Origin of the sequence: Clostridium sp. CF012 (genome assembly GCF_018861755.1) — a bacterium.
Taxonomy (GTDB): Bacteria; Bacillota; Clostridia; order Clostridiales; family Clostridiaceae; genus Clostridium_AD.
Genome location: NZ_JAHLEF010000007.1, coordinates 115343 through 173013 on the forward strand (window position 1 = coordinate 115343; position 57671 = coordinate 173013).

A 57671-nucleotide genomic window follows, 5' to 3' on the forward strand; every position below is an offset into this window, starting at 1 on the left:
GGTGTTGCATTACTGCCATAAGCTGTACCGTATTATAACCAGCAGCTTTTACCCTTGGAAGCGTAATTTCTGTAAATTCTTTAAAAGTACCAATAGCTTCTTTTTCTTGAGCCATACCTACATGAGCCTCATATATAAATAGGGACGTTTTTTTATCAACATGAAACTCACTATCCTGCCATTTAAAATCATAATCTGGTTGCCAAATCTGTCCAACAAAATCGTGAGTAACAGGATCTTGAACAGTACGTTTAATATATAGTGGAATTCTATCTCTTGACACATTTTTAGCCACTACTCTTACCTTAACATAAGACTTATGCTTTAGAGCTTTGAGTCCTGGCAAAAATATCTCCCAATTTCCATTTTCTTTTTTTTGCATTGGATGTGACTTTGCATCCCAATAATTAAAATCTCCAATTAAATAAAGTGCATCAGCTCCCGGAGCCCATTCTCTATAAATCCAGCCATCCTGTATGCAATGAAACCCATAAAATAAGTCTCCGTTAGCAAAGGACTGCAAACTTTGATTATTAGATAGTAATTTTTTTTTGCAAGATGTATATTTCGACCCTCTGAGTTGAATATCCTTTTCAAAGGATATAAGATATGGATCAATGTCCATTATTTCCATGTATTTATTTTTATTTCCATTATTATTCATAAAAAAATCCTTTCATGTTTGCAATTATTGAAATACAAAATATATTATAGCTTATTATATCTAATTCGACTAAATATTTTCAATACCTTTCTTATATTATTAAATAAGTAAAAACAATTTTAATATATACTTGACATAATCAATTGGTTATTGTTATTATACTACTATAAAGTAAATAATAGTTATTAGTAGTTTGTAACTATTAGTAATAGATAACTATAAATAATAAAAAGTACAAGGGGTGTATTTAAATGAATTTAAAACAAGCCTATGAAGATAGACGGTCTATCAATTTCTTTGATATAAATAAGAATCTAGAAGATGCATTACTTAAGGATATAATTAACCTTTCAGTACTTGCTCCTTCAGCATTTAACCTTCAACCTTGGGAAATTATAGCGGTAAAGTCAAAGGAAGCTAAAAAAAGATTACATCAACTTTCAAGTAGTCAACCTAAGATATTAGAAGCTCCAGTAACTTTAATAATTGTAGGAAATAAAACTGGATATGAAGCATCTAATCCTACATGGCAGGACATGTTAAAGATGCTTGGTAATGATCAAGAAAAATTAGCAGGTACTCAAGGTTTTGCACAAAGTTTATATGGCACAACAGAGGAAAATAAATTAAAGTTTGCTGAAAGTAATGCAGGGCTTCTAGCCATGTCTATAATGTATGCAGCAAAGAGCTTTGGAGTAGATTCTCATCCAATGAGTGGCATGGATTTCGAAGGCGTCCGACGCGAATTTGGACTTAGTGAAAATAAGACAGTAGTAATGCTAATTTCTCTTGGATACCTAGATGCAAGCAAGACACTTTACCCAAGAGCACATAGAAGAGGCTACGATGAGATAGTTCAAACTGTTTAATAGTTTTTAACTTTAAAAGCGGCTCCCTAAATTAATAGCGAGCCGCTTTTAGTTTACTTAAAATATTGAAAACTTCAAAATAAATGCTGCAAATACTATTGATACCATTGAAAGTAACTTAATCAATATATTTATGGCTGGGCCTGAGGTATCCTTAAATGGATCTCCTACTGTGTCACCAACAACGGCCGCTTTATGACAATCTGATCCTTTTCCACCCAAGTTCCCAGCTTCGATATGCTTTTTGGCATTATCCCAAGCTCCACCTGAATTTGCCATCATAACTGCAAGTACAAAACCCGTTACAGTTGCTCCTGCCAGGAGTCCTGCCACACCATTTACACCTAAAAGTAGTCCAACTGTTATTGGAATAATAATAGCCAGTAGTGCCGGTAAAATCATTTCCTTTTGAGCTGCTCTTGTACAGATATCAACACAGGTTGCATAGTCAGCTTCTGCGGTTCCTTCCATAAGACCCAATATCTCTTTAAATTGTCTTCTAACTTCTACAACTATAAGTTGCGCAGTTTTACCTACTGCATCCATTGTTAATGCTGCAAATACAAAAGGTACCATTCCACCTATAAATAACCCTATAAGAACCTGTGGGTTTAATATTGACAAGTCGAAAACAAAATCCAAATTTTCTTTTTTCACAATGATTTCTATTTGATCCCTATATGCTGCAATAAGTGCAAGAGCTGTTAGTGCTGCAGAACCTATAGCAAAACCTTTGCCTGTAGCAGCTGTAGTATTTCCTAGTGAATCAAGCGCATCTGTTCGCTCGCGTACTATCGGATCCTGATGAGTCATTTCTGCAATTCCACCAGCGTTATCTGCTACAGGACCATAAGCATCCGTAGCTAAAGTTATACCTAGTGTACTAAGCATACCTACTGCAGCTATTCCCACGCCGTATAAACCCATATTGTAATCTCCTGATCCACCAGCAAAATAAAAACTAGCGGCGATTGCCATAGCCACAATTATAACAGGTAGAAAAGTAGACATCATTCCTAGTGAAATACCACCTATTATAACCGTGGCTGCACCAGTTGTTGTTGTCTGCGCTAGCTTTTTAGTAGGCTTGTACGTATCTGACGTAAAGTATTCTGTACAAAAACCAATTAAATTACCTGCTATAAGCCCACTTAATATAGCAAAGTAAACTCCGATATGCTCCCATCCAAGTACATTCCAAACTAGGAAAAAGGCAAGTATTGCAATTATTGCAGAGCTTGCATAAACACCACGCCTGAGAGCTGCTAAAAGACCCTTTTGCTCAGTTTTTTCTCCTGATTTAACAAAAAAAGTTCCAATAATAGATGCAACTACACCAATTGACGCTATAATCATAGGAATTGCAACACCTTTAACTCCAAGTCCAGCTGCTACGGCAAGAGCTGCTGTGGATACTATTGATCCTACATAGGATTCGTAAAGATCTGCTCCCATACCAGCTACATCTCCAACATTGTCTCCAACGTTATCTGCTATAACTGCAGGGTTTCTTGGATCATCCTCAGGAATTCCTGCTTCAAGCTTACCAACAAGATCTGCACCTACATCTGCAGCTTTTGTGAATATACCTCCACCAACGCGAGCAAATAATGCCATGGAGCTAGCTCCCATTCCAAAAGTAATCATTGCACTTGTTATATTTTGAATTCTTAATGCCGCATCTAAATCCCTATAGAAAAAATCTAATAAATAATACCATATGCTAATATCAAGAAGTCCAAGACCTACAACAGTAAGCCCCATTACTGCACCACTTGAAAAAGCAACCTTTAAAGCACTGTTAAGACTTTTCCCAGCTGCATGTGTAGTTCTAACATTTGCACGAGTGGCAATTTTCATTCCTATAAAGCCTGAAAGACCTGAGAAGAAACCTCCACTTATAAATGCGAATGGTACAAATGGCGTAAGAAACCCAAATGCTGCAAGTATTCCTAGAATTACAAACATAACTACAAAGAAAAGAGCAACTCCCGTGTATTGCCTTTTCAAATAAGCATCTGCACCTTCTCTGATCGCCGTAGCAATTTTTTTCATTTGCTCCGTTCCTTCATCTTCTTTTAATACTTTATATGCAAGATATCCAGCAAAACTAAGGGCTAATATTGAACAAATTGGGGCCAAAATCAATAAATCCATAATAACTGCCTCCTAAATTTTTTAGTGATAGAATCCTCTTCTCGTTAGTTTTCAACTATATAACTATACCCTAAATCTAATACTGTTTCTCATCTCCCCCTCATAAATTACAACATCCTTACAAAGCTCATCATAAATATTAAGATTGTAACACATAATATTATCAAGGATTTCCATATTAAGTAGCTTTACTCTCCTGACTTCCTTTCAATATAATCTTGTGCACAATTTATGGTATTGTACATCTAAACAAGTCTAATACTGTATTAGTTATTACAATTTTCACTATAGCTTGGTAAGTTTTTTAGAAAATTAATAAATTAAACTAATTATAAAAAATTCCCCTTAACTATACATTATAGCACAAATAACCAATTATTAGTATACATGGCAATATTTTATAATTCATTATGATTTTACTAATTTAAATACTTTTAACACATAAACGAATATTACCCAAATGAGCTTACTAACCCTCCAAAGCGACTTCTATTCTCCAAAATCAAGTGCTCTAGCAGTTTTTCTAGAGCACTTTTAGATTTTTAGTGTTTCCCTACGCTAGGACTGTTATTACTTAATTTCCTCTATACTCACTTCAAATTCCTTATTATTTACCCTTACTTTAAAATTTTTAGAACTTGTTTTGTCCGTTCTTAACTTTGCCACACATTCTCTTATCTCATGGAAATCTTTCATGTATTTCCTGTATATCTTATGAGCTTCCACAATGTCTATTGCTTTAAACCTGACACTGTCACCAGGTTTCAACTGGCCAACTATGTTTATATCAGAAGTTATTACTGTGGCAATTTTTGTATACCCCCCAGTAGTTTGTCTATCCGCCATCATAATTATAGGAGCACCATGTCCTGGAACCTGCACCGACCCCATAGTTATTCCGTCTGATATAATGTCTGCACCGACTTTATGGGAGATCTTTGTGCCTGATAAACGATATCCCATTCTATCAGCTTCAATTGTCACTTCATAGGGACAATTAAAAAATGTATTGATACCCGCCCCTGTAAAATAATCATCCTGAGGTCCCATAACTACTCTTACTATATTTTCCTTCTTATAACATGGTATAAACTTAGTTGGAAGCTTTACGGTACCAGCTTTTGAACTTCCTATCTTTATCTCATCCCCAGCCTTCAGTATCCTTCCCTGGAAGCCTCCAACCTTACCCTTCACATAGGTAGACTTACTACCCATAACCTCTGGCACGTCTATGCCATTCGCTATTGATATATAACTCCTACATCCGCTTTTTACAGTTCCAAAGGAAAGCACATCCCCATCTGACACTTTAACTCCACACCACATATCTACGACCACATTATTTATCATGGGTACAAGATTGGCACCTGTAACTGCAATTACCGCCTCACCTAGAAATTTTATTTCCGGACCCATAAGGGTAGCTTCTAAACATGCTTCACCATCGCTGTTGCCTACAATAATATTTGCCACTCTTAGAGCGAATTTATCCATTGCTCCTGCCACAGACATACCAGATTTTTGATAACTATATCTGCCCTCATCCTGAATGGTGGTATACATACCTGGCTTTAATATTTTCATTATTGTCATATACTCACCTTCTTTCCTTTTCACTTGTAATTACGTTGTATTTCCCTTCTCTCTCCAACGCCTCGATATTTTCATATTCCACTTCATCTATTTGTACAAACTTTATAAAATCACCTGCATTTAATAGCACTGGTTCCTTCCTGTATGGATCATATAATTTAACGGGTGTCCTGCCAATTAATTGCCATCCTCCAGGGCTCTCTATAGGATAAATACCGGTCTGCTCGCCTGCAATTCCTACGCTGCCAACGGGTATTTTTGTTCTTGGGGCTTGCAGCCTAGGCGCCGCTATTTTAGCATTCATACCTCCTAGATAGGGAAAACCAGGAGTGAATCCAATCATATAAATCAAATACTCCTTAGACGCATGAATCTTTATTACTTCTTCTATAGATATTTTATTGTGCTGTGCCACAAACTCAATATCAGGTCCATATTCCCCGCCATAAAGTGTTGGTATCTCTATAACTTTAGCTGCAGGAAGTCTCATTTCATCCATTTTTGTCCCGATAGACTTTACTTTATCTATAAGCTCATCTAATTCTATTATAATAGGGTCATAAATTACCATCAGTGACCTATATGTTGGAATAGTCTCTATTATGCCTACAATACTCTCTCCTTCCAATGCAAGTGTAAGACTTCTGATTTTTGAGTTGATCCCTTCTTCAATTTCATCTCCAAACTCTATAACTAATGCTCTATCTCCTGCCAATAAATACTTTGCTTTTTCATACATAGTTTGTATTCACCTCCTATTTCAATAGTTCAAATATTCCTCCCAGTGACTGATAACCTGCAATAAGTGCTAATATTACAACTATATAGCCCAAATACATTAACCATTTTGCATGTTTATAATCTCCTATAATACTTTTCTTTTTAGAAGCAATAAGTATTATTCCAAGTGCAATAGGAAGAATCAACCCGTTTAATGAACCAGCTACTACAAGTAACTTCACAGGCTTACCTACTGTTAGGAATATCAAGGTTGATACAGCTATAAACCCTATTATAAATTTTGACGTATTTTTTTCAAAAATTGGCGCAAGTGTTTTTAAGAATGATACAGATGTATACGCTGACCCAACCACTGAGGATATAGCTGCTGACCAGAGTACAACTCCAAAGAACTTATACCCAAGGTTACCGGCTCCAATCTTGAAAGCTTCAGCTGCAGGATTCTCTGTGCCAAGTGGTTTACCTATATTAACAACAACTCCAAGAATAGCAGCAAAAAGAAGTATTCTCATCAATGACGCTACTATTATACCAATTAATGAGCTTTTATTTATTTCACCCAAACTTTCCTCTCCGGTAATATTAGCATCTATTAGTCTGTGTCCCCCTGCAAATGTTATGTAGCCGCCTACGGTTCCACCCACAAGGGTTATAAAAGGTAGAAAGTCAAACTTGGTGGGTATAAATGTGCTTATAATCATTTCTCCTACTGGCGGTTGTGTTTTAAATGCCACGTATCCCACAACAACAATCATAAGTACACCCAGTACCTTTGTAAAATTATCCATTGCTTTTCCGGCTTCTTTAGAGGTAAATATTAAAACAGCAATAACTGCACTAATAGCTGCACCTATTTTAGCATCTACACCAAACATTACATTAATACCAAGGCCAGCGCCCGCAATATTTCCTATATTAAATGCAAGTCCGCCAAGGCATATCAGAACTGCTAGAAAAACACCAAGACCAGGTAGTGTCTTGTTAGCAATATCCTGACCTCGAAGCCCTGATACACCAATGACTCTCCATATATTTAGTTGAGCTACAACGTTTACAATAATAGTAAGCAGTATAATAAATCCCAAATTAGCTTTATACTTTTCTGTAAATACAGCTGTTTGAGTTATAAACCCCGGTCCTATAGCTGATGTTGCCATAAGGAATGCGGCTCCAATAAGCACCCCCCAATTACTTTTCTTTTTTACGTTTATATGCCTTTTGTCTGAATGTATATTGTTATTCATTAAGTCACTCCCTATTTTATAAATTCATGCAGTGCTTTTATTGTTATTCCGGCTTTTAACATCTCTTCCTTTATAAGTAGAACGAACTCCACAGCCTCTGGATTATCTCCATGAACACATATTGAATCTGCCTTTATGTCCAAATCTTCACCGTTTATTGCCGTGACTTTTCCCTCTGTTACCATTCTTATTACCCTTGAAATAGCTATATTCTTATCGAGAATCATGGAACCTGGAAGGCTTCTCGGAACAAGAGTTCCATCAGGATTATATGCCCTATCTGCAAAAACTTCATTTGCAGCTTTTAATCCTTTTTCCACTGCTGCATTGACCATTTCACTCCCAGAAAGTCCGAGAACTATCAAATCCCTATCAACTTCCCATATACCCTCTATTATTGCTCGCGCTAGTTTTTCATCTTTAGCTGCCATGTTATACATTGCACCATGAGGTTTTACATGTTGCATTTTTCCTCCTACTGCTTTTACAAAACCGTATAGTGCCCCAAGTTGGTATATGGTGTACTGCTTTACCTCGTCTTGAGATACTGTCATATTTCTTCTTCCAAAACCCATAATGTCTGGAAATCCAGGATGTGCACCAATACCTACACCATTTTTACAAGCTGCTTCTACAGTCCTCCTCATAACAATAGGGTCCCCTGCATGCCATCCACATGCAATATTAGCTGATGATATATACTTCAGTACCTCTTCGTCAAGTCCAATTTTGTAAGCGCCAAAACTTTCTCCTAAATCACTGTTTATATCAACAAACTTTTTCATTAGCATCTTTCCTCCTTTGTCTTGTCAAATAATTATGTTGCTTCTACTAAATGTATTTCTCTAAAAAATAATTATTTCCTCTTTTTTCATATAATAAAAAAATCAAATGCTCTAGCAAGCAGTTTTACTAAAACATTTTAGATGCTATTTTTTATTTGCAAAAGACTATTCATTTGTTTTTAAGTAATATTCCATTACTCCTTTTACAATAGGTACCACATAATGACTACCCTTTTTATTTTTGACATCCTCAATTATCATTGCTACTACTATTTGGGGACTCTCAGTATCCATACATACAAACCATCCATTCTCCTCTGCTATAGTGTCTTTGGCATTTTTGAGTTCTGCTGTTCCAGTCTTACCTGCAAGAGCCACCCCATTAATTTTTGCCAAATTACCTGTACCATTTGGATTTTCTATAACTGCAGTGAGACCATCTTTTATAACTTTTATATTACCCACAGAAATTGCATTAGCTTTCCATACCTTAGACTTTACCTTTGTATTAAAACTTTCTAAAGTTGGAGACATAATGTTTCCATTGTTAACAACTGCGCTATAAGAAAGTGCAACCTGCAGTGGACTCATAAGTACTTGCCCCTGACCATAACCAGTATCCGCTAATGCGGCATCGTCTTTAATAATGTTCTTAGTTGCTACTTGTGAATTTACTATGGGATAATCTATTGGAAGTTTTTCTCCTATCCCAAATTTGCTACTTCCCTTTATAAATTCCTCTTTACCTATTTTAAGAGCTGCCATTGCGAAGTATATGTTATCTGAGTATACAAATGCATCCTGTAAATTCACTGACTTTACCTTATCACTAACTCTAGTAACCATATGGGGTCCCCAAGATTTATCTGGTTGCCAATCCTTTCCCGGTATGTTTATAAGTTCACTAGGTTTTATCGTACCTTGCTCGAGTCCAACTGCAGCCGTTATCAATTTAAATGTAGAGCCTGGAGAATATGCAAATTTAAATCTATTTACAATTGGACTCTTACCACTTTCCCATGCTTTCTTTTGGGTATTAGAAACATAAGTGGTATATGCATTTGAATCATATGAAGGCGAACTCACTAAAGCCAATACTTCTCCTGTTTTTGGATTTAACGCTGCGCAGGCTCCTGCCTCATTATTCATCCCTGCATATATCTTCTTTTGAAGTTCAATATCTACTGACAATTTTATATTTTCACCAGCTTTAGATTCCTTTTTAAGAATTACATCTTCCTTCCCATCCTTTTGTTTTAATATGAATATTTTTGCTCCATTTTCTCCTCTAAGTCTTTTTTCATACACCTGTTCCAGACCTGCCTTACCTATCAAACTAGATGAACTATAACCCTGTCCTTTATTATTCTCTAGCTCCTCAGCAGTTATTGGTTTAATATACCCTATAAGCGACCCAAAGGATTCCCCACCTGGATATACTCTCCCTTTAGGCTTCATATGGATTACCCCTTCAATCTTCATTACTCCATCTATCTTTACTTTTTCAGTACTTAAAATATTTATAATTGGTGTAAACTGATTAGAATTTTCATTACCTTTTAGTTTATTTTCTATAACTGAGGCATCAATATCTAGCATTTTAGCCATTTGAGATATATTAGTGTCTTTATTTTTAACAAATCTAATAGGTTCTATCCCAATGCTGACAATTGTACTATTTATTGCAAGTGGTTTTCCATCTCTATCATAAATTTCCCCGCGTATTGCAGGTTCGGGAGTTATCCTAACCTTATCTCCGGCTTCCATTTTAGGAAATATCAGCTTCTCATTCCAAAGTAGGGTCCACTTCTTTTTATTGTTAACTTTTTCTTTTACCATATTTGCCTGGTAGCCCGGCATATCTAATTGTCCTGCAGCAGTATTCATAGTTATGGAAAATGGTATGTTAATAGTTTTTTTGTTTCCATCTTCAATTTTTTCTTCATTCTCCACTTTAATTGATATGTTTTTAACCTCTATTCCACTATAAATATTAGTGTATTTATCTACAAATTGCTTTTCGGTTACTATTTCCTTAGTTTTAACTGAAAGCATGCTATACATGGTTTTAAAATCCTTCTTTACCCAATTATTCTTATATGCATCAAAGGTTTTTGCTGCACTATCCCCTTTTGTAAAACACACAACCATAAATACTGTTATTAATATTATTATAACTACACCGATTGTAAGAAAGACTGTTTTCAAATTTTTTTTTGGCACTTTGTATCACCTCTTACTTATTATAACACTTCAACCATCTAATTTAAATATAGAAAAAATTACACATAAAACCAATATAATATAAAAGTGCCCTTGTAATTTTTAAAATTACAAGAGCACTTTTATATTAGCTAATAAATTAATTAGCACATGATATTATTCCATCATTCTACTTTGTTCTTCCTTTTCTTCCTGCTGCTTTAGTTTATATTCATAGGCAACATAAAGTTCTTCTAGTTTAGTATTAAGATATTTAGGAACTATTTTAACTTGTGTTAAATTACCAAGCTTATTTAAATCTTCGAAGAATGATTTAATTCTATTCTCGATTACTTCTATATTACTAAACTTCACCTTATCAATAATAGAATCGCACTCATCGTTAAAAATCCTAAGCACAAGTTTAATCATATCCTCTGTCATATCTTCAACTAGTTCATTACCTTCTTTTATGTTACCATTAACAATCCATTGCTTGAATTCAATAGCTTCTTTAGATTTAACCATATCCCTTTGATTTTCTCTTATATTCTGAAGCATTGTAGCACCTTTTATTGAATTCATTAAATTATATTCAGGCTTATAAACCCCAAAACTTTGCATTAAAATATCATCATCTAAAGTTATTATTTCAGACTTTAAGCTATCTAAAGATGTTTTCACATTATTATATTCTAAATTAAGTTCATCAATGGACTTTATTTTAGTGTTCATTACAATTTCATATTCATCTGATTTTTGCTTGTGCTCATCAGCCTTTTTCTTAGTTGAAACCTCATATTCACTATTTTTTCTTTCAATAAATTCATTGTATTCTGCACTTTTGTCTTCTAGCTCTTTATCTTTTAAGGCAATTAAATTATCATATTCTTGACTTTTGTTTTCGATTAAGCCATCATATTCTGCTCTTTTGTCTTCTAGCTCTTTGCTCTTTAGTCTCATTAAATTATCATATTCTTCACTTTTTGTTCCGATTAATTCATCATATTCTGCTGTTTTTTCTTCAAGCTCTTTACCTTTTAGTGCCATTAAATTATCATGTTCATTTGATTTCTCTTCAAATTCTTTGGTTTGATATACAGCTTGGCTCTTATATTCCCTATTGAGTTCTTCTATGGCTTTTGTTTTTGTTTCAATTAGCTTGTCATATCCTTCAAGCTCCACTTCAAGTTCCTTAGTTTTAGATAAAACTTGGCTCATTCCCAATTGAGTTGGAGTTAGTTTTATATATCTCAAATTTTTATTTTCCTCAATTAATTTCTCAATCTCAGATTTATATTGCTTCGCGTTTAATGCATCCTTAAGCGATGTAAGTATTGCCATTGAAAAACCTCCTTATTTCTTTAACAAGTTACATTATACCACAAAAAATTCATTCATAAATATGGTAATATCCTCTATAAATGATTTAACAGCCTCTTCCTTAATAGCCAAAGATGTTACCAAGCGAATAGCAGAATTGTCTTCATCAATTTTTTCCATACATAGAATGAATATAAAAAATACTATTCTACCATCAGAATAGTATTTTCACTTTAAGGTTTTATTTAATAGCACCTATCTTATTAAAGGGAAAGACTCTAAATACTGCTTTACCTTCAACTTGATTAAAATTGACTAGCCCAAATGCCCTGCTATCTATACTTACAGTTCTATTATCACCCAAAACAAACAATTTATTAGTTGTTACTTTAATTGGATATTTGTCTTCATCACTAAAAGTCTGACCCTTTGCATATGGTTCATCCAGCTTTTCACCGTTAACATAAACATATCCATCTTTTATGTTAACCTCATCTCCAGGAATGCCAATTATTCTTTTTACTAATCTTCTATCCTTATCAGTATTCTCAAATCTTGATTTTATATTATTTACAAATATTGCAGTATCATCAATAATAGTTCCCTTTTGCTCATCTTCAAGAAATATAATAATATTTCCTCTTTTTGGCATGGCAACATTATAAATCAACTTATCTACTATTAATTGCTGACCGCTATATAGTGTATTTTCCATAGACCCTTGTTCTACTTGAACCCTTGCAAAAACTTTGCTATTAATTAGTGACGCTATAAGAAATGCTCCTAAAATCGGGAAAACCCAATTTCTTATTTCTTTTATTATTTTGTTTTTTTTAATCATATTTATCCCTCCAGCTATCAAATTGTTACATAATGTGAATCTAATTAATCACACTATTGCTTATTCATTAATTGTACAAACCTATTAATATTATCTTCATGTATATTTAAAACATCTTTATTCATATTTACTTTAACTGCGTTATTCTCTTTCTTAGATACCATCTTAATTATAAACTTTTCAAAGAAATTCATTTTACTAAATGTGAAGCCCCCTCCGAAATGTTCTTTAGCTATAGCCATAGACAATAATTCATTTGGCAAACTATCATTCAACTGAGATATTGCTTTTTCCCCCTCACTCATACAACATACAAAAAAACCTATTTTCTTGTTTTTTAAAATACTCGCATTTTTAAAAGAAAATTCTCTTATTTCCTTTTGAATTCTTCCTGCATAGATTGACCCACCAATAACAATGCTATCAAATGAATTAATATCAGGAATTGCGTCCTTTTTTATATTTACAATGACAACTTCTCCATGGAGCTTGTTTTTTAAAGCTTTACTACATTTCTCAGTAGCACCATGTTTAGAACCATAAACAATAAGTGTTTTCATAAATTTTCCACTCCTTTTATATAATATTCCACGGTTCACATGATAAAAACGATGTACATTTATCATGGCTTATATTTCCAAATACTATTATGTAATATATTCTTTATTACCATAGGAAATTCCTGCTAAAATAATAATGAATTTTCATCCCTACAACTCTTAGTAGTTTCAATTGTGATAATTAATTCTATTAAAGAAATAAAGAAACCATCCTGTCTTTTTTATCAGAATGGTTTCCTTGTTTTCTAATTTTTTTAAGATATACAATTTAAAATACTTTTATGCAACAACATTTTCTTCCTTTGTAGTTTCATGTTTTTATTCAAAAAGTTTATGTCCAGAAATCTTATTTATTAATACAGCAATTGCTCCATCACCAGTTATGTTACAAGCAGTACCAAAACTATCTTGCGCTAAGTATAGAGCTATCATAAGGGATGTTAATTGTTCATTAAATCCGAGCATACTTTGAAGTAGTCCAAGTGCTGCCATAACAGCTCCACCGGGAACCCCAGGTGCAGCTACCATTGTAACCCCCAAGGCTAAAATAAATCCAAAGAAAGTTCCGAAACTATAATTCATACCATTTAACATCATTATTGCAAGGGAGCAACTTACTAAAGTTATTGTACTACCAGAAAGATGTATAGTTGCACAAAGCGGTACTACAAAATCAGCTACTCCATCATTTACTCCATTTTTTTTAGTTTGAGCAAGAGTAACTGGAATAGTTGCTGCAGATGATTGAGTTCCTATAGCTGTTAAATATGCAGGAATCATTGTTTTAATTAATTTAAATGGATTAGCACCAGCTATTGTTCCAGCAATTACATACTGAAGTACAATTACTGTAAAGTGAAGTATAAGTACTAAAATAAATACTTTTGAAAATACTTTTAATATAGAAGCAACCTGACCAGCATATGTCATGTTTGCAAAAGTACCCATAATGTATATAGGAAGTAGTGGAATTATTATTCCAGTAATCAGCTTAGTTATAATATCTTGGAATTCCTTCATAGCACTCTTTATGGTAGTAGATTTTATTACAGCAATTCCTATACCTAATGTAAAGGCAAGAACTAAGGCTGTCATTACATCCATTAGAGGTGGAATTTTAATATTAATAAATGATTTAGCTAACTCACCTTTACCAAAACCTGCTCCTAATGCTCCAGTTTTTAAAAATATTGGGAGAATAGTAACATTTGCAAAGTATGCCAAGGATCCAGCTATTACAGTGGAGGCATAAGCTACTCCTGCAGTTATAGCCAAAATTTTACCAGCCCCGCTACCAAGATCACCTATACCCGGCGCTACAAATCCTATAATTATAAGAGGTATGGCAAACCCTAAAAATTCACCAAATAATCCATTGAACGTTGCGAAAAGCCTTATCCCTGTTTGTGGAAGTATACTTCCTAAAATAATACCTAAGATAATAGCTATAATAAGTCTAGGAAGTAATCCTATTTTTTTCATTTAAATTCCTCCTTGTATAATCTCATTTAAGGTTATGCAACCTGTAATAACATTATACAACCCTATGGTGATTTTATCAAATCTATAAACACAATATTTCGCTTATTAAGTTGAGATACCTTTAAGATTCTCCTTATATTTCTTTGTTGCGTAGCCTTTTGCAATATACTATAATAATTAAAAGGGGTGATTCAAGATGCAAGAATTTAATGTACGTATACGCCTGAGTGAGAGTGAGTTAAAGCTGTTAGAACATATTACAAAATCAAAAGGCTATACGGGCATAAGTCAATACTTAACTGAAATTATTAGAAATGAAATTAAAAATATTAATGATGATGAAAAAAAATTAATATTAAAAGATAATCTTTCTGAAGATGATATAATGAATTTAATTAGGGAAAACATAAATAATATTAATGGGAAATTCCAATTTGCAGATCTATTGACGGACTTTTGGAATAACGTGTCCTTATCTCAAAGAAAGAAGATTGGTAAGCTTTTTAGACGTATGGTGGATAATAACGAATTCCAAGGCGTCACATCTTTAGGTCCGAATTCTTCTGGTATTGCTCTATACAAGAAGTAAAGTGCCACCCACGTGGGTGGCACCTTTTATTTTTTAATCCTTCCTCATAAAAGTATCCCAACATCACATTTTTAAAATATAAAGTCTTTTTTGCATAAAAAAGATTTTCTTAAATAATTTGCCATAAATTGAAGGGTTTTGAATTATTATGTTGAACTAATAAATTACAATATATCATATATTCTAATAATTCTTTAGACATTCCATCCTTAGGTGATTTTACAAAGAAAAATGGCTATTTTAGTGAACCTTCAATTTTATTATTTTAAATTTGCTCATTTACAGGAATAGTTGTAGGCTTTGAAGCTCTTTTAAGGTTAAAAAATCATCTTATCTCCCCTGCGCAATTTATACCAGTAGCAGAAGAGACAGGTGGTATTATAGAAATTGGAAGATGGGTAACAAGGGAGGCAATCAAACAAATTGCTGCCTGGAATAGTAAGGGTTTAAGTGCAAAGCCTATAGCTATTAATTTTTCTGCAAAACAATTAAATGACTTGAATTATGTAAAGTTTTTAGGAGATACATTGAAAGAATTTGATGTAGAAGCTAAGTATATAGATATAGAAATTACAGAAAGTATATTCTTAGAAAAAAAAGAAGAAACCATTGAATTTCTTAATGAATTAAAAATATTAGGGATAAAAATTGCACTAGATGATTTCGGTACAGGCAAGCTCTGGAGGCCGAAAAAATATATAATAATAATTTTTTAGACAAATTAGTCCTTAAAAATAAACAACAACAATAGTTGTAACTAAGCTATTCAATTATAATAAAAAATAAGCTAATAACAGGTAATTGAAAAATCCTATTATTAGCTTATTTTTATTATATCTTATTTTTTATTTCAACTCTAATATTGTTACTATGCATGAACACTTTCCCCTAAATAAGCTTTCTTTACATCTTCATTACACAATAACTCTTTCCCAGTTCCTTTAATGGTAATTCTTCCCGTTTCAATTACATATCCTATATCTGCAATTTTTAAAGCAGCATTGGCATTTTGTTCAATTAACAGGATGGTCACGCCTTGCTTATTAATTTCTTTAATAATATTAAAGACATCCTTAATAATTAGTGGCGCTAGTCCCAAGGACGGCTCATCCATCATGAGTAACTTGGGCCTTGACATTAATGCTCTTCCAATTGCAAGCATTTGCTGTTCTCCGCCAGATAGTGTTCCTGCTTGTTGCCAGGTTCTTTCCTTAAGCCTTGGGAAAAGAGTGTATACTCTCTGCATATCTTCTTTAATTCCCTTTTCATCTTTTCTTGAAAATGCACCTAGTTTTAGATTTTCAAGCACCGTAAGGTCACCGAAAACCCTTCTTCCCTCTGGAACTAAAGTAATTCCATGCCTAACTATATTTTGAGGTTTAATGAGCATCAAATTGTTATTTTCATATTGAATTGTCCCACTTTTAATTTTCACTAGTCCTACAATAGAACGAAGCATTGTGCTTTTTCCAGCACCATTGGCACCAACTAAGGTTACAATTTTACCTTCTTCAACATCAATACTTGCTCCTCTTAAAGCTTCAATTCCGCCATAAGAAACTACTAAATTATCAATTTTAAGCATCATCTTCATTCACCCCCAAATACGCCTGTATAACTCTTTCATTATTTTGAATGTCATAAGGGATTCCCTCTGCTATAGTAACACCATAGTCAAGAACATATATTCTATCCGATATTCCCATTACAACCTGCATGTGATGTTCTATCATAAATATGGTTAAGTCAAATTCATCTCTAATTTGTTTAATAAAATGTGTTAGATCATCCGTTTCTTTTGGATTCATTCCAGCTGCTGGTTCATCTAGAAGCAAAACTTGAGGGTTCGTAGCCATAGCTCTAGCAATTTCAAGCCTTCTTTGCTTTCCATAAGGAAGAGAATGTGCCCTAGCATCCCTTTGCTCTAATAAACCTACTTTCTTAAGCAAGTTAAGAGACTTTTCCATCATTTCATTTTCTTCTTTTCGGTACCATGGAAGTCTAAAGATTGCATCCATAAAATTAGATTTAATATTTAAATGGTTAGCAATTAGGACATTATCAAGGACGGATAAATCTTTAAATAATCTTATATTTTGAAATGTTCTTGCAATTCCTGTTTTAGTAATTACATCTGGTCTCATTCCCGTGATATCTTTATTATTAAAATAAATTTTACCTTCGGTTGGTTTGTACACGCCAGTAACCATATTAAAAGCTGTAGTTTTTCCAGCACCATTGGGTCCTATTAATGCCACAATTTCTCCTTTATTTAAGGTAAGATTAAAATCCTTTACTGCAGTTACTCCTCCAAACTGCATCTTTACATCTTCTATCTTTAATACCGTCTTTACTCCTTCTTTTACTTCTGGCATTATTTATCGCCTCCTTTTTCAGATGGCTTTCTGCTAAATTTACAAATTATTTTGTCAAAGCTAAACTCTTTGGTCCCCATAAGTCCATGACGGAAAAAGATGACTACCATCATTAAGAGTGCTGAAAATACAACCATTCTAAGTCCAGGTATTCCTTGAATTGTTATAAATCCAAAATTCATGGTCTCATCAAGAAATCTTAATGCTTCTCCTGCAATTGTTACGATGAAAGCAGCAATAATTGATCCTGTGATACTGCCCATACCTCCAAGTACTATAATAAGAAGTATATTAAATGTTAAGATGAACCTAAACATGAGTGGATCTATTGTACCGAGTAAGTTACCTAAAAGCCCCCCACCTACGCCTGCAAAGAATGCTCCAATTGTAAAAGACAATACCTTATGTTTAAATAAATTGATTCCCATACTCTCTGCTGCTACCTCATCCTCACGTATTGCTTTAAAGGCTCTTCCATAGGAGCTATTTATGAGACAAGTAATTATTATAACAGTGGCGACCGCCGTTCCAAAGGTCCACCATATATTTGTGGTGTCAGGAATTCCTTTTAAGCCTAAGGCTCCGTTTGTTAGCGTTTGTGTATTTGTAAATATAACTCTTATAATTTCTGAAAAGCCTAAAGTAGCGATTGCCAGATAATCTCCTCTTAACCTTAACACTGATGATGCAATCAAATACCCAACAAAAGCTGTAATAAGTCCTGCTATAAGCAGTGCTGGTAAAAATGGCAATGTTAAGTTTGCTAGTGGTTTAATGATAGGTGCCAGAAAAAAATTCTGCGTCTTCATTTCTGGTGACATTGTTAGTAGTGCTGTAGCATATGCTCCCACTGCCATAAACCCAGCATGTCCTAGTGAAAATAAACCGGTAAAACCATTCACCAAATTCATACTTAATGCAAGGATTACATAAATAGCACATAGATTTAATATTCTTGTGTTATACGAATCTAAATTTTTATCGATAAAGACTAACAGTACTATTAAAATTAACATAGAAATTAATGTTAATATCAAATTCTTTTTTTTCATATTCTACACCTTCTCCGATATTTTTTCGCCCATTATGCCTGTTGGCTTAATCAAAAGTATTACAATAAGCATTATAAACGCAAATGCATCTCTATATCCCGATAAATCTTGGAAAAAAGCAACAAGCATAATTTCACCTATACCTAAAATAAAACCTCCAATAACAGCACCTTTAATATTTCCTATTCCTCCAATAACTGCTGCTATAAAACACTTTAATCCTGGCATAACTCCCATAAGTGGTAGAAGTGATGGAAACTTAAGTGCCCACATCAATGCTCCAACCGATGCAAGCATGGATCCAATTCCAAATGTAAATGAAATCGTTTTATTTACATCTATACCCATAAGTCCCGCTGTTTCATAATCTTTCGAAACAGCTCTCATTGCCATTCCACTCTTTGTATGATTAATCAAATATAATAGTAAATATAAAAGAACAAATGTAACTACAGGAATAACAAAAGTCAATCGCTGTACAGATATGTTTCCAATTTGAACCATTTTATCAAAAATTTCTGGAGTTGGAAAAGGTTTTGGCCTTCCTCCAAACAAAACAATTGCTACATTTTCCAAAAGAAAAGAGGCACCAATTGCAGAAATCATAATTGAAATTTTAGGTGCACCTCGAAGAGGTCTATATGCAGTTTTTTCAATTAGCATTCCCAGTGCACCAGTCAAAATTATCGCTATTAAAAAAGAAAAATACCAGGGCAACATGAAGGTTGATACTCCATAAAAAGCAAAGTATGTTGCCATCATAAAAATATCACCATGAGCAAAGTTGATCAGTCTTAATATTCCATAAACCATTGTATATCCAATTGCAATCAGTGCATACAAACTCCCAAGAGAAATCCCATTAGTAAGATGTTGCAAAAATGTATCTAAGCTCATATGTCCTCCCCCTCATACCTTTATTAAGAATAATACGCCTCACACCATTTTGATGGAAGCGTATTATTTTATGTCGCTACTATTTAATAGGCTCTATAACTTCCTTAAATGTGAATTTTCCATCTTTAACTTGTTTAATTACAGCACTCTTTACCGCATTTCTATTTTCATCAAAATTGATAACTCCAGCTGCCCCTTGGAAGTCTTTAGTTTTTGCAAGTTCATCTCTTAATTTAACTGAATCCGCAGACCCAACTCTCTTAATTGCATCTAAAAGAATAATATAAGCATCATAACCAAGTGCAGCTACTGCTGCTGGTTCTTTTCCAGCATATTCTTTTCTGTACGCATTTAGGAATACTTCTGATTCTTTTGTGATTGGCTTTTCAGTAGCGAAGAAAGTTGAGAATGTTGCTCCTTCTACCGCTTCTTTTCCCGTTGTTATAAATTCTGGTGTTTCCCAAGTATCTCCTCCGATAAATGGTGTCGTTATTCCTAATTGCCTTGCTTGTCTTATTACTAACGCAGATTCAGTGAAATTACCAGGTGCAAAAATAACATCTGGATTTTTAGCTTTCAAGTTTGTAAGTTGTGCCGTGAAATCTTGATCTCCAGTATTGTAATTTGTTACCGCAACAATGGAATTTTCATCTCCTGTTAGTTTCTTAAAGGAATCTGTGAAATATTTTGCAAGTCCAATTGCATAGTCATTGGACACTTCTTGAACAATAGCAACCTTTTTAGCTTTTAATGTATTAAAAGCATAATTCGCCATAACAGTTCCTTGGAAAGGATCTATAAAACATACCCTAAAATAATATTCATTGCCTAATGTAACAAGTGGATTTGTACAAGATGTTCCCATTGTAGGAATTTTCGCTTTTTTAACTATATCTCCTGCTGCCATGGAAAGTGAGCTTCCCCAACTTCCAATTATCGCTGTAACCTTTTCTTTATCAACCAATCTTGCCGCTGCACTTGCTGCTTCCACTTTGTCTGACTTATTATCTACAAGTACAAGTTCAACTTTCTTTCCTAGCACCTCCGGGTAAAGTTTGTTTGCAAGCTTTATCCCTTCAATTTCTAGTGCCCCACCGGCTGCATTCGCTCCAGTCATGGGTTCGAAAACTCCAATTTTAATTACATCACTATCAGTTGCAACTTTCTCTGCTGTTTTTTTTCCACAACCACTAAGCCCAATTGTCGCTATCATAAGAGTTATAAGCATAATTGATATTTTCTTTTTCATTTTATTCCCCCTACTTTTTATTTTGATATTGTTAGAACTATCTTTTTATTCAATTAAAAATAAGTAAAAACTGCGTTTTCAAGAGTACCATACTTTTATTTGTTTGATTACAATAACTAATTTGTTTATTTTCTCAATTCTATTAATATAAGTTTTATGCGTTTATCTTCAATAATATGCCTAAAAAAAATAGAGCCAGCAGATTTTTATCTACTAACTCTATTTTTCTATACTTTGAAGAAAATAAGTGCCACCCAAGTGTCAAGTGGCAAGTTTATATATATCTTGTTTACCTATGATAACACAAATTTGATATTCTTTATATTTTCTTCATATAATAGTGTTAAAATTAATTTATATATAATAACCACATATAATTTAAATCAATGGAGGCTATTAATGAAATCCTTAAAACAATGGTTCAATAATTTTATAAAAGATATGGGAAAAGCTAGTGAAGAAAGTTTTGGTGATAAAAAATTAGGTTGCTGTGGATTAAACACTAATAAGCCCAAAAATCCAACTAAACCACAAAAATAAAACCCCATAGGGTTTTATTTTTTACTATAACCGTTAATACTTATTTAATATAACAAAATTTATCTTTTGAATGTATTACACAATATTATTTTTACCTTTAGATTTTTGGATTATATAATTTAATTTATCAATAAATCTCTTTTTTTCATTCTCATTATTAAATACATGAACTGGAAGAATATATGCCGCAACAGAACTAATAAATATAAAAATATGTTTTTGGGTTTGTGTTATTTTTTCAATAACACTCCAATCTGTCTTTGATTCACTTAGTGTACTACAATCAATAATACCCTTTTCTGTAAGTGTCAAGGAACGTTTACCCAACATATCTGTATTTTCACCTTCATCTAGCATTTTTGAAATTCTTTTCGATACACTCCATTTAAAGTATTTAGGATAAAATATAATCCATAGTACGCTGCTTACTAAAAACACTTTAAACCAATACCCAAGTGGAATACTTGTAACCCTTATCAACATAACTGGCATTAATAAAAAAATTATAGGAACAATATATCTTTGGGCTATGAATAGCCTTTTAACACTCTTAGAATTACTCATGTAATTCATATTAAAATCTATATAGTCCTGTTTAGTTAGTTGATAATCAATTTTCATAAAAATCCCCCTCAAATTTACAATTAGAATATCATAAAAAATTAAAATATTGTGTCTATATTTTACATTAATTCCAACTAGTTCGCAAGTAGCATATGAGTATATATTATAAGCCTTTTGGAAAATATTATATTGATAATATTTCTATGAGGTTTTATTATAATTAATATTTTTATTCATCACATAGTTTCAATAACTATGTATTGTGTTTTTTATAATTATGTGATATATTGCTAATATACATTAAATGAATTAAATATTACTTAGTTTAATATCTAATTTTATGGAGGTAAATTATGAAAATAAAAGATAGTTACATTCTTATAGCATTTGGTGATTCTATTACAAAAGGAATTATTTACGATGAAGAAAAATCTAAATACGCTACTTTAAAAGAAAACTTTACAAGCATAATTGGGAATAAAATAAAAGGGCAAGTATACAACGCAGGTAAATTTGGGAGTACCATTATGAGAGGCGTTGGCAAGATGTATAATGATGTCATAAATAAATCACCTGATATTGTTTTAATAGAGTTTGGTGGCAATGACTGTGACTATAACTGGGATGACATCGCTAAAAATCCTGACGATGAATATAAACCAAATACTGAAATTTCCATCTATCGCGAAACACTGCTGACAATGATTGATACATTAAAGAATAATCACATATTACCTGTACTTATGACTTTGCCCCCCTTAGATCCTCTAAAATACTTCAAATGGATTACTAAGGAAGATTCTTTTGCAGAGGAAAATATTTTACATTGGCTAGGAACAAAGGATGCTCTTTTCAATTGGCATAGTTCATATAATAAAATCATTACGGAAGTAGCTAATGAAACAAGCACTGTGCTGATAGACGTGAGAACTGAGTTTTTAAAACACAGCAACTACAGTGAGTTTTTATGTAAGGATGGTATACATCCAAATATTGATGGTCAATCATTAATAGCTACTGTTATATTAAAATTTATAAGTGAAAACTATAATTTTTTATTACAAGTATAATTAATTTAAGGCTATGTTACCATCTAAATAATGGTAACATAGCCTTATTTATATTTTCTTTTATACTACTTCATTATCTAAATTTGCACCAGCAAATTGACTATTATACAGGTCTTCATAAAAACCCTTCTTAGCAAGAAGTTCATTATGACTCCCCATCTCTATAATACTTCCTTTATTCATAACTAGTATTAACTCTGCATCCCTAATTGTTGAAAGTCTATGAGCAATTACAAAGCTTGTTCTATTTTGCATAAGTGCGGTCATTGCTCTTTGTATATAAACTTCTGTTCTTGAGTCAACACTACTTGTAGCTTCATCAAGTATCATAATAGTTGGATTTGCAAGTATTGCCCTAGCTATAGTAAGCAATTGTTTTTGACCCTGTGATATATTTGAAGCCTCTTCATTTAGTATTGTATTATATCCATCAGGAAGAGTCTTAATAAAGTGATGTGCATGAGCTGCTCTTGCTGCCTCTATAATTTCTTCATTTGTAGCTCCATCTTTACCATAAGCAATATTATCCATTATAGTACCATTAAAGAGCCAAGTATCTTGAAGTACCATCCCAAACATATTACGTAGTTCTCCACGTTTTATGTCTCTGATATCTACCCCATCAATTGTAATCTTACCTGAACCTATCTCATAGAAACGCATAAGCAAGTTAACAAGGGTAGTTTTACCAGCTCCTGTTGGACCAACTATTGCAATTGTATGACCTCGTTTTACATCAATGTTCATGTTCGTAATAAGGGGTTCATCTGCCTTATAGCTAAAGTCAACATTTTCAAACTTAACTTCGCCTTTAGGTAATTCTATAATTCTAGCGCTCGGAGCATCTGGTAACTCTTCAATTTCATCTAAAAGTTCAAAAACACGTTCAGCAGATGCAATTGTTGATTGCATTATATTAGCAATATTTGCAGTTTGAACTATTGGTTGAGTAAACTGACTAGAATATTGGATAAAGGCTTGAATATCACCAATAGTAATTCTTCCTTGTGTTGCTAAATAACCTCCAACAACGCAAACTACTACATAACCTATATTACCAACAAATCTCATCATAGGCATTATTATCCCAGATATGAACTGAGCTTTCCAACCTGAGTTGTACAACCTATCATTAATATTTCTAAACTTCTCTATTGAATCTTTCTCATGTCCAAAGGATTTAACGATTTTGTGGCCAGTATACATTTCTTCTACATGACCATTGAGCGCTCCAATTTCCTTTTGTTGAGCTGCGAAATATTTCTGAGAGCGTTTTGCAACAAAAGCTGTCACAACAATATATAGTGGCAATGTTAAAATAACCACAAGTGTAAGTAGAGGGCTTATTGTAAGCATCATAACTATAACACCTATGATAGTAACAATAGAAGTAATAAGTTGCGTAAGACTTTGTTGCAATGTGGTTGAAATATTATCAATATCATTTGTTACACGACTTAATATCTCACCATGAGTTCTTGCATCATAAAATTTTAGAGGTAAAATTGAAAGCTTGTTATCAACGTCTTTACGCAAATTATAAACAGTTTTCTGAGCCACTCCAGCCATAATGTATTGTTGAAGAAAACCAAAAAGTGCGCTTATTAAATACAGTACTAGTAATAATAAAATAATGTTCTTTATATATTGAAAATCTATTTTACCACCATTTAAATCCATTATTTTAGTTATTCCAGTTTTAATCTGATCCATGCCCTCAATTACTTTTGGACTCTTTGCAGCTGCAGGATTAGCCTTTATTACCGCTGTTATTTTATCCTGCTCCGAAAGAAGCTTAATCAATCCAAATTTACTCATTATACCTTCAAATAGTTTAGTTATAGCTTTTCCTGAAATCTTAGGTCCTACTATACTAAAAACAGTACTGATGATTGCAAATATAAATACCAATATAAAATTAACTCTTTGTGGTTTTAAATAACTTAATAATCTTTTTAACGTACCTTTAAAATCTTTTGCTTTTACTACAGGACCAGAAAAGGATCCCATTGGGCCGCCACCCATGCCTCCCCTTGCTCCACTGTTTTTTTTGTTTTCACTCATGCTAATTCCTCCTCTGAAAGCTGTGAAGATACAATCTCATGATATATCTTGCAACTAGTTAAAAGTTCCTTATGTGTTCCCATTCCAGCTATTTTACCTTCATCTAATACTATGATTCTATCCGCGTCCATAACCGTTGCAACTCTTTGAGCAATAATAAGTACAGTAGATTTCGCTGTTTCCTTTTTAAGTGCTGCTCGTAGTTTTGCATCAGTTTTAAAATCAAGTGCTGAAAAACTGTCATCGAAAATGTATATTTCAGGTTGTCTAACTAAGGCTCGTGCAATAGATAAACGTTGTTTTTGTCCACCTGAAACATTTGTTCCTCCTTGAGAAATAACATGTTCATATCCATCTTTCATTCCATTAACAAATTCTGTAGCTTGTGCTACAGTAGCTGCATGTTGGATTTCCTCAGCAGTAGCATTATTTTTACCAAATTTAATATTATCAGCAATAGTTCCTGAAAAGAGTACCGTATTTTGAGGAACGAACCCTATTTTTGTCCTTAGAGATTCTTGACTCATTTCGCGTACATCTACACCATCTACTAGTACTGAACCAGTAGCTGCATCATAAAAACGTGGTATTAAGTTTACAAGGGTAGATTTACCGGAACCTGTACCACCAATAATTGCTGTTATTTCTCCAGGCAATGCACTAAAGCTTATATTACTAATAGCTGGTTGCTCTGCACCTGGGTAGCTAAAAGACACATCCACAAATTCCACATATCCACTTTTTTTGTCAGCTAGTATTGAAATCTTTGGATCTATAATTTCTGGTTCCATGTCTAATACTTCATTTATTCTTATTGCAGAAGCTTGAGCCCTAGGTATCATTATAAATACCATAGCAAGCATTAAGAAACCGAATAAAATTTGCATCCCGTATTGTATAAATGCTATTAATGAACCAACCTCCATACTACCAGCGTCTATTCTTTTACCACCAAACCATATAATAGCAACTGTTGTGACATTCATAATTAACATCATTACTGGTAATAAAAACGCCATAATTTTATTCACCTTTACAGCATTGTCCATAAGATCAGCGTTAGCATCATCAAATCTAACTTTTTCAGTATCTACACGATTAAAAGCACGTATTACCCTAATGCCAGTAAGCTTTTCACGTAATACAAGATTCAATTTATCTATTTTCACTTGCATTAATTTAAATAGTGGCATTGCGTATTTAAGCGTTGCTGCAATAATTATTCCAAGCAGTGGAACTACAACAGCAAAGATCCATGTTAGTGACGTATCCTCTCTTAAAGCCATAACAACACCGCCTATGGCGGTTAAAGGAGCAAAAAGCATAATAGAAAACATCATTACTGTTACTGTTTGAATCTGAGTAACGTCATTTGTTGTTCTAGTTATAAGGGTAGCAGTTCCTACCTTATCAAATTCATGTAGCGAGAATCCTTCAACTTTTTCAAATAATTTGTTACGAATAATCCTACCAAGTCCCACAGCAGTTCTTGAAGATAGGAATGAAGCTACAACTGAGCATATAGCACCACCTGCTGATATTAGTAGCATAAAACCACCTATTCTAATAATATAATCTACCCCTTTATAAGCTCCTGTAAAGCCTAAAAATGAAATAGTTTGAACTACATCTTTTTGCATTATACCTTTATCTACTATATCAGCCATCAATGTTGGTAAATATAGGTTTGCAAGTACTTGTGTAAAAATCAATACAACTATTGCCAATATCTGCAATGTGTATTGTTTTAAAAATCTGAACAATTTGATCATTTAATACCATCCCCATTCATTGTTATTGTTTTATTTTTGTTGGTCGCTTAAAAGTTTCTTAAGTGTACTTAATCCTTCAAAAATTTTGTGAAGTTCCTCTTCGCTTCCTTTACTCATAGTATTTTGAATATTTTTTTGGAATTGCTTATTAAAGGCTTCATGCATGTCTTTGAAGTTTGGTGATATGCTTACATAAACTACCCTCTTGTCACTTTCACTTCTTTCTCTTACCACCATTTCTTGCTTCTCAAGCCTATCCACGATTCCCGATACAGTACTATTCGATAAACAAAGCTGATTACTAAGTTCTGTTATCTTAATCTTCTTTTTTTTACTTAAAAGTCCTAGTACCATGCCTTGAGGTGCAGACATACCTGTTTCTTCAAGCAATTTGTTCATACTATGTTTAAATAGCTGCATAACCTCTTGAAAAAGGCTTGCAACCTCCATACTCTCATTTAATGTTTTCACTTGTTCACCACCTTTTAGTATATTTTGCTCTATTAACTCAATTAAGTATATTTCGTATACGTATATTTCGTATACGTATATTTCGCTTACGAAGTATATTATATCCCCATAAAATTCTTATGTCAATATTTATTCAAAAAATATAAAGGGGCAGACCGGAGTGTCTGTCCCTTTGAGACTGTAACCAATTTTCTATTTAAACTAAATTTCTATTTTTATCATCTATCTTCTCTAAAATATGGTGTTCCCAAATTCTTAGGTGGAGCATTCCTTTTAGATTTCTTCATAGATACAATTACAAGAATGGCTATGGTAACTAAATACGGAAGCATATCTACTAGGTATTGAGAAACATGAATTCCCGCTCCTTGAAGCCTAAAGCCTATTATATCAAGCCCACCAAATAAAAAAGCTCCAAGAATTGCCTTATAGGGATTCCATGCGGCAAATATAACAAGTGCTATAGCAATCCATCCTCTACCTGCCACAACATTTTCCTGCCAGCTAGGTATATACACAAGTGAAAGGTAAGCCCCTCCAAGTCCACATAACGCTCCACCTATTAAAATATGAACATACTTATATAGTGTAATATTTATACTTGCTGCATCTGCACAGCCTGGGTTTTCTCCTATTGCTCTTAGATTTAACCCCTTGCTAGTGTTATATAAATATACTCCAATAATCACTGCCAAAATATACCCAAGATAAACAAAAGCATCCTGTCTAAAAAATATTGGTCCAATAACAGGAATGTCACTTATTACTGGAATTGAATAGGGTTTAAAAAAACTTTTTACAGCTTCTGGTGCAGTTTGCCCTACCAGTTGCTTTCCTATTAGGGTTGAAAACCCACTTCCAAAGGTAGCTAGTGCAAGGCCCGTAACAACCTGGTTAGCTCTTAATGAAATTGTTAAGAAAGCAAATATTAAACCAGCAAACGCTCCAGCAGCCATAGCTCCAAGAAGTGCTGCAAAAACATTTCCTGTTTTTAACCCTACCAGAAAACCCATTACTGCTCCCATGAGCATCATGCCCTCTACTCCAAGATTAAGGTTACCAACTCTCTCTATTAATATTTCACCAAGCGTTGCAAAAAGAAGAGGAGTTCCCGCAACTATTGCTGCAGCTAAAAATGCCATTATCTCGTTCATTTTGCAACACCTACTTTTTTATCAATTTCAAACCTAATAAAAAACTCACTACCAAGTACAAAAAACAATATCATAGCTTGTAATATAAGTGCAGCTGCACCAGGTATTCCATAAGAGGTTTGGATGTAGGATCCACCCTGCTGAAGCGCAGCAAACAATATTGAAACAACCATAATAACTGGGGCATTTAAGTACCCAAGCCAGGCTACAATTATAGCTGTGAATCCAACTCCTCCACCTATATTGTCTGCAAGGGTATTGCTGATACCTGAAGCTTGAATCATACCAACAAGCCCACATAAGCCACCACTTAAAAGTATGGATATAATTATAGTTCTCTTTATGTTAACCCCTGAATAAAGAGCAGTCTTTTCGCTTTCTCCAAGCACAGAAATTTCATAACCCTTTTTAGTATAATTCATAAAAATAAATATGAACAAAACTAAAACTATTGCAATGATCCATCCAATATGTACCTGAAAAACATCTGGAAGTATGGCATTTTCACTAAAATTCGCTATCTTCGCAAAGCCCATTGCATTAGGATCTTTTAATGGTCCATGCTGAAGAAATACTATCCATTTAATAGCAATATAATTCATCATCAAAGTAACTATTGTTTCATTGGTACCCCATCTTGCTTTAAAAACCGCAGGAATTAGTGCCCATAGACTTCCTCCAATTATACCTGCTACCATCATTGTTAATAATAAAATTGGTTTTGGCATTGTTGGGAATTTAAGTGCAAAAACTGAAGCTGCAAATGCCCCCATAATAATTTGACCTTCGGCACCTATATTCCAAAAGTGCATCTTAAAGGCTACAGCAATACCTAGGCCAGCTATGCAAAGAGGAATAGCTAGTTTAATAGTTTCTCTAATTGAATAAGGCGAACCAAAAGCTCCCTTTATCATTGATGCATAAACATCTATTGGATTTTTACTCATCAGTATAATAACTATACTAAATACCAAAAGTGCAAGTATTACTGAAGCAATTCTAATGGTTACACTTTTCCCTTTGCTTATTTCATCTCTTTTTACAAACCTTACCATCCTTTAGCCTCCTATCCTACCTGCAACTTATTTTTATGACCAGTCATCATTAATCCAATTTCCTCTTTCGTAATTTCATCACTATTAACAATTCCAGTAATTTCACCGCTACAAACCACCATTATCCTGTCGCTAAGCTGAATTAAAACATCTAAATCCTCTGAAATAAAGACTACACCTACCCCCTTAGATTTTTGCTCATTTATTAGGTGATATATGGTATAACAAGTATTTATATCAAGTCCTCTTACTGGGTATGCCATTATTAGCAACTTAGGATTTGAGGCGAGCTCTCTCCCCAATAATATTTTTTGAATGTTTCCTCCTGATAAATTTTTAATAGGAAAATGAATTCCTGGGGTCTTCACTTCAAGCTTTATAATAATTTCCTTTGCCATCTCTATGGCAGGTTTTTTATCAATAAAAAATCCCTTTTGAGAATGGTATTTCTTAAGCATTAAATTATCTACCATATCCATAGACCCAACGAGCCCCATTCCAAGTCTATCTTCTGGAATAAAACTCATACTAATACCCTTTTGAATTATTTCTCTTGTGTTTTTCCCTACAAGATTTTCCCCCTGAAAAATTATTTCCCCTTCTTTTACTGGCTGCATTCCTACAAGTGCTTCACATAATTCCTTTTGCCCACTGTTAACAATACCTGCAATTCCAAGTATTTCTCCCTCTTTTATATTAAAACTCAATCCTTTTAAACGTTGTATTCCCTCTTCATCCAGAACTTTAAGATTTTTAACCTCTAAAATATTTTCTATGCTTTCGTATTTAACTCTCTTGATAGATAAATCTACAGGATGTCCCACCATAAGCTCTGCCAATTTTTTAGGATTAGTATCTTTTCTGTCGAGAGTAGCAATGGTTTCACCCTTTCTTAAAACCGTTATCTTATCAGATAGCTCCATAACCTCGTCCATTTTATGGCTTATGAATACTATGGCACAACCCTGTTCCTTCATTTTATTCATTATTTTAAATAGTTTCTTTGTCTCCTGAGGAGTAAATACTGTAGTAGGCTCATCCAGCACAAATATTTTAGCACCTCTGTATACCACCTTAAGTATCTCCAATATTTGTTTTTCTCCCACTGTCATATCATATACTCTTTTATTTAAATCAACCTCAAGACCATATTTATTAGATAACTCTGTTATATCTTTTATAACCTTATTCTTATTTATAAAAAAACCAGTCTTTTGACCTAGCATTATATTTTCTAAACTAGTCATTACATCCACCAATCTAAAGTGCTGATGAATCATTCCAATTTTTGCCTTTATAGCATCCTTTGGTGCAGAAAACTTTACTTCTTTTCCACTAACAAAAATAGAACCTCTGTCAGGAATATAAATTCCTGACAGAATGTTCATTAGTGTACTTTTTCCTGCTCCATTTTCTCCTAACAATGCATGGATTTCGCCGCTATTTATTTCTAAATTGATATTATTATTGGCAACTACCTTACCGAAAACTTTAGTTATTCCCTTCATGGATATATGTGGAACAGTACTCATAATATCACCCTTTTCTATTTTACTTTACCTTACCTTCTACACCTTCAACAAACCAATCAACACTAAGCATGTCCTTATCTGTCATAACTTCGCCATCTTTAATTTTTAAAACACCTGTATTGTCCTTTATAGGTCCTACAAACACTTTATTCTTTCCTGAAATTATATCTGCTTTAGCACTATCTACTGCTGCTTGTGCATCAGCTGGAGCATTTTTAGTTAGTGGAGCTAAGTATATTATACTTTTGCTGTTATCTGATTCCATTGCGCCCCAATAGCTTTCTGATTTCCAAGTTCCAGCAATAACTTTATTAACTTGATCTACATAGTATGGTCCCCAATTCCAAATTGGAGCTGTCATGTAAGCATTTGGCGCAGCTTTGCTCATATCTGAGTTATAACCTATAGACCAAACTCCCTTTTCCTCTGCAGCTATTTGTGGTCCAGTTGTATCCTGATGCTGAGCAATAACGTCAACGCCTCCATCTAAAAGTGCCTTTGCCGCTTCTTTTTCCTTCGCAGGATCGTACCAAGTATTTGTCCATGTAACTTTTACAATTGCTTGTTTATTAACGGATTGAACTCCAAGTGCAAATGCATTTATACCTCTAACAACTTCTGGAATGTTCATAGCTGCCACATACCCAATTTTATTTGCTTTAGTTTTCATTCCTGCAACAATACCTGAAAGGTATCTAACTTGATAATCTCTACCAAAATAATTTGACATATTAGTATCTTGTGTATACCCTGAACAATGCATGTATTTTATATCGGGATGTTTTTTTGCAGATTTAGCCATTCCATCCATGAATCCAAAACTTGTCCCAATAATAACTGTAACTCCATTGTTAATCATTTCCTCACAAGCCTTATCAACCTCTGCCGTATCTTCTTTTACGCTTTCCTTAAATACTGTCTTCTCTATTTTATCGCCAAGTTCCTTTTCAAGAAATAATCTTCCTTGGTCATGAGCAAAAGTATAACCACCATCACCAATAGGTCCTACATAAATAAAACCTACCTTTACTTTTTTACTAGCATCAGGAGTAACTGTATTGCTTTTACTTGAACAACCTGTTAGAATTCCTCCTAGAACTAGTATAAGTGTGAGCATTAACCCAATGATCTTTTTCATTAAAGACTCCCCCTATTTTTATAAAATTTTATATAAAGACATAACGTCTTTAATATACTTAACTTAAACAAAAAATATAAACCCTCCAAATTGAAATTTCAAAATGGAAAGTTTATACAAAAATATACTAAAATATAGAATTACTCTAAAAAATAATCCTATAACTTAAAATCTTATATACAACCACCCATAGTCAGGCTATTTATGGCAACCTGGTAGAAACATTTAGACCATATTACTAAACATATATAGGTTTATTGGAATAATTATTGTTTTTTCAATATTGCAAAAACTTTGTACACAAGAATATATTACAGTAAAAGTCATAAAATGTATATAGATTTCGATAAATATTTTGCTACTTTTATTAATTTTTAGCCTCATTTTCACTTTTTTCCTCTTCTTCCAACTCCTCTATTGCATGCTCCATTGCAACACCGATATCACCTAGTGATTGCTCATCTACCTTTTCTAAGGTCTCCTTAATTTCATTTCTGTTACTATCTGTATCTTCATTATTACCACCAAAATCTCCATCAAATTCTTCTTCATTATCTTCTACATTATTAATATCAATATTTTTTATTTCTTTACAGCAACCTTTAGTTAAAATGGCTACAGCAGTACCTCCAATTACAACTCCTAATACTGCTAAAACAGAATAACTTTTAATATGGTTAATTCTTTGTTTCTTTCCGTTAAACTTAATATTTTTTGCTAATTTGTTTAGATAGTTCATAATATTCCTCCTAAATTTAAAAAATAATCTGCTTATTATATTGTATCCTTATTATTATAAAAAATTCTTTTCCAGTAAATACAGTATATGAAAATAATAATATTATTTTTCTAGCAAGATTATAATCTTGCTTAGACTAAAAATAGAATTTATTTTTATAATATAGTATAATAATGCTTATGTGTATAAACATTATTAGACTATATTAAAATTCTACTTTTGGAGGTATCGTCATGAAAATAGCTGTAATAGACGGACAAGGGGCAGGTCTTGGTCAAGCAATTATAAAAAGAATTCGTAAAGAATTTGCCCTTGATGTTTATATTGTTGCACTTGGTACAAATAAATTTGCTACTTCAAATATGGTAAGAGCTGGTGCAAATCTCGGTATAACTGAGGAGAGTGCAATTTGCTCATTTTTCACAAAAAATAAAGTTGACAGTATCATCGGACCAATTGGAATAATATGCAGTGGTGGTATAAACGGAGAAGTTACGCCCTTAATTTCAAATTCCATATTTAATATGGATTGTACTAAATATATACTTCCACTTCAAAAACATGGCATTTATATACCGGGAACAAGAAATCTGCAAATCAAAGATATAATTGATGAGATTGTACTTGATATAAAGAATAATAAGCAATTCTTCGTTAATTATTAATTCTGAAGATTATCCATCAGCAAGAAATAACCCTCCTAGCATTATTTAATAGAAATGTAACTTACAACATAATACAACCACCAAAGTCAGAACATTGTATAAACAATGTCTTCAACCTTCGTGGTTGTTTTTTATAAATAAGTTAAATTCAAACTAAAAATAAGCCTTCGTGACTTACTCCAAATTTAACTAGAGTATTTCTTAAACATTTGGTACCATGTATATATGAATATTTTTTAACGGGTAACTTCAAAAAAGAATATACACTCTTAAGTTTACCCTCTAACAACGAAAGGAGAAATTATAAATGGCTGATCAAAGACTTAATAAACTTGCAAAACTACTTGTAAATTATTCTACTCAGGTTAAACCGGGTGATTTTGTATTTGTTTCCTGTGATGAGGTTGCAACCCCCTGGATGGTAGAGGTGGTAAAGGAAGCCGTGAAGGCAGGAGCCCATGTGGAAACTTCACTTTCTTCACAGGAAGTATCAGAAATAAAGCTTAAATATAGTACTGAAGAGCAGCTTCTTGCTGAGAATACACTTTTCAAAACAATGCTAGATAAGGCAGATGTATGGCTTTCTGCCTGGGGGAATAGAAACACAAAGACCAATTCAAGAATTGCTGCAGATAAGCTTAAGCTCTCCTCCAAAGGAGCCGCAAGTTGGAGAAAAATATATTCTGAAAAAATGGGTAATGGTTCTTTAAGATGGTGTGGCACACAATTTCCCACCTATGCAGATGCTCAGGAAGCTTCAATGAGCCTTAGCGATTATGAGGATTTTGTTTATGGTGCGGGGCTACTCAATGCGCAGGATCCTGTATCAGAATGGAAAAGGATAAGTGCAGAGCAAGAAAGATGGGTTAAATACCTTGATACTAAAAGTGGACTACAGTTTATTTCAGAGGGAACAGATATAAAAGTAAACACAACAGGTAGGAAATGGATAAATTGTGACGGAAGAGCAAATTTCCCAGATGGAGAGATATTTACCTCACCTGTTGAAGATGGCGTGGATGGAGTAATTACTTTTAGTTTTCCAGGAATATATATGGGTAAAGAAATTGAAGGAATAGTTTTAGAGGTTAAAAGTGGTAAGGTTGTTAACGCAACGGCCGCAAAAGGCGAGGACCTACTTAAATCACTCCTTGAAACTGATGAAGGCGCCTGCAGATTTGGTGAGGTAGCTATAGGTACCAACTATGGTATTAAAAATTTCACAAGAAACATGCTTTTTGATGAAAAAATTGGTGGAACGGTGCATTTGGCTATTGGGGACTCAATGCCTGAAGCAGGTGGTTTAAACAGATCCACGTTACACTGGGATATGCTTTGTGATATGAGAAATGGTGGAAAGATTTATGCTGATGGTGAATTATTCTATGAAAATGGAAGTTTTATTGAAGGTATATTAGAAAAGTATAACCTATAACTTACTGTTAAATTGTATTTCCATACTTTTTAAGATTATCTAATGTATTAAAAATTTTAAGGAGGTACTTTTATGGACGAAAAAGTATATATCAAAAGAGATAAAGAAGAGTTAAAAACGATACTAACTCCTACTCAATTTGAAGTAAGTCAAGAAAATAGCACAGAAAGATCCTTTGACAATGAATATTGGAATAATATTGAACCAGGAATTTATGTAGATATTAATAGCGGAGAGCCATTATTTACCTCTCTAGATAAATTTGATTCGGGTTGTGGGTGGCCTAGTTTTACGAGGCCACTGGTAGAAGACCATGTGAAAGAGAATAAGGATGTAACCCATGGAATGATAAGAACAGAAGTAAGAAGCAAATATGGTGACAGCCATTTAGGGCATTTATTCACCGATGGTCCAAGTGAACAAGGTGGATTAAGATATTGCATAAATAGTGCTTCATTGAAGTTTATACCTTTTAATAAACTTGAAACTGAAGGGTATGCGGAGTATTTAGAACTATTTAAGAAATAAGGAATTTTTTCAAGTAATACTCTTTAATATACTACTGTAATTGAGGAACTAACTAAAAAAGCACCCTTCTACATTAAATTAGAATAGTGCTTTTCTTACTTTTACCCTAAATGCTACTTAGCATACTTATTAACTTTAAATACACATTCAATTAAAGTATATTTAAACTTTTTTTACAATATCATCAAGAGTGTTAAAAGAGTTTTTGATGCTAAGCTCCATTTCTTTTTGAGCTCCCTCTTCTCCTATTTCCTTGAGTCTTTTAATATAGTAATCCACGTCTATAGAATCAATTATATCTTTTCTTTTAGAACTGGACTTAACATTCAAAAGGAGTTCTTTTCTAAAACCACCTAATATATTTACAAATATACTGTAGCTATCATCAAATTGAAGTTCTAATTTCTTTCTTAGTAATTTGCTATAAAAGGGGCATTTACCATTAGTAGATACTGTTATAGTTAAATCTCCCCTTTTAACTTTTGCAGGGACTATGAATCTACTACACTCTAAATCATCTACTACATTGACAAGGATGTTTTTTTTCTCGCAGTCCTTAGCTATTTGAAAATTAGTACTACTATCATTAGTGGCTGCAATAACTATATAAGCTTCTTTAATATATTCATTTTTATAATTATCTACAATATTTACAATACTCTTATTTTCAACTAATAGATTTATGTTTTCATTAAATTCCATGGAAACTAGCGTTACTTTAGCTCCATATTCAATAAGCTCAACAATTTTTCTATAAGCAACATTTCCACCTCCAACAACTAAACATTTTTTATTTTCTATATTAATCATCATTGGATAATATTTAGCCATAGTAGCATTCCCCCAGAAGATTTATGTATTTTATTTAAGCCTGTTTAAAATTTTAAAAAGTTCTTCCTTATTTCTAGGCGCATTATTATGAATCGGATCTATACTTCTATTTTTACATAAGACTTCATAGGTTTCAAGTATTAATGGCTTTTCAAGGTAAGCGTTAAGTATTAATTCATCATCTGAAAAGATTGCGTAAGGTGTACCTTCTTTAACTATTTCTCCATCCTTCATAACAAATATATAATCTGACCAAGCATAGGCTAGTTCAACATCATGGGTTGATAAAATAACGGTCATACCTTTTTCATTAAGTTCATCAAATATCTGTACTATTTGTTTTGAATGCTTTGGATCAAGGCTTGAAGTGGGTTCATCAAGTATTATTATTTCTGGGTTCATAGCGATGATATCTGCTATTGCTACCCTCTTCTTTTGTCCATAGCTTAGGAAATGAACCGCTTTATCTTTAAATTCAATCATACCTGTATTTATAAGTGATTCATCTACACGCCTTCTAACCTCAGACTCATTAAGCTTTAAGTTCATTGGTCCAAAGGAAACTTCTTGATATACGCTTGCTGAAAAAAGCTGATTATCAGGGTCTTGGAATACAATCCCCACATTCTTCCTTAAGGCCTGTAGAGACGCAGCCTTATACTTTATTTCATTTCCAGCATAAATCACTTTACCGGAAGAAGGTTTTAAAACACCATTAAAATTTAAAAACAATGTTGATTTACCTGACCCATTTACCCCAAGAAAGGATACTTTTTTCCCTTTCTCTATTTTTAAACTAATATTATTTAAAGCCTTAGTTCCATCTTGATATTTAAAATTCAAATTCACTGTTTCTAAAATATACTCTTTATCCAAATTAATCCTCCCGCAACACTTATGCTTTCATTTCTAGCTAGGAATATTAAAAATATTTGTAGTACTATAATCATTACTAGATTCATATATGAAGTTTTATATGTATTTTCAAGAACATTAATGTCACCGTCATAGCATCTTGATTCTAGAGCAGTATACATATCTTGAGAACGCTTATAGGAACTTAGAAACAGTGCTCCTATGAGTTTTCCCAATGAGTTATAGCTAGTCTTTAGGTTTGAATATCCAAGTCTTGAATTTTGTGATATATAAATCATATTCACAGTTTCAAGAATTATAAAAATAAATCTATAAATTAGACTCATTAATTCTACAAATAATTTTGGAACCTTCAGTTTTTTTAATACAGATAAAAGTTCAACAATAGGAGTGGATAGTGATAGAAAGTATAGGCAGGATACTGCAGCCAGGGATCTAAATAATACTTTTATACTTTCTATAATACTTTCCGACGTACATCCAAATTTAACGTTTAAAATACTAAATCCAAAAATTGTTTGACTACTATAATCCCCTATATTTATTGCTATAGTTATAACTCCAATTATCAAGAATCCAAGTGGAATAAACATTAATATAAGATATGAATTTAATGGTATTTTCCCTTTATAAACAGTTATAAACCCCATAAGAATTATAACAATTACTGATGTTAAAATATTGTTTAAGTATATACTTAGTAGCATAGTTAAAATAGCAAATATAAATTTTTCCATTGGGTTAACTTTTCTAAGTCGGGATATATAGGATAATTTATCAATTGAAATCATGTGTCTTTCCTTTTACGGATTCTTTTTTACCCTTTGCGTATCCAAAATAGTAACAAATAAATCCTACACCTAGGGAAGCTTGAAGGGCAAATAGCAAGCTCTCTATCTCACCACTTGGTGGTGTCCAAAGGGAAGAAAACCAGGGCTTATAATTAGTATCAATTTCGGTAATTGCATCCTTAGCTTTTCCATCTGCACCACCAAATTCAGCATTTTTATGAACAAATAATGGTAAAACTGCAAGTAATACCACGATAAGTGCTAATGTAAGATTCTTTTTTAACATTTTATTATCTTTTATATTGTTCATTTTTTATGCCTCCTGTGCTATTACATTTAAATCTATTAATTCATCCTTGCTATAGGCAGTTAAAAGATTAAATACTATAACCGTTAAAATCCCCTCACTAATGGCAAGTGGAATTTGAGTTACAGCAAATATCCCCATAAATTTCATAAGGGATGCTATAAATCCTCCAGTTTTATCTGGGAAAGCCATGGCAAGTTGAAAAGAAGTTGTAACGTAGGTCATTATGTCCCCAAGGGCAGCCGCTGCAAAAATTGAAACTGATTGGGATACCTTCATCTTTTTAAGCATTTTATATGAAAAATATGATACCAATGCTCCAACTATAGCCATAGAAAAAGTATTAGCTCCAAGGGTGGTTATCCCTCCGTGGGCAAGTAACAAGGCTTGAAATATAAGAACTATTAATCCAATCACAACCATTACAGTTGGTCCAAAAAGTATTGCACCAAGACCAATTCCAGTTGGATGTGAGCAACTACCAGTAACTGATGGAATTTTAAGTGCGGATAGAGCAAAAGTAAACGCACCTGCCATTGCCATAAGCATCTTTATCCTTGGATTTATTTCTATTTTTTTCTTAATTGAAAATAAACCAACAATAATAAATGGCAAAGATACTGCTCCCCATGAAATAGACCATAATGGAGGTAAAAAACCTTCCATTATATGCATTGCAAAGGCACTTTTAGGCATAAACATTAGTGCTAGAAAAATCCCCAAGGCAACTTGATATTTCTTTTTCATAAAAAAAACCCCTCTTTTTATAGTGTTTTTAATGTCACCTCACTAATTTAAACAGTGAACCCATTGGTTCAAATTGTGAGGGTGACATTATATTAAACAATTATTTTAAAATTAATCTTCCTTAAGCCACCTACAAGCGTCTATTGCATAATAAGTAATTATAATATGTGCACCTGCTCTTTTTATTGATGTTAGCATTTCCATGGCAACATTTTTTTCATTAATAAGTCCCTTTTCAGCTGCGGCCTTAACCATTGCAAATTCACCACTTACACTATAAGCTGCTATTGGCACATCAAATCTATCCCTTGCCCATCTTATTACATCAAGATATGAAAGAGCTGGCTTTACCATAACAATATCAGCACCCTCTTTTATATCATCCTCAATCTCGCACATTGCCTCATTTATATTTGCTGGATCCATTTGATAGGTTTTTCTATCTCCAGATTGTGGTGCAGAGTGAGCTGCTTCTCTAAAGGGACCATAAAATGCAGATGAGTACTTTGCACTATAAGCCATTATTGATACATTTTTAAAATTATTTTCATCCAGTATATTTCTAATAGCTAGAACCCTTCCATCCATCATATCAGAGGGTGCCACCATATCCGCTCCAGCTTTTGCATGGGACAAAGCTATCTTTTGTAGATAATGAAGTGTTGCATCATTATCAATTACGCATCCGTCCATTATTCCACAATGTCCATGGCTTGTAAATTGGCACATGCATATATCTGTAATTACTAAAAGGTCCTTATTAAGCTCCTTTATTTTTCTTACACCCATTTGAACTATTCCATCATCTGTCCACGCTGAAGTTCCAACCTCATCCTTGTCGCTAGGAAGTCCGAACAAAATAATCCCCCTGATTCCAGCCTTCTGTACCTCTTCTATTATTTCATAAAGTCTATCCACTGAATAATGATAATTTCCTGGCATTGAAGATATTTCCGTTTTTATATTTTCACCCTCCACTACGAATATTGGGAATATAAAATCCTTAGGTGTTAATATTGTCTCTCTTACTAAATCCCTTATTGCGGTACTTGATCTTAATCTTCTTCTTCTGTTAATCATTTTTCTCTCCTTTTAATTGCAACAAATTTTTGATTATTCCATCACTAGAATATTCATCGCATACACTATATTTAATATTATTTAAACTGAGTTCGCTGCCCGTTATAGGTCCAATAGCTATACATTCTTTTTCCATTATTCTATTTATCCCCAGCATCGATATCATATTTTTCACCGTTGAGGGACTTGTAAAAATAACAATATCCACATTGTCAAATACAGTTTCATTTTGAAGTGTGCCAATCTGAGTTTCATAAATAGGAACTTCATCCACAGAGCAATTAAGCTTTCTAAGTTGATCTCCTAGATACTCTCTAGCATTCCGGGATTCAGGTATTAATATCTTATCTCCGGGTTTTACATGGTTTTTCAGTTCTATTAGCAACGACTCTGAAACAAATTGCTTTGCAATAATTAAGGGGTTTATTCCCCTGTCTCTTATTGCCTTGGCTGTTGCAGAACCTATTGCACAAAATTCCCCACCTATATTTCTTATATCAAATTCATTATCCTTTAAATATTTAAAGAATAAATTAACTGCATTTACACTTGTAAAAACCAGATAATCATACAAATTTAATTTTTTAATATAATTCACTAAATTTTCTGAGGTATCCACTATTTTTATTGAATTTATAGCGGTTACTTGCGCACCTAAATCAAGCAGTTTCTCACTAATTTCCTCGCTTTGCTGCTTCGAGCGTGTTATACAAATATTTTTTCCAAATAAAGGTTTTCTTTCATACCAATTAAGCTTCTCACTTAAATCAACAACTCCTCCAACCACAATGATGCAAGGAGATGCAAGTCCAGCTACTGCTACCTTACTGCAAATATTACTAAGGGTTCCCACAACTTTTTTCTGCTTTGAAGTAGTTCCCCTCATAATAACAGCGCAAGGACACTGCGCATCCTTGTTATTATCTATTAGTGAATTTGTTATAATCTCTATATTTTTAATTCCCATTAAAAATATCAATGTTCCGCTAAGCCCAGCCACACTTTTCCAGTTTATATCTAATTTCTCTGCGCTTTGTCCAGTAAATACGTGAAAACTCTGTGATACTCCCCTTTGAGTTACAGGAATTCCAGCATAATTTAAAACCGCAATAGCTGAGGTAATTCCTGGAATTACTTCAAATTCAATTTTCTCACCTTGGAGCCTTAGGGCCTCCTCACCACCCCTTCCGAATATGTATGGGTCGCCTCCCTTTATTCTTCCAACGGTTTTCCCCTCCTGCGCTAGGGTTACAATCATGTCATTTATTTCATCCTGGGTTTTATAATGGCATCCAGGTTCCTTACCGCAGTAATATATTATACATTCTTCATTTAAATATTTTAAAAGACCATCATTTGCAAGCCTATCATATAAAACTGCATCACACTTCCCAAGAATTCTCTTACCCTTAAGTGTTAAAAGTTCCTCATCTCCAGGGCCTGCTCCAATCAAATATACTTTTGACATAAAAAGCACCGCCTTCCCTTAATTATTTATTATCTTTTCACCAAGCAATTCTCCAAGCCTTATATAATCATATTTGCTTCCCAATATATCTTTTTTAATAAATTTTCCGTTTAGCTCAAATACGCCCATTATATACATATCCTCGTTTTGTATCCTAGCATATGCTCCAATTGGAGAATGGCAGCCTCCATTTAATCGTCTCATAAAACTTCTCTCTGCATCCACACATATCCTAGTTTCCAGGTGTTCTATGCTTTTTAATATATCAGTATATTGGCTTGTTTTTAATGCTTCAATTCCAAGTGCCCCTTGACCAATTGCAGGTACAAAATCATCTACATCAAGATATTGGGTTATAATACACTCCATGCCACACCTTTTTAGTCCAGCTGCTGCCAGTATAATACCATCCAGGTTTTCTCTTTCTATTTTTTCTACCCTAGTTTGAATATTTCCCCTTATGGGTACCATTACAGCATCCCCTCTTAGTTTCATAATCTGGGCAGAACGCCTTTGACTACTTGTCCCAATTCTAGCACCCTTTGGTAAATCCTCAAGTGGAATACCGTTCATGGATACATAAACGTCCCGAGCATCCTCACGAATAGGCATTGAAACTATTTCAAAGCCCTCTGGCATAGCGTAGGGCACATCCTTCATACTATGAACCGCAGCTTCTGCGCGACCCTCTAGCATTGCAATTTCAATCTCTTTAACAAAAACACCCTTGCCACCTATCTTATCTAGGCTTACATCAAGTATCCTATCTCCCTTTGTATCCAGTAAAAGCTTCTCGCAATTTAGTTTATGTTTCTGATATATCATGCTCATAACAAGATCAGTTTGAATCTGTGCTAGTTTACTTTTTCTTGAAGCTATTATTATTCCCAAATCATGACCCAACCTCTCGAAACGCATATTTTAAATCCCATTATTACTTCAATCATAAAATCATGGCTAGCAATTTATCTATATCATCTATTCCATCCTCAAATTCTCGTCCAATTACTACGGGAGTAATTCCACATTTAAAGCAAGCTCCTATTTTCTGTGGTGTTCCTCCAATGTGTCCACTATCCTTCATAACAACATAATCCGCATTATATTCCTTGAATATACTAATGTTAAGTCCTTCTGAAAAGGGTCCTAGCATACCAATAATGTCCTTCATTTTAATATTATTATTTACACACTCTTGAATACTAAAAATTGTTGGAAGCACCCTATATATAAACCTATGCTTATCTTTTACTTTCTCAAAATCTTTTATATTCTTAATCCCAGTTGTAAATAAAACATGCCCCTGGACTCCTTTTAAAAATTCAACACATTCTGATACTGAATTTACATAAACAACATTCTCAAACTCAGTTTTTTTACGTGCAAATCGCAAGTATTTTATATTGTTTTTTTTACAGGCGAGCTGTGCATTTTCGCTTACCTCTATTGCATAGGGATGAGACATATCTATTACAGTTTCGATATTTTGTATTTTAATAAATTCTAGCATTGCCTCATAATTCATCCTAGAAACCACAATATTCTCATCTACATCATCTATTACCTCGCTACCACTATATGTTGCAACAGATATAATATACTTAAGCTTTCCCTTAATCTTAGATATTAAAATAGTACTTTCTGTGGTTCCTCCAATAATCCATATCAAAGATTGTACCCCCTTGGGGTTATTATTCTCCCATCCTTTATATAGGTTTTGCTATTACCAATTAGTACAACTGTCATCATATCTATAAATTCAAAATCCACAGTGGCAAGAGTTACTATTTTTCTCTCATTACCTTCTCTACCTGCATTTTTAACAAGTCCTACTGGAACTTCTCCATTCTTATACATTCTTATTATTTCAATTGCTCTTTCTATTTGGGTTTTTCGCCCCCTGCTCTTTGGGTTATATAAAGCTATTACAAAATCAGAACTTGCCGCAGAATGCAGCCTTTTTTCAATAAGCTCCCAAGGTGTAAGTAAATCACTGAGGCTTATTGTGCAAAAGTCATGCATAATAGGTGCACCCAGTTCTGCTGCAGCGCAAAAGGCTGCACTAACGCCAGGAATTACCTCAACTTCTATATCACAAGCTAGTTCAAGTATTAACCCAGCCATGCCATAAAGACCTGGATCTCCAGTGCTTATAATGCAGGTATCAAGTCCATTTCTAACCTCCTGCAGGGCCAATTTACATCTTTCTATCTCACCTTTCATGCCAGTTGAAATAATTTTCTTACCTACTATTATCTCTTTCACCAGTTCTATGTAAAATTTGTATCCAACCACCACTTCACATTTTTTTATAACGTTCGCTGCCTTATATGTAAGATTATCAAGCCCACCAGGACCGATACCAACTACGTAAAGTTTAGCCATTATTTCCCTCCTTTAGAGATAGCAATTGTTATCCCATTTATTGCAGTTTTACCAACTATTATTTCTCCACCAGCAATAAATGCGCAGGGCTCACATACGGAAGATACTCCAATTATGTCTTCAACAAATGCACTTTTATTAAATTTATCCTGAACAACTTTAATAGCTTCCCTTGAAATTACCACCATTTCACAATTTAAATACTGACAAGCGTCTATTATGCCTTTTTCATCCTGCTTTACATCAACGGTTGCAATTTGTTTTATACTATTTATGCTTAAATCATTATCAATAAATACTCTCATTATAGCAGGAATTATCTCGTCCATGGTCTTCCCACGTCTGCAACCTACTCCTACGGTGATATTTTTAGGTCTTAAAATGCAGCTAGGTTTATCATAATTAATATCCAGTTTTGAACAGATAAATATTGCTCCTGCCTCATGATTTTTAACAATATTGGTATATCCTATTTTAGCTTCAATTTCAGATTCAAGTTTTATAGCTTCTCCGTTTATCATCATAGAAGTTATTTTTTTTGCATCGTCAAAACTCTCAATAAAAAGATTATTTCCTTTTGCAAACATATCAACTGCTTCTATTCCTCTACCATCTGAAGCTGTTGTAATTATTGCTTGGCATTTAAGACACTCTGCTATGCTGTCTGCAAGCTCATTCGCCCCACCAATATGTCCTGACAAAAGGCTTATTGAGTATCTTCCCAGATCATCCACTACAACTATTGCAGGGTCAACTTGCTTACTTTTTATAAAGGGTGCTGATATTCTAATTGCAACTCCTGTGGAAGAAATAAAAACAATTCCATCATAATCTTTAAAAATATTATTTAGATTGATTTTGTAATTTTCCTTGGAGTACATATGTACTTCATAATCTGAGCAGTATTTTATTCTCTCTGCAATAGCTTCTCCACTCCTTGTAAAGGCAATACAGGCAATTTTCATTTTACACCTTTGCGGAAGGCATGGGTAAATCCAGGATGGTATAATAATGAGCGTTCATATTCTCCCTCTATAAAGTATCCCACTAAAATTTGAGAAAAATTACCTATTCCCTCAGCTTTTACTTTTTCAGCTATATTGCCAAGCTTCCCCAGTATAATTTTTTGCTCTGGCCAAGTGGCTTTATAAACAACTGCCACTGGAACATCGCAACTTCCATAACCCTTAATAAGTTTTGCAACTACATTTTCAATATCTTGAACTGATAGGAATATAGCCATAGAGCATTTATGGGCAGCAAGCTTTTCTAAATCCTCCTCAGGTGGCACTGGTGTTCTTCCTTCCATTCTAGTAATTATTACAGTTTGGCTCACATTTGGAAGGGTAAATTCTTTTTTAATGGCTGCAGCACTGGCAGTAAATGAACTTACTCCCGGAACAACACTATATTCCATATGATGTTTATCAAGTTCATCCATTTGCTCCCTGATTGCTCCATAAATTGATGGATCTCCAGTATGAAGTCTTACAACTATTTTATCACTGTTTTGCTCACTTACCATTACTGAAATAACTTCTTCAAGAGTCATTGAGGCACTATTATATTTTTTAAAATCACTTTTGCAAAATTTCAAATGTTCTTCCCATACAAGAGAGCCTGCATATATAACTACGTCTGCAGCTTCTAAAATTCTTCTTCCCTTAACTGTTATTAAATCAACATCCCCTGGTCCTGCACCTACAAAATAGATCACTATTATTTCCTCCTTGCATATATCAAAGACATGTAATCGTTGTCGCCTAGTATTTCTGATTTTTCATACATTAACGCTTCATTTTCCTGTGTACATCTTTTCACACAGACATATTCAAACCCATGTTTTGTTAGTTTATCCATTATATCTAATTTGTTTTTTATTATCTTAAGTACGCAAACTGTGTCAACCCTCTTAAGTATTTCCTCGTCTAGAGTCCCATCTGCAAGGTAAAAACTTTCATCCCTTAGAGTAAGGGGCAATGAAAGTCTTGATGCCGCTGCATTAAATGAAGTTATCCCCGGAATGGTTTCCACCTTAAGAACCATTTTTTTAAGTTGAAACAGCAAATATAAATAAGTACTATAGGTCATTGGATCACCAAGGGTTAGGAATACACCAACTTCACCCTCACCTATGGTTTCATCTATTTTAATGGCTGCATTTATATATCTTTCTTCATTGTCTTCACCCATAGGAAAGTCAATTTCAATAACCTTCTTGTCCACAATATAATCACTAACTATTTTTCCAGCAAGACTATTTCCCCTGCTACTTGGCAAAAACACATAATCACAACTGCGAATTAGATTATAACCCTTAAGTGTAATTAGCTCCTTGTCCCCTGGCCCTACTCCTATTCCATAAAGCTTCCTCATATTTTTCTCCCCTTAACTATATATACAGGATTTTGACCCTTCATGAGTCCCAGTCTATCCATAACTGCACATTGAATAAGTCTAACCTCAATATCCTCATAGCTTAATTGTTTTAACAAATTTTTAAATTGGATCATGTTATCAGGGATAATAAAATTCCCACAAATAAGACCACCACTTAGTTGCTTTTGACTTACAGCGCGAGTGATATCACTAAGTTTTCCACCGCTTCCTCCAATAAAACATTTATTAAAACCTTCAATACTGCAAAGTGCCTCTGGGGCACCTCCACCTATGACATCTACAGCTACATTAAACTTTTCAGCATTTTTTGAAATAAGCTCTAGTCCCTCAGGCTCTCTCTCAACTGCAAATACCTTTGCACCAAGTACCGCTGCCTGGACAGATATTGAACCACTTCCCGCACCAACATCTAAAAGTACATCATCATCTGATATATCAAGCATTGCAAGGGTGAGGGCCCTAATCTCAAATTTAGTCATAGGGATCTTTCCACGTATAAAATCCTCATCTCTAAGCCATTTCATTTTCTATCACCACCACTGAAATATTTCCTGCTATTTCTATGGCGTCACCTATCTTATTGCTTACTATAACTTCCTCATCATAAGATAGGTTGTAGCCTGTATACATTTTCCCGCTTACTCCTATATCATATAATTTTTTCGATATAAAATTAGGAGTATTCTTGCTATCCGTAAGTATTACTGATAGCCTACTTTTAATAACCGCCTCAAGACTTTCGTCCCTTCCATGAAGACTTATAAGTAGGGCATCCTGCCAACTCTTTTTTAATTTTGTCATCATATATTGGAATGAAGAAATTCCTGGTATTACTTCATCTATTACAACATCCTTCTTCATTAAGTAATCTATTATACCGAAAAAACAAGGATCCCCCGAGGCAAGTATCGCTGTAGTCACCTTCACATCTAGGTTTTCTATTATTTCTTGGACCCTATTTACTTCAATAACATCTTTTACTAGGATTTTTGCAGTGCTAGCTATTCTTCCAAAGGCAATAACCCTATCTGCAGATTTTATTGCATTTATTGCTTCCATTGTAAGATAATTTATATTTCCTGGCCCCATACCAACAACTTTAATCATAACTTCACCCCCAGTATTCCATAATCCATTGAGTACATAATTACATGGATGCAATACTCATTATCCTCATCCTTAAGATATTTTTTAATTCTATCAATGCAGCCTGCTATCATTTCATTTATCACAACAGGATAATTATTATCTATTATAAGCTTAAGTGCCTCTTCCGAAGTTTTGCATTCATTAACACAATTTATTAACTCAAGAGGAGCACTGTTTAAAGCAAGATAATAAATAAAAGCTTCAATTCTAACATCGCAAATCTTACTATGTGTATTAAAGACTCCTATTGAAAGCTTGCATAACTTTCCAATATGGCCTACAAGTGTTATTTTATTAAAACCCTTGTTTTTAGAGTAAAGAAGCATATCACCTATAAAGTTTGATATTTTTATTTTAGCCCCTTGAAGTTTTAAGTCTTCAACAACCTGCTCACCATAATTTCCGAGGAATAGTACTATTTCCCTTATTCCTTTGTCATAAGCATCATCAATTTCTATATAAATACTCTTTTTAAGCGCTTCATCGGACATTGGCTCCACTATTCCCTTTGTTCCAATTATGGATATACCATCAATTATTCCAAGATTTGAATTAAAGGTCTTTTTAGCTATTTCTCTGCCCTTTGGTGCGTATATTAATACATTAAAACCACAATTTGATACCTTTAATAATTCATCTGCAATCATTTTTCTTGGAACAGGATTGATTGCCGCTGTGCCACTCTTTCCCCAAAAACCACTTCTTGTTACTCTGCCTATACCCTCGCCACCATCAATAACAATTTTAGAATCATCACGTTTGCTCACTTTTGCATATATCTCTATTTTATCCGTAGAATCAGGATCATCTCCTGCATCCTTTATAATGCAGCAATATACATAATCATGCCCTATGTGAATGTCCAAAGGCTTCAAAGTAAGCACAATTCCAGCGGGAGTATCTATACTTATGTCCTCTAATTTTTCTCTGCTTATTAACATTTTAGCTGCAGCCTTTGCTGCCGCAGCTGCGCAGCTTCCAGTTGTATATCCACATCTAAGACTTTTTCCATATTTTATTATATAGTGGTCATTCATCTCGCAAGCCTTCATTGGCCATATATATTAATGCATTTACTATGGATGCTGCCACATTACTTCCTCCCTTTGTGCCTATTGTTGTTATTGAAGGTATATCAAAGCCCCTAATATACTCCTTAGATTCTGCAGCCCCAACAAATCCAACAGGTACTCCAATAATAAGCTTTGGCGCCACTTTATTTTCATTTATAAGCTCACCAATTCTATATAGGGCAGTGGGCGCATTACCTATTACAAAAATATCAACATCTTCACTTGCTGCAAAATCCATAGATGCCATAGATCTTGTTATTCCCTTTAGCTTTGCATTTTTAAATATTTCATCGTGTCCAATAAAACATTCCACTCTACAATTTAACTTTTCAAGTGCCCTTTTGTTTATTCCAGAAAGCACCATGGTTGTATCAGTTACAATTCTACACCCACCCTTTATTGCCTTAAGGCCTTCCTCTATTGCTCCTGATTTTATACTCACTATGTTCTTATAATCAAAATCTCCCGTGGTATGTATTGTTCTTTCCACGACCTTAAGTTCCATTGGGCTGAGGCTATGCTCCCCAAGCTGCGTTTCAATTATCTCCATGCTTTTATTTTCTATGTCCATAGGTATTTTTATATACATGTTAATTCTCCTTCCGCATTTTCCTTAAGGATATCTGCAATTATATTATTGTACCCAATTGGTCTTGCCATTGATATTTTAAGATCTCCATATTTAGCTTTAATCTCTTTCAAAATTTCAGGAACATCTTCCTTCATATGAATTCCTAAAAAAAGAAAATATGGAACAACTATTATATCTCGAATCCCATTTTTATACATAATGTCAATTGTATCCGGAATGTTGGGAGCGCATAACTCCATAAAACACCCCTCCACATTGTCCTCTACCTTCATCCTAAAATTATCTAGTACCTTATTAAAAACTTCAAAGGCCTCCTTTGACCTACTTCCGTGTCCAACAACTAATATACCTTTCATTTGTTTACCCCTCTCTATTAAATTTAGAACGATATAATCCAAAAAAATAAAATTACCCGACCTACAAAAGGTCGAGTAAAAGATTTTATAAAAAATAAAATGCCTTCACATCCCATGTGAAAGCAATATAATGCAAAAAAATAGCATATATAATTGCAATCCCTTCCCTCCGTAGGATAAAGCTGTATATCATCTAGGCAGGTCTCCTGGCTTGCGGGTCACTCTCCTCCAACCTTCCCAGCGCTTGCCAGTGGTATGGATTTGTCTCCGTGTACAGTAGCGGGGGCTGCAGTGGATTTAGACCACTTTCCCTATTAAACCTTTAAAAGGTACCTTAGATAATTTCTTATTAAGTTATTAATGTTATTATAGAGTATATTTTTATTAATTGCAATAATTAAAATTCTATCCCCTCTCTAGATGGAACTCCTTCATTAAAATAATGCTTAATGTCCTTCATCTCAGTTACAAGGTTTGCTTTGTCTATTATAGCTTTAGGTACATCTCTTCCTGTTAAAATCAATTCTATATTGTAAGGTTTATTATCTATTAATTCTAGTAGTTGTTCTTCACTTATTAGTCCATTGTTCAATGCTCCCATTACCTCATCCATGATAAGTATATCGCATTTTTCTTCTTTTAATGCTTGTTTGCAAAATTCGTATCCCTTTTGTATTTCTTCTTTTAATTCAATTTTTTCCTCAGAATTTAATGTCCAAAAAAAACCTCTTTTCTTCTCAAACCTAAATATATTAAAATAGGGAGCCAGTTTTTTAGCACTTTCAAGTTCGCCAGTTTTACTTCCTTTTAAAAACTGCACCATAAATACATTGTATTCATTTCCTGCTGCACGGACAGCTAGTCCTACAGCTGCAGTTGTTTTGCCCTTACCATTTCCTGTATAAATTTGCACATATCCATTTTTTAGTTTTCCCATTATATTCATCTCTCCTTCTAACGTTTCATTATTACACCGTAAATTTGAGTAAATAAAAATACTCCACCTACAAAAGGTCGAGTAAAAGATTTTATGATTTGTCTCTGTGTACATTAGTGGGGCTGCAGTGGATTTAGGCCACTTTCCCTATTAAATCTTTAAAAGGTACCTTAGATAATTTTTTATTAAGTTATAGTGATAGTATAGAATATTTTTTCAGCTCTTGCAATACTAAAAGAGAGAATCTTTGAATCTTCCACTTTTGATTCCCTTATTACTATACTTCTATTTTAGTTATAGTATTGGTATTTTGTATATAATTGTAATATAATATGAGTACAGAATTGTGGGATTTGGCGAATAAAAACTGGAGGTAAATAATGTTAAGAAAGTGAAACAATTCAGAAAGGAGAGTGCCCATGGGTAAGAATATATTAAAAATAACAGATAAAAAATTCAGTGAGGATATCAAGAAAATTTTCATACTTTCATGGCCTATTATGATTGGAATGATACTTCAAAGTCTTTTAGGAACGGTTGATACATATTTCATAGCAAAGCTTGGCACAAATGAAGCTGCAGCTGCTGCACTATCTAATTCAGCTACCAGTGTAATCTTTGTTATATCTACTCTTGTAACAGCTGGAACCATAGCTCTTGTTTCTAGAAGCTATGGTGAGGGGGATATGGTGGCAGTTAAAGCTTTTAGTGGACAATCATTTACTCTATCACTTATTTTCGGACTTTTACTTAGCATAATCTGTTTCTTAAATACAGAAAGCATAATCAAATTAATTTTTAATCCAGAGCCCAATGTAGCCGCTCTAACAGAAAAATATTTATCAGTTGTCTTTATTGGAACAATATTTGTATTTTTAAATTCAGTCTTAAGGACTATCCTACAATCATTGGGTGATACATTAACTCCACTCATCATTTTTGGAATATCTAATGTAATAAACGCAATACTTGATCCGATTTTTATGTTCACATTTCATTTTGGAATAAAAGGTGCAGCTATTGCAACAGTTATATCTATGGTTTTTTCATCCCTTGCAATTACCGTTGTTATTACTCGGAAAATATACGGCTCTAGTCTAAAGGAATTTATATTAAGTATGAATTTAAAACTAGATAACAGTATGAGAATATTAAAAATAGGCAGCTTTGCATGTTTGCAGCAACTTGCAAGACCTATTACCGGAATGTTTATGTTCACACTAGTGTATACAGTTGGAGGTAGAGAGGCTGCAGCAGCCTTTGGAATAGGAGGACAGCTTTTTAACTATACTTTCATATTCCTTGTTGGTCTTTCAACTGCCATTTCAATAATGGTGGGACAAAGTCTCGGACGAGGTGATATAAATGGCTGCGATAAAATTATTAAAGAAGGATTAAAACTGGCGGCCTTTAATATGGTTTTATTTTCAATACCCTATTTGATTTTTCCAGCAGAGATAATGAGTTTTTTTATCAAGGATCCATTAGTAATAAAAACGGGAGCCGAGTACCTAAGGATAGTATATGTGGGTCTTGTTTTTGTAATATACACAACCATTTATGGAGGAGCTTTTCAAGGGTCAGGTGATACATTCCCACCTATGATTTCCTCAATAGCTGCAAACGTAGTTTTAAAGCTTCCCATTGCATATATCCTTGCAAGAACATTTAATATGGGTACAAATGGTGTGTGGGCTGCCGTATCTTTATCAGTTGTAATTGAGGCAGTTATTATAATAGTATATTTTAAAACCAATAGATGGAAGGAGAAAATTATATGATAGTAAAAACTAAAACATCACAAGCAATTATGGAATACTTAAACCAAAATAAGATTGTGAATTTAAATATAATAGGCATAATAGAAAATGAACCACAGGCGGAAATATATGTAGATGATGAACAATTATCCAGGGGGATACTTGTAAGACACGAATATTTTAACTACATATATACAGAAGATGATGAGTTTTTAGATGAAGTACTCGAAACATTGTTTAGAGACAATTTTTATGGATTTTCAGGTTTAAACAGACCACTTGCCGACAAGATAAGAAAAAGATATTTAGTTGCCTGGGAAAGTAGATGTGCCTTGCACTACCTTCCAAAGGAAAATTTAGATTTAAGTCTTATAAAAAATCCTGTAAGCTCTATTGATATAAAAGATGCAGCGGTAGTTGATAGTTTTTACACCTATAGAAATCCTGATAGCCTTAAAACTATTGAAAAAGATATATCTCATAGACCCTCTTCCGCAATATATGTTAATGGAGATATTGCCTCATGGGTACTTATTCACAATGATAATAGCATGGGAATAATGTTCACAAAGGAGGAGTATAGAAAAAATAACTATGCAGTTGAAACAACAATTGACCTTGCGCTAAAAATTACGAAACTAGGAAACATACCTTTTCTTCAAATAAATGAAGCAAATAATATGTCACCTGGTCTTGCAGCAAGGTGTGGATTTGTAAAATATGGTTATTCAGATTGGTTTGGAATAATTGAAGGAACACCAAAGGAGCTCATAGAGGAAAACAACAAAAGCAGAAGTAATCACATTAAAACCATTGAAGGTTTTAGATATACTGATGACAAAGAGCTTAATTGTATGTACCTTCCATCCTACATCTTTAATAATGAATATGAAAAAATAGAGGGATTTACTATTGAAAAAGTTACAGATAGTGAAATGATAGATACATGGAGTGGAATCTTTATAGATGTTCTTGAAATTGATGAAAATAAAAAAATCACCTTTAAAGATATAGTATATAATGCCGTTTCAAATATTGAAAATGACTATACTCTTTATAATGGGATTTTAAATGGAGAAATAGTTTCTACAACAGCATTCAGTAAATTAGATAACGATTGTATAGGATTGTATTTTTGGGCTGTTAAGCCTTCCATGAGAAGCCAGGGAATTGGACGAGCTACAGTTATTGAAGCATTAAAAAGTGCCACAAAAAATGATAATATGGAGTTTATCTTGCTTCAAAGTCCTTATAAATATGTTGATATGTTTAAAACAATTGGCTTTGTTCACACTCATTATCTGAATGAGCATAATACTGAGGACAGTTAGCAATAATTTAAATTTACAAATTAAATCATTATCAAAGATGCAATATTAAAGATTAGACCAGATACCAAAGCATGGTATCTGGTTTGTTTATTTTCCGAATAAAAATATGAGAATAGAACTTAATATTACTTTGCTTATTGTTCTAACCCTTGAGATACATACCTTTTTATATTAAAATTAACTATTTTGTAATAACTTTATTCAAAAACCTCTATATAATATACATGGGTGCAAGATAATTTGCATCAATATATACTATAAAATTATATGAGGTATTGATTATGAGTAGCAATGGCAAGAAAACGAAACTGAGTATTTTAATAGGATTAATAATATTAATCCCCTGCTGTTTTTTTCTAAGGTCCTTTTTAAAGAATAAGCAAGAAAAAAAAACAATAGAAGCTAATTATATTATTCTGCAAAAGCTAGAGAGTGTAGATGTTGCCACTGTGGAGAAAAGAATATTAGAAAATCATAAGCTAACTGATGAAAAAGGTGGTGATAATTTAAATGATATAAGCAATAAACTTTACTTTGAGGGTTCTGTTTTTATGGGGGATTCCATTACTGAAGGTTTAGACTTTTATAACATAGTGAATAAATCCTCTGTCTTAGCTAAAAAAGGAGTAAATCTGGTACAAGCTAAACAAGCTGTAAGCACCTTATTAAGCATTAATCCCCAAAGAGTATTTATACTTTATGGAATGAATGATTTGAAAAGCTTTGAAAGTCCTAATGCTTTTAAAGATAACTATACTAAACTTATACAAGCCATAAAACAAAAGGTACCGAGTGTTGAAATATACCTTCAATCAATTACGCCTGTAGAAGCTAAAGTGCAGCAGACAGATAAAAGTCTTTCACAAGATAGAATAGATAAATTCGAAGAAAAAATAATTGAGGTTGCTAGGCAAGAGAATGTGCATTATATAGATATAAGATCTATTGCTAAAGATAGAGATGATTTATATGAGCCAGATGGTATGCATTTCACAGTAACATTTTATGGTTTATGGTTAGATTATTTAAGAAATCAATTAGACGATTAATATTATATACATAAGGATGATGACATGAAGATGTTTAAAAATATACAAAAGAAAGTTTTAATTTTAAGTTTAGTCACTATTACTTTTGGGATATTTCAAGGGTGTGCATTCATTCAAACTAAAAGTCCTGAAATACCTGAAATTATAGCTAACGTTCAAAAGGTTACAGATTTATCACCAATGGAAAAAGGTAATAAAACAAAGCTCAGAAAGCTTTATTCTACAAGCACTAAAGGTCTTGAGGATTTTGCGCTATTTGCTCCAAGGACCAATATGGAAGCAAATCAAATTCTCATATTAAAGGTTAAAAGTCAAGACGATATGGATGACTTATTAGAAAACTTCGAAAAAATAATTGAGAGACAATCCAACAGCTTTAAAGATTATAGTCCAGACCAGTATGATCTTTTGGAAAATCACAATTTAGAAGTAAAAGGAAATTATCTCATTTTAATTGTATCTAAAGATGTAGACAAGATAACAAAGGCTGTTAATGACAGCTTCAAATAAAAAGGCAACTTGAGGTGGAGTGACTGAAATTGGTTTTTAGTAGTTTAATATTTATTTTTGTATTCTTGCCCTTAACTCTAACTATATATTATATTTCCCCAATGAAAATAAGAAATTTTACCCTTTTAGTGGTAAGCCTTATATTTTATGGCTGGGGAGAACCCGTATACATAGGTCTTATGATTTTTTCTATAATATTTGATTATATAAGCACTTTGCTTATACATAAATATAGAAAACAAAAAAAACTTTCAAAGGTAATATTTATAAATACACTGGTAGTTAATTTAGGAATATTGGCTTTTTTCAAATATTTTGGATTTTTGGTAGATAATATGAATATACTATTCGGTTTAAATATATCTATTGAAAAACTTCCACTACCTGTGGGGATATCCTTCTATACCTTCCAAATTATTTCCTATGTGGTGGATGTGTATCTAAACAAAGTAAAGGTTCAAAAAAACATAATAGATTTTGGGGCATATGTAACTATGTTCCCACAGCTAGTTGCAGGTCCCATAGTACAATACAACGATATCTTCATCCAATTAAAAAATAGAAAAGAAAATATCGAGCAATTTTCAGAAGGTGTAGATAGATTTATAATAGGCCTTGGAAAAAAGGTATTAATCGCTAACAATATAGCAATAGTTTGGACAAGCGTAAAGGCTACTGAACTTTCAAACATATCTGTTATTTCCGCTTGGATTGGAATAATAGCCTTTACTCTTCAAATATATTTTGATTTTAGTGGATATTCTGATATGGCAATAGGACTTGGGAAAATGCTAGGATTTGAATTTATTGAAAACTTTAACTATCCTTACATATCTAAAAGTGTAACTGAATTTTGGAGAAGATGGCATATATCCTTAGGGAGTTGGTTTAGAGAATATCTTTATATTCCTTTAGGTGGTAACAGAGTTTCTTCAAGAAAACAATTCAGAAACTTGTTTGTAGTCTGGTTTGCAACAGGCTTATGGCACGGTGCTAGCTGGAATTTTATATTCTGGGGGTTATATTTCGGCTTTTTCATATTTATAGAAAAGACGCTTTTAGGAAAGTTTTTAGAAAGACTTCCTAAGTGTATTTCAAATTTATATACTATGATAATTGTTTTAGTTGGTTGGGTAATTTTCGATAATAATAAGTTAATCGATGCGATAAATTATATAAAAATAATGTTTGGCCTTAGTGGAAATGCTTTTACTGATAGTGCCGCTGTATATTATTTTTATACAAACACAATCTTATTTGTAATAGCAATCTTTTGTGCAACACCAGTTGTTTACAATTTTCATAAAAAACTTAAAAATCGTTTTAATGCAAGAGGCGCTATAGTTATGGCTTTAAGTCATATTTTTATACTGTTTCTATCTACTGCATACCTTGTAAATCAGAGCTTTAATCCCTTCTTATACTTTAGATTTTAGAAAAAAGGTGATAATAAAAATGGAATATAACAATAGAAGACGAAAATACAATAATATATATATAAAATCCCTAACACTAATATTTTTATTGTTTATATTTAGTGTAATGATATTAAATATTATAGTTCCCGACAAAGGGTTTTCCGAGCAGGAGAATAGAAAGCTTAAAAGCAAGCCAAAATTTTCGGTAGATAATTTGTTGTATAACAAATTTACTTCAAAATATGAAAAGTATATGGCTGATCAATTTATACTGAGAAACTTTTGGATAAATGTAAAATCAAGTGCCGAAATAATTAGTGGAAAAAAAGAAAATAACGAAGTATATTTAGGCGATGATAAATACCTAATAGCTAAGTTCAAAAGGCCTGACAAAGACAATCTAGAGGAAAAATTAAAAGCAATAAACACTTTTAGTAGTGGAAATAAGGAATTATCTAAATATATTATGTTAGTTCCAAACAAAATAAAAGTTCTACAAGATAAATTGCCTGAATTTGCTCCAGTAGATAATCAACTTGAGTATATAAATAAATTTTATTCTGGATTAGATAAATCTATAAAAACAATAAATGTGTTTGATACTTTAAATAAAAATAAAGATAAATACATTTATTATAAAACTGACCACCATTGGACCTCAGAAGGTGCATATTATGCTTACTTGGAATTTTGCAAGAGTTCAGGAATAACACCCAAAGAGGCTAGTTCATATAATATTAAAAAGGTTAACAATGAATTCTACGGAACACTTTACTCAAGAGCTGGAGTTAAAAATATTGATAGCGATGCAATTAATGTATATTTGCCTAAAAATCCCGAAGATGTATTAATCAATTACCTGGAAGAGAAAAAAAAGTCAGCCAGTTTATATAATTCCAGCAGTTTAAATACTAAAGATAAATACTCTACATTTTTAGGCGGGAATCATCCTATTATAAAAATAAGCACTATGAGCAATAGTGCTAAAAAGCTTTTAGTTATTAAGGATTCATATGCTAACTGCTTTATACCATTTTTGACTTCTAATTTTAGGGATATCGTAGTTGTGGATTTAAGATATTACTCAGATGATGTAAATACACTAATTAAAGACTATAATATCACAGATGTTTTAATGCTTTATAATACAAATACATTTTTCGAGGATGAATCCATACTTAATATTAGTGACTATGAATAAACTTTGAAAAAAATCATGAAACTCCAAACACCTAGTTTACTCCTAAGTGTTTGGAGTTAT

General features: G+C 33.2%; 59 protein-coding genes and 2 riboswitches (1 of these 61 cut by a window edge). Of the genes, 14 read left to right on the plus strand and 45 right to left on the minus strand.

Annotated features, from left to right (window positions below; translation table 11 throughout):
- A protein-coding gene (locus tag KPL50_RS09025) for an alpha-amylase family glycosyl hydrolase (protein ID WP_216298127.1) crosses the window boundary here: on the minus strand, positions 1–664 show its 5' portion. It extends 1364 nt beyond the left edge of the window; 664 of the gene's 2028 nt are visible here — the first part of the coding sequence; it begins with the start codon at positions 662–664; its stop codon lies off the left edge, out of view.
- 251 nt (positions 665–915) lie between these two features.
- Here KPL50_RS09025 and KPL50_RS09030 point away from each other — a divergent pair, with 251 nt between their 5' ends.
- Positions 916–1533, plus strand: coding sequence for a nitroreductase family protein (locus tag KPL50_RS09030; protein WP_216298128.1), 618 nt, complete (start codon positions 916–918; stop codon positions 1531–1533).
- A gap of 57 nt (positions 1534–1590) precedes the next feature.
- Here the strand turns inward: KPL50_RS09030 and KPL50_RS09035 are convergent, their stop codons facing one another.
- From KPL50_RS09035 to KPL50_RS09080, 11 genes are all read right to left on the minus strand, one after another.
- On the minus strand, positions 1591–3690 hold the full coding sequence (locus KPL50_RS09035) for a sodium-translocating pyrophosphatase (RefSeq protein ID WP_216298129.1): 2100 nt from the start codon (positions 3688–3690) through the stop codon (positions 1591–1593).
- A 570-nt stretch (positions 3691–4260) separates the two neighbouring features.
- Entirely contained in the window at positions 4261–5283 is a 1023-nt protein-coding gene (locus tag KPL50_RS09040) for a biotin-dependent carboxyltransferase family protein (protein WP_216298130.1), read from the minus strand.
- Between the two features lie 4 nt (positions 5284–5287).
- Entirely contained in the window at positions 5288–6022 is a 735-nt protein-coding gene (gene pxpB, locus KPL50_RS09045; protein WP_216298131.1) for a 5-oxoprolinase subunit PxpB, read from the minus strand.
- Between the two features lie 16 nt (positions 6023–6038).
- Complete coding sequence (locus KPL50_RS09050) at positions 6039–7268, minus strand: NRAMP family divalent metal transporter (protein WP_216298132.1); 1230 nt, start codon at positions 7266–7268, stop codon at positions 6039–6041.
- A gap of 11 nt (positions 7269–7279) precedes the next feature.
- Positions 7280–8053 (minus strand): LamB/YcsF family protein, encoded by a 774-nt coding sequence (locus tag KPL50_RS09055; RefSeq protein WP_216298201.1) that lies wholly within the window; start codon positions 8051–8053, stop codon positions 7280–7282.
- A 165-nt stretch (positions 8054–8218) separates the two neighbouring features.
- Positions 8219–10276, minus strand: coding sequence for a penicillin-binding transpeptidase domain-containing protein (locus KPL50_RS09060; protein WP_216298133.1), 2058 nt, complete (start codon positions 10274–10276; stop codon positions 8219–8221).
- A gap of 156 nt (positions 10277–10432) precedes the next feature.
- Positions 10433–11599 (minus strand): DUF4041 domain-containing protein, encoded by a 1167-nt coding sequence (locus tag KPL50_RS09065; RefSeq protein WP_216298134.1) that lies wholly within the window; start codon positions 11597–11599, stop codon positions 10433–10435.
- Positions 11600–11632: 33 nt separating this feature from the next.
- The gene (locus KPL50_RS27420) at positions 11633–11758 is read right to left on the minus strand and encodes a hypothetical protein (protein ID WP_290443215.1); all 126 of its coding nucleotides are present in this window, start codon (positions 11756–11758) and stop codon (positions 11633–11635) included.
- A gap of 61 nt (positions 11759–11819) precedes the next feature.
- Entirely contained in the window at positions 11820–12416 is a 597-nt protein-coding gene (gene lepB / locus KPL50_RS09070) for a signal peptidase I (protein ID WP_216298202.1), read from the minus strand.
- Positions 12417–12472: 56 nt separating this feature from the next.
- Positions 12473–12979, minus strand: coding sequence for a flavodoxin domain-containing protein (locus KPL50_RS09075; protein ID WP_216298135.1), 507 nt, complete (start codon positions 12977–12979; stop codon positions 12473–12475).
- A 318-nt stretch (positions 12980–13297) separates the two neighbouring features.
- On the minus strand, positions 13298–14461 hold the full coding sequence (locus KPL50_RS09080) for a dicarboxylate/amino acid:cation symporter (protein WP_216298136.1): 1164 nt from the start codon (positions 14459–14461) through the stop codon (positions 13298–13300).
- Positions 14462–14657: 196 nt separating this feature from the next.
- Between KPL50_RS09080 and KPL50_RS09085 the strand changes: the two genes are divergently transcribed.
- Entirely contained in the window at positions 14658–15050 is a 393-nt protein-coding gene (locus tag KPL50_RS09085) for a DUF1413 domain-containing protein (RefSeq protein ID WP_216298137.1), read from the plus strand.
- A gap of 287 nt (positions 15051–15337) precedes the next feature.
- Positions 15338–15766 (plus strand): EAL domain-containing protein, encoded by a 429-nt coding sequence (locus tag KPL50_RS09090; protein ID WP_309245156.1) that lies wholly within the window; start codon positions 15338–15340, stop codon positions 15764–15766.
- Positions 15767–15918: 152 nt separating this feature from the next.
- On the opposite strand, the gene KPL50_RS09095 is transcribed toward KPL50_RS09090, so the two are convergent.
- The 5 genes from KPL50_RS09095 to KPL50_RS09115 all read right to left on the minus strand — a co-directional run bounded on the left by KPL50_RS09095 (position 15919) and on the right by KPL50_RS09115 (position 20623).
- Positions 15919–16635, minus strand: coding sequence for an ABC transporter ATP-binding protein (locus KPL50_RS09095; RefSeq protein ID WP_216298204.1), 717 nt, complete (start codon positions 16633–16635; stop codon positions 15919–15921).
- Positions 16628–17425 (minus strand): ABC transporter ATP-binding protein, encoded by a 798-nt coding sequence (locus KPL50_RS09100; protein WP_216298138.1) that lies wholly within the window; start codon positions 17423–17425, stop codon positions 16628–16630. Before KPL50_RS09100 ends, KPL50_RS09095 begins: the two co-directional genes overlap by 8 nt.
- A complete protein-coding gene (locus tag KPL50_RS09105; RefSeq protein WP_216298139.1) occupies positions 17425–18477 on the minus strand; it encodes a branched-chain amino acid ABC transporter permease in 1053 nt (350 codons plus the stop codon). Before KPL50_RS09105 ends, KPL50_RS09100 begins: the two co-directional genes overlap by 1 nt.
- A gap of 3 nt (positions 18478–18480) precedes the next feature.
- A complete protein-coding gene (locus KPL50_RS09110) occupies positions 18481–19374 on the minus strand; it encodes a branched-chain amino acid ABC transporter permease (protein WP_216298140.1) in 894 nt (297 codons plus the stop codon).
- A 79-nt stretch (positions 19375–19453) separates the two neighbouring features.
- Positions 19454–20623, minus strand: coding sequence for an ABC transporter substrate-binding protein (locus KPL50_RS09115; RefSeq protein WP_216298141.1), 1170 nt, complete (start codon positions 20621–20623; stop codon positions 19454–19456).
- Between the two features lie 399 nt (positions 20624–21022).
- On the opposite strand from KPL50_RS09115, the gene KPL50_RS09120 reads away from it, so the two are divergent.
- Positions 21023–21163, plus strand: coding sequence for an LDCC motif putative metal-binding protein (locus KPL50_RS09120; RefSeq protein WP_216298142.1), 141 nt, complete (start codon positions 21023–21025; stop codon positions 21161–21163).
- A 75-nt stretch (positions 21164–21238) separates the two neighbouring features.
- Here KPL50_RS09120 and KPL50_RS09125 read toward each other — a convergent pair whose 3' ends face one another.
- The gene (locus KPL50_RS09125) at positions 21239–21784 is read right to left on the minus strand and encodes a YcxB family protein (RefSeq protein WP_216298143.1); all 546 of its coding nucleotides are present in this window, start codon (positions 21782–21784) and stop codon (positions 21239–21241) included.
- A 296-nt stretch (positions 21785–22080) separates the two neighbouring features.
- On the opposite strand from KPL50_RS09125, the gene KPL50_RS09130 reads away from it, so the two are divergent.
- Positions 22081–22797: an SGNH/GDSL hydrolase family protein gene (locus KPL50_RS09130; protein ID WP_216298144.1), complete on the plus strand. Its 717-nt coding sequence runs from the start codon at positions 22081–22083 to the stop codon at positions 22795–22797.
- A 60-nt stretch (positions 22798–22857) separates the two neighbouring features.
- On the opposite strand, the gene KPL50_RS09135 is transcribed toward KPL50_RS09130, so the two are convergent.
- From KPL50_RS09135 to KPL50_RS09170, 8 genes are all read right to left on the minus strand, one after another.
- Positions 22858–24861, minus strand: coding sequence for an ABC transporter ATP-binding protein (locus tag KPL50_RS09135; protein WP_216298145.1), 2004 nt, complete (start codon positions 24859–24861; stop codon positions 22858–22860).
- Positions 24858–26633, minus strand: a complete 1776-nt coding sequence (locus KPL50_RS09140) for an ABC transporter ATP-binding protein (protein WP_216298146.1) — start codon at positions 26631–26633, stop codon at positions 24858–24860. The genes KPL50_RS09135 and KPL50_RS09140 overlap by 4 nt, the downstream gene beginning before the upstream one ends.
- Positions 26634–26663: 30 nt before the next feature.
- Positions 26664–27104, minus strand: a complete 441-nt coding sequence (locus tag KPL50_RS09145; protein ID WP_216298147.1) for a MarR family winged helix-turn-helix transcriptional regulator — start codon at positions 27102–27104, stop codon at positions 26664–26666.
- 218 nt (positions 27105–27322) lie between these two features.
- A complete protein-coding gene (locus KPL50_RS09150) occupies positions 27323–28258 on the minus strand; it encodes an ABC transporter permease (RefSeq protein WP_216298148.1) in 936 nt (311 codons plus the stop codon).
- Positions 28255–29313 (minus strand): ABC transporter permease, encoded by a 1059-nt coding sequence (locus KPL50_RS09155; protein ID WP_216298149.1) that lies wholly within the window; start codon positions 29311–29313, stop codon positions 28255–28257. The genes KPL50_RS09150 and KPL50_RS09155 overlap by 4 nt, the downstream gene beginning before the upstream one ends.
- An 11-nt stretch (positions 29314–29324) precedes the next feature.
- Positions 29325–30845 (minus strand): ABC transporter ATP-binding protein, encoded by a 1521-nt coding sequence (locus tag KPL50_RS09160; protein ID WP_216298150.1) that lies wholly within the window; start codon positions 30843–30845, stop codon positions 29325–29327.
- Positions 30846–30864: 19 nt separating this feature from the next.
- Positions 30865–31983: a BMP family ABC transporter substrate-binding protein gene (locus tag KPL50_RS09165; protein ID WP_216298151.1), complete on the minus strand. Its 1119-nt coding sequence runs from the start codon at positions 31981–31983 to the stop codon at positions 30865–30867.
- Positions 31984–32153: 170 nt separating this feature from the next.
- A riboswitch (purine riboswitch) is annotated at positions 32154–32255 on the minus strand.
- Between the two features lie 95 nt (positions 32256–32350).
- Positions 32351–32722 carry a hypothetical protein gene (locus KPL50_RS09170; protein WP_216298152.1) on the minus strand — a complete coding sequence of 124 codons (372 nt, stop codon included), beginning with the start codon at positions 32720–32722 and terminating at the stop codon, positions 32351–32353.
- Positions 32723–32955: 233 nt separating this feature from the next.
- On the opposite strand from KPL50_RS09170, the gene KPL50_RS09175 reads away from it, so the two are divergent.
- The 3 genes from KPL50_RS09175 (at position 32956) to msrB (ending at position 35350) form a co-directional block, all read left to right on the plus strand.
- Positions 32956–33387, plus strand: a complete 432-nt coding sequence (locus tag KPL50_RS09175; RefSeq protein WP_216298153.1) for a DUF3842 family protein — start codon at positions 32956–32958, stop codon at positions 33385–33387.
- Positions 33388–33694: 307 nt separating this feature from the next.
- Positions 33695–34822, plus strand: a complete 1128-nt coding sequence (locus KPL50_RS09180) for an aminopeptidase (RefSeq protein ID WP_216298154.1) — start codon at positions 33695–33697, stop codon at positions 34820–34822.
- A 72-nt stretch (positions 34823–34894) separates the two neighbouring features.
- Positions 34895–35350 (plus strand): peptide-methionine (R)-S-oxide reductase MsrB, encoded by a 456-nt coding sequence (gene msrB, locus KPL50_RS09185; RefSeq protein ID WP_216298155.1) that lies wholly within the window; start codon positions 34895–34897, stop codon positions 35348–35350.
- A gap of 162 nt (positions 35351–35512) precedes the next feature.
- Here msrB and KPL50_RS09190 read toward each other — a convergent pair whose 3' ends face one another.
- The 19 genes from KPL50_RS09190 to KPL50_RS09280 form a co-directional block, all read right to left on the minus strand.
- Entirely contained in the window at positions 35513–36181 is a 669-nt protein-coding gene (locus KPL50_RS09190) for a bifunctional precorrin-2 dehydrogenase/sirohydrochlorin ferrochelatase (RefSeq protein ID WP_216298156.1), read from the minus strand.
- A 30-nt stretch (positions 36182–36211) separates the two neighbouring features.
- Entirely contained in the window at positions 36212–37057 is an 846-nt protein-coding gene (locus tag KPL50_RS09195; protein WP_216298157.1) for an energy-coupling factor ABC transporter ATP-binding protein, read from the minus strand.
- The gene (cbiQ, locus tag KPL50_RS09200; protein WP_216298158.1) at positions 37036–37848 is read right to left on the minus strand and encodes a cobalt ECF transporter T component CbiQ; all 813 of its coding nucleotides are present in this window, start codon (positions 37846–37848) and stop codon (positions 37036–37038) included. Before cbiQ ends, KPL50_RS09195 begins: the two co-directional genes overlap by 22 nt.
- Entirely contained in the window at positions 37835–38158 is a 324-nt protein-coding gene (locus tag KPL50_RS09205; protein WP_216298159.1) for an energy-coupling factor ABC transporter substrate-binding protein, read from the minus strand. Before KPL50_RS09205 ends, cbiQ begins: the two co-directional genes overlap by 14 nt.
- Positions 38159–38161: 3 nt before the next feature.
- Positions 38162–38902, minus strand: a complete 741-nt coding sequence (locus KPL50_RS09210) for an energy-coupling factor ABC transporter permease (protein ID WP_216298160.1) — start codon at positions 38900–38902, stop codon at positions 38162–38164.
- A 111-nt stretch (positions 38903–39013) separates the two neighbouring features.
- Positions 39014–39982 carry a porphobilinogen synthase gene (gene hemB / locus KPL50_RS09215; RefSeq protein WP_216298161.1) on the minus strand — a complete coding sequence of 323 codons (969 nt, stop codon included), beginning with the start codon at positions 39980–39982 and terminating at the stop codon, positions 39014–39016.
- Complete coding sequence (gene cobA, locus KPL50_RS09220; RefSeq protein WP_216298162.1) at positions 39975–41450, minus strand: uroporphyrinogen-III C-methyltransferase; 1476 nt, start codon at positions 41448–41450, stop codon at positions 39975–39977. The genes hemB and cobA overlap by 8 nt, the downstream gene beginning before the upstream one ends.
- Positions 41451–41468: 18 nt before the next feature.
- A complete protein-coding gene (gene hemC / locus KPL50_RS09225; RefSeq protein ID WP_216298205.1) occupies positions 41469–42341 on the minus strand; it encodes a hydroxymethylbilane synthase in 873 nt (290 codons plus the stop codon).
- A gap of 52 nt (positions 42342–42393) precedes the next feature.
- The gene (gene cobK, locus KPL50_RS09230; protein WP_216298163.1) at positions 42394–43119 is read right to left on the minus strand and encodes a precorrin-6A reductase; all 726 of its coding nucleotides are present in this window, start codon (positions 43117–43119) and stop codon (positions 42394–42396) included.
- On the minus strand, positions 43116–43835 hold the full coding sequence (cobJ, locus tag KPL50_RS09235; RefSeq protein ID WP_216298164.1) for a precorrin-3B C(17)-methyltransferase: 720 nt from the start codon (positions 43833–43835) through the stop codon (positions 43116–43118). The genes cobK and cobJ overlap by 4 nt, the downstream gene beginning before the upstream one ends.
- Entirely contained in the window at positions 43835–44800 is a 966-nt protein-coding gene (gene cbiG / locus KPL50_RS09240; RefSeq protein WP_216298165.1) for a cobalt-precorrin 5A hydrolase, read from the minus strand. The genes cobJ and cbiG overlap by 1 nt, the downstream gene beginning before the upstream one ends.
- Entirely contained in the window at positions 44797–45552 is a 756-nt protein-coding gene (cobM, locus tag KPL50_RS09245) for a precorrin-4 C(11)-methyltransferase (RefSeq protein ID WP_216298166.1), read from the minus strand. Before cobM ends, cbiG begins: the two co-directional genes overlap by 4 nt.
- Positions 45553–45554: 2 nt before the next feature.
- Positions 45555–46211, minus strand: coding sequence for a precorrin-2 C(20)-methyltransferase (gene cobI / locus KPL50_RS09250; RefSeq protein ID WP_216298167.1), 657 nt, complete (start codon positions 46209–46211; stop codon positions 45555–45557).
- A complete protein-coding gene (gene cbiT / locus KPL50_RS09255) occupies positions 46208–46759 on the minus strand; it encodes a precorrin-6Y C5,15-methyltransferase (decarboxylating) subunit CbiT (RefSeq protein ID WP_216298168.1) in 552 nt (183 codons plus the stop codon). Before cbiT ends, cobI begins: the two co-directional genes overlap by 4 nt.
- Positions 46746–47342: a precorrin-6y C5,15-methyltransferase (decarboxylating) subunit CbiE gene (gene cbiE / locus KPL50_RS09260; RefSeq protein WP_253200531.1), complete on the minus strand. Its 597-nt coding sequence runs from the start codon at positions 47340–47342 to the stop codon at positions 46746–46748. The genes cbiT and cbiE overlap by 14 nt, the downstream gene beginning before the upstream one ends.
- The gene (gene cbiD / locus KPL50_RS09265; RefSeq protein ID WP_216298169.1) at positions 47339–48421 is read right to left on the minus strand and encodes a cobalt-precorrin-5B (C(1))-methyltransferase CbiD; all 1083 of its coding nucleotides are present in this window, start codon (positions 48419–48421) and stop codon (positions 47339–47341) included. The genes cbiE and cbiD overlap by 4 nt, the downstream gene beginning before the upstream one ends.
- On the minus strand, positions 48414–49046 hold the full coding sequence (locus tag KPL50_RS09270; protein WP_253200532.1) for a precorrin-8X methylmutase: 633 nt from the start codon (positions 49044–49046) through the stop codon (positions 48414–48416). Before KPL50_RS09270 ends, cbiD begins: the two co-directional genes overlap by 8 nt.
- Positions 49037–49405 (minus strand): sirohydrochlorin chelatase, encoded by a 369-nt coding sequence (locus KPL50_RS09275; protein WP_216298170.1) that lies wholly within the window; start codon positions 49403–49405, stop codon positions 49037–49039. The genes KPL50_RS09270 and KPL50_RS09275 overlap by 10 nt, the downstream gene beginning before the upstream one ends.
- 178 nt (positions 49406–49583) lie before the next feature.
- Positions 49584–49757, minus strand: a riboswitch (cobalamin riboswitch).
- 45 nt (positions 49758–49802) lie between these two features.
- On the minus strand, positions 49803–50342 hold the full coding sequence (locus KPL50_RS09280) for a cob(I)yrinic acid a,c-diamide adenosyltransferase (RefSeq protein ID WP_216298171.1): 540 nt from the start codon (positions 50340–50342) through the stop codon (positions 49803–49805).
- 419 nt (positions 50343–50761) lie between these two features.
- Here KPL50_RS09280 and KPL50_RS09285 point away from each other — a divergent pair, with 419 nt between their 5' ends.
- The 6 genes from KPL50_RS09285 (at position 50762) to KPL50_RS09310 (ending at position 57611) form a co-directional block, all read left to right on the plus strand.
- Entirely contained in the window at positions 50762–52123 is a 1362-nt protein-coding gene (locus KPL50_RS09285; protein ID WP_216298172.1) for an MATE family efflux transporter, read from the plus strand.
- Complete coding sequence (locus KPL50_RS09290; RefSeq protein WP_216298173.1) at positions 52120–53433, plus strand: GNAT family N-acetyltransferase; 1314 nt, start codon at positions 52120–52122, stop codon at positions 53431–53433. Before KPL50_RS09285 ends, KPL50_RS09290 begins: the two co-directional genes overlap by 4 nt.
- Before the next feature lie 281 nt (positions 53434–53714).
- Positions 53715–54482, plus strand: coding sequence for a GDSL-type esterase/lipase family protein (locus KPL50_RS09295; RefSeq protein WP_216298174.1), 768 nt, complete (start codon positions 53715–53717; stop codon positions 54480–54482).
- A 24-nt stretch (positions 54483–54506) separates the two neighbouring features.
- Complete coding sequence (locus KPL50_RS09300) at positions 54507–54992, plus strand: DUF4358 domain-containing protein (RefSeq protein ID WP_216298175.1); 486 nt, start codon at positions 54507–54509, stop codon at positions 54990–54992.
- A gap of 29 nt (positions 54993–55021) precedes the next feature.
- Complete coding sequence (locus tag KPL50_RS09305) at positions 55022–56428, plus strand: MBOAT family protein (protein WP_216298176.1); 1407 nt, start codon at positions 55022–55024, stop codon at positions 56426–56428.
- A 19-nt stretch (positions 56429–56447) separates the two neighbouring features.
- Complete coding sequence (locus tag KPL50_RS09310; protein WP_216298177.1) at positions 56448–57611, plus strand: DHHW family protein; 1164 nt, start codon at positions 56448–56450, stop codon at positions 57609–57611.
- The last annotated feature ends 60 nt before the right edge of the window (positions 57612–57671 follow it).

What these genes read in the sequence shown, in the direction of transcription:
- KPL50_RS09165 (WP_216298151.1), bottom strand. Translation starts at nt 31,983, where the DNA reads ATGAAAAAGATCATTGGGTTAATGCTCACACTTATACTAGTTCTAGGA.
- KPL50_RS09300 (WP_216298175.1), top strand. Translation starts at nt 54,507, where the DNA reads ATGAAGATGTTTAAAAATATACAAAAGAAAGTTTTAATTTTAAGTTTA.
- KPL50_RS09055 (WP_216298201.1), bottom strand. Translation starts at nt 8,053, where the DNA reads ATGAAAAAGTTTGTTGATATAAACAGTGATTTAGGAGAAAGTTTTGGC.
- KPL50_RS09100 (WP_216298138.1), bottom strand. Translation starts at nt 17,425, where the DNA reads ATGCCAGAAGTAAAAGAAGGAGTAAAGACGGTATTAAAGATAGAAGAT.
- KPL50_RS09130 (WP_216298144.1), top strand. Translation starts at nt 22,081, where the DNA reads ATGAAAATAAAAGATAGTTACATTCTTATAGCATTTGGTGATTCTATT.
- KPL50_RS09270 (WP_253200532.1), bottom strand. Translation starts at nt 49,046, where the DNA reads ATGTATATAAAAATACCTATGGACATAGAAAATAAAAGCATGGAGATA.
- hemB (WP_216298161.1), bottom strand. Translation starts at nt 39,982, where the DNA reads ATGATTAACAGAAGAAGAAGATTAAGATCAAGTACCGCAATAAGGGAT.
- KPL50_RS09140 (WP_216298146.1), bottom strand. Translation starts at nt 26,633, where the DNA reads ATGATCAAATTGTTCAGATTTTTAAAACAATACACATTGCAGATATTG.
- KPL50_RS09075 (WP_216298135.1), bottom strand. Translation starts at nt 12,979, where the DNA reads ATGAAAACACTTATTGTTTATGGTTCTAAACATGGTGCTACTGAGAAA.
- KPL50_RS09175 (WP_216298153.1), top strand. Translation starts at nt 32,956, where the DNA reads ATGAAAATAGCTGTAATAGACGGACAAGGGGCAGGTCTTGGTCAAGCA.
- KPL50_RS09180 (WP_216298154.1), top strand. Translation starts at nt 33,695, where the DNA reads ATGGCTGATCAAAGACTTAATAAACTTGCAAAACTACTTGTAAATTAT.
- cbiE (WP_253200531.1), bottom strand. Translation starts at nt 47,342, where the DNA reads ATGATTAAAGTTGTTGGTATGGGGCCAGGAAATATAAATTATCTTACA.
- KPL50_RS09210 (WP_216298160.1), bottom strand. Translation starts at nt 38,902, where the DNA reads ATGAAAAAGAAATATCAAGTTGCCTTGGGGATTTTTCTAGCACTAATG.
- KPL50_RS09155 (WP_216298149.1), bottom strand. Translation starts at nt 29,313, where the DNA reads ATGGTAAGGTTTGTAAAAAGAGATGAAATAAGCAAAGGGAAAAGTGTA.
- pxpB (WP_216298131.1), bottom strand. Translation starts at nt 6,022, where the DNA reads ATGTATGAAAAAGCAAAGTATTTATTGGCAGGAGATAGAGCATTAGTT.
- KPL50_RS09135 (WP_216298145.1), bottom strand. Translation starts at nt 24,861, where the DNA reads ATGAGTGAAAACAAAAAAAACAGTGGAGCAAGGGGAGGCATGGGTGGC.
- KPL50_RS09115 (WP_216298141.1), bottom strand. Translation starts at nt 20,623, where the DNA reads ATGAAAAAGAAAATATCAATTATGCTTATAACTCTTATGATAGCGACA.
- KPL50_RS09310 (WP_216298177.1), top strand. Translation starts at nt 56,448, where the DNA reads ATGGAATATAACAATAGAAGACGAAAATACAATAATATATATATAAAA.
- KPL50_RS09160 (WP_216298150.1), bottom strand. Translation starts at nt 30,845, where the DNA reads ATGAGTACTGTTCCACATATATCCATGAAGGGAATAACTAAAGTTTTC.
- KPL50_RS09290 (WP_216298173.1), top strand. Translation starts at nt 52,120, where the DNA reads ATGATAGTAAAAACTAAAACATCACAAGCAATTATGGAATACTTAAAC.
- KPL50_RS09065 (WP_216298134.1), bottom strand. Translation starts at nt 11,599, where the DNA reads ATGGCAATACTTACATCGCTTAAGGATGCATTAAACGCGAAGCAATAT.
- cbiD (WP_216298169.1), bottom strand. Translation starts at nt 48,421, where the DNA reads ATGAATGACCACTATATAATAAAATATGGAAAAAGTCTTAGATGTGGA.
- KPL50_RS09050 (WP_216298132.1), bottom strand. Translation starts at nt 7,268, where the DNA reads ATGAATAACAATATACATTCAGACAAAAGGCATATAAACGTAAAAAAG.
- KPL50_RS09170 (WP_216298152.1), bottom strand. Translation starts at nt 32,722, where the DNA reads ATGAACTATCTAAACAAATTAGCAAAAAATATTAAGTTTAACGGAAAG.
- KPL50_RS09110 (WP_216298140.1), bottom strand. Translation starts at nt 19,374, where the DNA reads ATGAGCTTAGATACATTTTTGCAACATCTTACTAATGGGATTTCTCTT.
- KPL50_RS09190 (WP_216298156.1), bottom strand. Translation starts at nt 36,181, where the DNA reads ATGGCTAAATATTATCCAATGATGATTAATATAGAAAATAAAAAATGT.
- KPL50_RS09280 (WP_216298171.1), bottom strand. Translation starts at nt 50,342, where the DNA reads ATGGGAAAACTAAAAAATGGATATGTGCAAATTTATACAGGAAATGGT.
- KPL50_RS09095 (WP_216298204.1), bottom strand. Translation starts at nt 16,635, where the DNA reads ATGCTTAAAATTGATAATTTAGTAGTTTCTTATGGCGGAATTGAAGCT.
- cobJ (WP_216298164.1), bottom strand. Translation starts at nt 43,835, where the DNA reads ATGGCTAAACTTTACGTAGTTGGTATCGGTCCTGGTGGGCTTGATAAT.
- KPL50_RS09085 (WP_216298137.1), top strand. Translation starts at nt 14,658, where the DNA reads ATGCAAGAATTTAATGTACGTATACGCCTGAGTGAGAGTGAGTTAAAG.
- cbiG (WP_216298165.1), bottom strand. Translation starts at nt 44,800, where the DNA reads ATGAAAATTGCCTGTATTGCCTTTACAAGGAGTGGAGAAGCTATTGCA.
- cobA (WP_216298162.1), bottom strand. Translation starts at nt 41,450, where the DNA reads ATGTCAAAAGTATATTTGATTGGAGCAGGCCCTGGAGATGAGGAACTT.
- cobI (WP_216298167.1), bottom strand. Translation starts at nt 46,211, where the DNA reads ATGAGGAAGCTTTATGGAATAGGAGTAGGGCCAGGGGACAAGGAGCTA.
- cbiT (WP_216298168.1), bottom strand. Translation starts at nt 46,759, where the DNA reads ATGAAATGGCTTAGAGATGAGGATTTTATACGTGGAAAGATCCCTATG.
- KPL50_RS09080 (WP_216298136.1), bottom strand. Translation starts at nt 14,461, where the DNA reads ATGAAAAAAATAGGATTACTTCCTAGACTTATTATAGCTATTATCTTA.
- KPL50_RS09275 (WP_216298170.1), bottom strand. Translation starts at nt 49,405, where the DNA reads ATGAAAGGTATATTAGTTGTTGGACACGGAAGTAGGTCAAAGGAGGCC.
- KPL50_RS09035 (WP_216298129.1), bottom strand. Translation starts at nt 3,690, where the DNA reads ATGGATTTATTGATTTTGGCCCCAATTTGTTCAATATTAGCCCTTAGT.
- KPL50_RS09040 (WP_216298130.1), bottom strand. Translation starts at nt 5,283, where the DNA reads ATGACAATAATGAAAATATTAAAGCCAGGTATGTATACCACCATTCAG.
- msrB (WP_216298155.1), top strand. Translation starts at nt 34,895, where the DNA reads ATGGACGAAAAAGTATATATCAAAAGAGATAAAGAAGAGTTAAAAACG.
- KPL50_RS09285 (WP_216298172.1), top strand. Translation starts at nt 50,762, where the DNA reads ATGGGTAAGAATATATTAAAAATAACAGATAAAAAATTCAGTGAGGAT.
- KPL50_RS09150 (WP_216298148.1), bottom strand. Translation starts at nt 28,258, where the DNA reads ATGAACGAGATAATGGCATTTTTAGCTGCAGCAATAGTTGCGGGAACT.
- KPL50_RS09295 (WP_216298174.1), top strand. Translation starts at nt 53,715, where the DNA reads ATGAGTAGCAATGGCAAGAAAACGAAACTGAGTATTTTAATAGGATTA.
- KPL50_RS27420 (WP_290443215.1), bottom strand. Translation starts at nt 11,758, where the DNA reads ATGGAAAAAATTGATGAAGACAATTCTGCTATTCGCTTGGTAACATCT.
- KPL50_RS09125 (WP_216298143.1), bottom strand. Translation starts at nt 21,784, where the DNA reads ATGAAAATTGATTATCAACTAACTAAACAGGACTATATAGATTTTAAT.
- KPL50_RS09120 (WP_216298142.1), top strand. Translation starts at nt 21,023, where the DNA reads ATGAAATCCTTAAAACAATGGTTCAATAATTTTATAAAAGATATGGGA.
- KPL50_RS09105 (WP_216298139.1), bottom strand. Translation starts at nt 18,477, where the DNA reads ATGAAAAAAAAGAATTTGATATTAACATTAATTTCTATGTTAATTTTA.
- cbiQ (WP_216298158.1), bottom strand. Translation starts at nt 37,848, where the DNA reads ATGATTTCAATTGATAAATTATCCTATATATCCCGACTTAGAAAAGTT.
- KPL50_RS09205 (WP_216298159.1), bottom strand. Translation starts at nt 38,158, where the DNA reads ATGAACAATATAAAAGATAATAAAATGTTAAAAAAGAATCTTACATTA.
- KPL50_RS09030 (WP_216298128.1), top strand. Translation starts at nt 916, where the DNA reads ATGAATTTAAAACAAGCCTATGAAGATAGACGGTCTATCAATTTCTTT.